Here is a 57,671-nt window from a genome sequence, read left to right as displayed (position 1 = left end):
AAGCTTAGAGTAGGATGTGAAGCGGCGTTAGGTTGTCTTCCTATCCAATCACTTCCTTTGATATAGGCTAATCTTTTGTTTGAGCTATGCTTAGTGTCTTTCTTGCAAATATCTGTGTTACAATATTATAGGCCGTTAGAAGCATAAGAAAAGGATAACATACCTTTAGAATAGGAATTAGAAAAGCAGAAATGCCTGCGAATTGCAGATTGGCTACAATGAATGTAGCAAGAAGGGTACCTATTAATGCTGTTTTGTAGCTAATTCTGTTCTGAAAAACTGTATGGCTAATAAAGTCTGCAAATGCATTCGAGAGAGCAATGGCGGTAGTCAGGCAAGCCAACGCAATGGTTGAGCATACCCAAATGCCTGCCGAAGGGCCTATTATCTTCATCGTAATGACTCCCAATAGCTGCTCGACGCTTTCTACTTTTAGTGTGGCGCTATGAAAAGAGGCAACATAACTAAAGCCTATATAAGTAATGGCTAAGAGAAAAGCACCTAGCGTACAAGATTTTAAGCCAATTTTCACTAGATTTTCTTGAGGATAAAAGGTAAGAGTGTTTTTTAAGGAATTAAAAATGATGGAAGAAAAGAACAAAGCTGCAAGCAAATCCATGGTATTATAACCTTCTTTTAGCCCTTCTAAAAACACTGTTAAAGAGTGCTGCTTTTGAGGGGATAAGGAAGACATTTCAGCAGTTAGCAAACCTTTAACAATAATATAGGCTAAAGACCCTAACAATAGAGGTGTTAAAACCCATCCTAACCATTCCATGATATATCTTTTTTGATAAGTAAAGAAAAAGATAAGCCCACAGGCAAGCGCGTTAAATGCTACAGGAGAGAAATCTCCTACAGACATTTTTATTGTAGAGGAGGCTAGAGCAATGCAACGGGGCAGTGAACCTAAGGGGCCTAGCAAGGTAATGATAAACAAAGCTATTAAAAACCCTGGAAACTTTCCTAAAACTGCAAAATAACGTTTATGATCTCCCTCGAAAAGGAGCATGGCGAATAATCCCCCAAAAGGTACAAGCACAGCCGTGATTAGTAAACCTAAAATAGCGAAAAATGTTTTGTCTTGAGCATAATGGCCGATAGCAAGCGGAAAGATCACATTGCCTGCGCCGAAAAACATGGAAAACATCGCAAGGCCTGTCGCTATAGTTTTAAGATGAAGAGATATTCTCACCGTTTTAGCTCCCTATAAAATGGTCCCTCTATGAAAAAATTAAAGGGATATGATTTTTTATTATTTTTTTCGATCGACAATAAAGATAGATAGGAAAAGTTAGATGTGCGCGCAGCGCACCACTGAGACACTCGATAAAAATAGTTCAGTAGAAACCAAACAAGATAAGATAAGATTTTTCATAAAAGCAAGGATAGTTGTTAATAAGCTATTAAGTCAAGCAATATTTATGCTCTTTCATTGTCTCTTTTTTTTCTAAAGTCCTGCTGTTTAAAGGATCGTATAAGAGGGTAATAAAATATAGGCATGATTCTCTTAAGCTTGCTGTAAGAGCAGATAGGAGTGCAAATGCTGGAAGGAAACTACTGGGAGGAAGGGCTAGCCTGAGTCCATGGATGGCGAGAAATTTAAGGAAAAATGAAATATTATCTATAACTTATTTGCTAAAAATATTAAATAAAAAAGCAAGTATAGCTTGCTCCAGGCTAAAGGCAAAGAGAGCAGTAATATAAAAAGTATTTTATTCCTATCGCAGAGAAAGGCTAGCATACGGCCTTGCCACCCATTCTCTTAAATAAGCTGGTCCAAACCCGCTATGAATAAAGAGGCGCAATGTTTTGCTAACTTTAAAGATACAAAAGAGACTCATTTAGCATACAAACGGCTTTTTTAATCTATCTATAGCTAACATAATATTATTGCGTGCTCCAAAAGCTGTAAAACGTATAAATCCTTCTCCTGAGGGGCCAAAGCCTGAGCCAGGTGTGGTAATGATATGATAGTTTTCAAGTAAAGCTTGAAAAACCTCCCAAGATTTGCGATTTTTAAACCGTACCCACAGGTAAGGGGCGTTAGTCCCGCCATACACTTCCCACCCTTGCTGCTCAAGAGCTGTTTTGATTAGTTGAGCATTTTCCAGGTAAAACTGGCAGGTTTTTTTCACTTCTTGGAGACCTCTATCTTCAAGAACGGCCATCCCACCGCGCTGAGCTATATTAGAGGCTCCATTGAAAATAGTAGTAGTCAGGCGTTGCCAATCTACATTTACTGGGGTCCCATCTTCATATTTTAAGGCTTGCGGAATGATGGTCCAGCCAAGGCGTACCCCAGTGAAGCCTGCAAGCTTAGAAAAAGAGCTTACTTCGATGGCCACTTCTTTTGCGCCTGGGATTTCAAAGATAGATTTGGGTAAAGAAGAGTCTTGTATAAAGTTGGCATAGGCAGAATCAAATAAGATAATCGTTTGATTGCTTTTTGCAAAGTCAACTAATCTGGTTAATTGATCTTTTGTAGCTACAGCTCCTGTAGGGTTATTGGGGGAACAAAAGTAAATGATGTCTGTGCGAGGCGTTCTTTCTAAGTCGGGAAAAAAATTATTCTCAGGAGTACAAGGCATGTAAACAATATTACTTACTCCTTGGATAATACTGCCATCTACATAAACAGGATAAGCTGGATCTTGAATAGCTACCGATACATGTTTTCCTAAAAGCATCTGAAGGCGGCCTATATCGCACTTGGCACCATCAGAAACAAATACCTCCGAAGAGGAAATGCGATTAAAATAAAGTTGGGAAGCAATACGCTCGCGAAGCTCATTAAGTCCTTGTTCAGGCCCATAACCACTATAACCTTGAATGGTTCCCAATTTTATAGCTTCTTGGGACATGGCATGGGCAATAGAAGAAGGAATGGGCTCTGTTGTATCACCAATTCCTAGGCTGATCACCTCTGCTTGAGGATGATCAGAAATAAATTTAAGCTTACGTTTCTGGATTTCAGGAAATAAATATCCGTTACTAAGCTTTGCTAGATTAGCGTTTCTTTTTATCATATCGTCAGCTTTTTATATAACCTTGTTGATAGATTAGCTCGGCAGTTAAGATTCCACCGCCAGCTGCTCCTCGAATCGTGTTGTGAGAAAGAGCTGTAAAACGGTAATGGAAAAGAGGGCATTCTCTTAAGCGTCCTGCTACTACAGACATTCCATTGCCTTCAAATCTATCTAAACGCGGCTGAGGCCGATCTTTCTCATCATGATAAACAAGAGGACAAAGGGGAGCAGAGGGTAGATGAAGCTCCTGAGGGGCCCCTTTAAAAGTCTGCCAAGCTTGTAAAATATCTTCTAAGGAGGGTTTAGTAGCAAATTCTACTGCAACGCATGCCATATGGCCATCTAATACTGGAACGCGATTACAGGTTACAGAGAGCGAAATACCTAAAGCATTGACAATCTTATCCTCTTGAATGTTTCCCCAGATTTTTAAAGGCTCACTTTCAGATTTTTGTTCTTCACCTTCAATATAAGGAATAATATTATCTTGAATAGCATAGGATGGGACCCCTGGATATCCAGCTCCGCTTACGGCTTGTAGGGTAGTCACCATTAGTTTTTTAACCTGAAACTTTTGATGTAAAGGTTGTAAAGGAATCATATAGCTTTGAAGAGAGCAATTCGGTTTGACAACAATGCAGCCTTGCCCCCAACCTCGATTCTTTTGCTGTTTTCTAATCATGCCTAGATGATGAGCATTGATTTCCGGGATTAGAATGGGAACATCAGGAGTGTTACGGTGATAAGAAGCATTAGACATAACCGGCAAGCCAGCCACCGCATAACTTTCTTCATATAGCTTAGCAATAGGGGAGTCCACAGCTGAAAAGACGAGGCTGCAATCTCGTTTGCATTGCTCAATATTCTCTATAGAATAGACGGGAAGCTTTCCGTGTGTTTCGCTAAGAGGCGTATTAGGAAGCCAGCGGTTCTGAACTGCTTCTGCATAGCTTTTACCAGCCGATTGCTTGGATGAAGCTAGGAAAACCACTTCGAACCAGGGGTGCTTAGACAGTAATTGTAGATATTGCTGGCCAACCATACCTGTTGCACCTAAAATGCCTACAGGAATTTTTTTCATATAAGTTTTCCTAGAGTGAATAGGAGAAATTATAAACAATAGGGCTATTTTTAGAAATATGAGAATAGGCTTTTTTGGTCACAAGACTATATTTAAATTAGATGAGTAAAGAAGTGAATTTCAATGAATTTCTCTTCTTCGTCATAAGCGATCAAAAAGGAGGGTTAATTAAGGTCTTGATGCTAAGAAAATAATGTTAATCAGAAAGTCCAATAAATAGAAAAGACAGCTATTTGCAAGCATTTTTTATTTTGCAGATGTTCTCAGAAACCCTTAAGCTGGGTCTACCTCGTGGTCGCTTACCCCTCGTCTAGGTCTAGTGTTCCTTGTAAATTAACTAAGTAACATAAGCAAACATGTTCATGTTTTAGACTTGAAAGTAAGGGTTTACTTATCTTTAGGCAATTTTGCTATTGAAAAACAAGGTTAAAAAATAAAAAAAATTTTTGAAATACCTCAGACAGATAATAGAACGGCTTTTCTAATTTACAGATTCTAACATATTTCACCCTCAAGTGCCAAAACTGATGCTTACTAATAGGATCTGTATGTGGGATATCAGCATGATTGTTGAGAAAAAGTAGTTGACAAGGACCGAAAAAAATAATTAGCCTATTTATTAAATTTTACTACAAACCTAAATTTTAAGCTATTAAGGCTGGCAATATGAGCTCTCCCATCCATCTTCAAGGCGATCCCTCTACCATTCCACCGGTAGATTTACCTCATCCTTCTTTAGTTGTGCAAAGTGTGGCTGAAGAAAGTAGCCTTACGGATTCATTAGCGAAAAAAAGTGAAGCCGACGAATTCTTAGATTCCCGATTAGTGGTAAATACGGAAGTCTTAATCGATGATGCCCCTATCCCTTTATTTGATCTGTGTATCTTTGAGCAGGCTCAGGGAGAGAAAAGAAAAGAGCTTATCAAGCAATTTGGCGATGGACTTAAAAATATAGGGTTTGTGGCATTTAAGGTGGAAGCCCTACAGCCTTTAATTGAAGCTGCCTACCTTGAGATGGAAAAATACTTTAATCAGCCTCTAGAAGATAAAATGAGAGATTGCCAGGAAGACCCTTCCATAGGCTTTTCTCCCCAAGGGCGAGAGACAGCTGCAGGAGCTTGCCATCCCGATCTTAAAGAGACCTTTTCTATCCCTCCCCATTTTAAGGAGTGGCCTGCGAATCGCTCAAAGTTTCAAGAGATAATGCCTCTTTACCATCAGCAATTTACCAAGCTGGCCACTTTGTTCATGGGATATCTAGCTGAGTATTTAAATGAACCATCAGAAAATATCCTTACGCCTGCTAGGAGTGGAAATCATTTATTGCGGTTAGTTCATTATCCTGCCCCCAAAGCTGAAGATGATCCTCAAGCAGTGTGGGCGAGTGCGCACAAAGACCTGAATGTCTTAACTTTATTTCCTTCTTCTAAAGTCCCTGGATTACAAGTCATGACCCAAGAAGGAGAATGGAAGCATGTGAATATTCCTAAAGGTTATATCCTGATCAATACGGGAGAACAGTTATACTATAAAACTGCTGGATTGATACGCGCCCCTCGTCATCAAGTTATCAATCCAGGAGGTCTATATGCGCGGCAGCAACGTTTTGTTAGTAGCTTTTTTTTCTCATGGCCTGCTAATTTTCTTTAACACCCTTTGTAGGCTGTTTAAATCAAGTGATAGCTGATATGCCTGAGGTAGAAAAAGAAGAATATATGAAAGGTTTTCCTGAGATGACTGTCCAAGAATGCTTGGAAGTACGCCTGATAGAAATGCGTATTATTCTTGAGCCTTCGGAGGAGCTAGCCAAAAATTTACGCCAAAAAGGACTATTAAAAATGCCTCCTCACGAGCTTATTGCCCTTTATCCTTCCATTTTTTCAGATGAACAAAAAGAGACTTAATCATTCAAGTTTAAAAGATAAAAAAAAGAAAAAGCTAACTTACACAAGCTTATGAGTAAAAACAGGAAAATAAGTTGTTTACTCCTCTTATTTCCTTTTGGTTTTTCTTAAAAAATTTGTTTTAATTTTTTAAAGCTGCTTTTTTAAGCCAGTGAGAAGATGAGCTAAAACAACGCTGTTTAAAAAAATCTAGCGAAATCCATTATTGTTGGGAGGAAAGGCCTTTATTCGACGATACAAAAGCCTTCTTCATAAATAGGGCCAGTTTTGCCAATTTTTAATTTATTCTGAAAAAATTCGCGATAAACTTTCAATCCTTGTTGGGCATTTTGGATGCAGTAAAAGCAATTAGTAATCCACTCAGAGCCCTTGATCGTGCCGGTGTTGTAATTTAATTGAAAGCGGCTGGTGATTTTTTGCTTCCAATAAGCGGGTTCTCCAAATAACAACACAGGATTTGAAGGAACTGAACCGACTTTTCGGCGCACTTCCTCTAAGGAATATTCAAAATCTGTGCCAATTCCACCTTCTAAAAAGATAGGAAAATCGAGATTAAATTCTGCTTGGCGCTCCACAAGTTTATCTAAGCGATAAGTCATTTTAGCGTCTATATAAGGATTTTGCCGCTGTTCATTGACCACTGTCTGAGGGCCTGCTCTAAAATCTACTATATTAGCACAAGAAAGCATCTGGTATTCTTGTGCGACACGATTTCCTACCTCCATAGCCCCAGGCCCGCCGCCCGTAATTAAAGCAAGAGGTGTATCTTTTTTTAGCAAAGGATGATTCATTTCTTGGCGCATCTCTATGACGCCTTTTAGAAGTTTTCTTAGCTCAGTTTCAAAATTTCCTTCGAGTAGGTTAGAGCCATAAATGCCGAATACTGTAGAATTTAGAAAAGCTTCGATTTTTCCCAGAGGAACGAAGAGTCCCGAGTCATAGCCAGGCTTTTGCACGAATTGTAGAACCTTATGGCTAGTTTCATCTACCCAAAACACAGGGATGGCAAACTTGTCCAGGTCATGTAAAAGAGCACGATCTTCTGCAGAGAAAAAGCCTAGATGTGATTGGGAGGCATATTGAAAATATATCCCTTTAAGGCATCTTTGCACTTGATCGCTTAATAGCATACGCTTCATGAAAGGAGAGGGAAAATAACGGGTAAGGAGGATACCTTGGCTCGTAATACTAGAATCATCGATAGCTTTTAAAAAGGGATAAGAGGGCTGCTGCTCAATGAAACGTTCGACCATGAGTGCTTTCCTAGTTCCATGGCCCCATTTGGGAAATTCTTGAAAACGTGACGTGCGCGTAATCCAGGCTTCCGGTTTTAGATTGAGAAATTGCTCTCCTTTTACCACAAACACTGCCGCACGATTTTCTATAGGCTCAGGTGCTGTTTTAAAAGCTTCAAAAAGCACGCTAGTATCTTCTAGACAAGCCTGTAATTGATCGCGATCAGAAAAATATACATGCTCACGATAAGGTTCTAAAGTATAAAATTCTAGAGGAATATCGGTAATCTCTCTTTGGCTACTGCCATACAGCTCATAGATGTCACCTGAAGCATAGGTATCAGGTTGGAGAACCGAGGCTGTCGTGTGCTGGACTTCCGTAGAAAGAAGTTCTTGGGCTACATGGCCGAAAACTGTTCTAATATGTAAGGGTAAAGTACGAACAAGTAAAAGCTCATTTTTGTTTACCTCTCGGGGCTGATCTAGCTCCCATTCTTGGTGAAGTTTTAAGATTTCCCGCATACTAAGCGAGGATGTTAATGCTTTTGCGACGGTAGGAAGGAAACCATGAATGGTCGAGGCATATCCACCTCGCCCTTTTAGTAAGGATAGGTAGGCTACCGTCCGCCCATCTACTTTATCGAGGATTAAATTATCACTTCCATGTAATCCTCCTAGCGAAAGTAGAGGCCTTCCCCATCGATCAGAGCGCCCAAACATGCGAAAGAGATAATCAGGATCACGCACGCGACGGCGCTCATCCGCAGCAAAAAGGCGACCAATTGCTGCTCCCACTTCAATGTGTTTAAGCATTTCCGCACCTACCCTTCCTAAGGCGGAAAGATGAACTTTAACTTCAGCACAGCTATTTTGCTTATCTAATTGATATTCAATGCCTATACCATTCACTCCTAATTGTGCCAGCGTGCTTTTGATATTAAAGAAAAGATGATTTAAATCTATCTCAAATCCAACAAAGAGTGAAGGTATTTGACTAATAAAAACTGTTGCTATTCTAGTGTTTTCATGGATAGGCCCTAAATGTGTAATTATGCCATCCGGAGTGACTAAATCTAAATATTTTGTTTCGAGAAATAATTGGCTATTCATACATCTCCTAGCAGAAGGCTGATCATATGAACCTGTCTAAAATTAGTCAATGTCACAGCTTCTATAAAAAATTGCGAGCAAATGCTAAAAAAATTTTAGAGCGCGAAAGATAGAGCAGAAAGGAGGCTAAAATTTTTAAGTACGTTCTTTGTACGCCAATTTACATAAATGCTTTACTTTTAGCACCATTTTTTGTGAATATTGTGTTTATAGCCTGTCAATAAAGTGAGAAGCAAAGAGAAACAAAAGTGCTAACCTTTTATCTTTAATGGCAACCTTTTCTTTCTTCTTTTGAATTAAATCTCTCATAGTTAGGCGGTTAATTTTATAAGTATAAGCAGTGCTTTTGCGTAAAGAAAGCTTTTTCAAAGTAAAAAGACAACTTTAAGAGAGAATAGTTTTGTTTATAAGTTATCTTGCCTTTTAAAATAGCGCGAAAAAAATTACGGCTAATTTATTTGAGCTAAAGTTTAAACAAGCTCTTGGATTTTGTTTTAATAAAAATTTTGCTTGTGACATAATTTTTTCCTTACACCAGATCAAGATAGCAAATTTAATTTATGAATAATCAAAAGCTTCCCAGAAGTGTAGGAACCCATAGCGGAACTTTTCATGCCGATGAGGTGACTGCTTGTGCCCTTTTACTTCTCTATAATTTAATCGACCGTGAGCAAATTATACGCACACGGGATCCTCAGCTTTTAAGTAAATGTGAATATGTATGTGATGTGGGCGGATGCTATGATCCTGAAAATAAGTTGTTTGACCATCATCAAGCAGATTATCAAGGAGCCATGAGTAGCGCAGGAATGGTTCTTCTTTATCTTAAAGACCAACATATCATTACCCCTAAAGAGTATGATTGCTTTAATGCAAATCTAATTTTGGGAGTGGATGCTCATGATAATGGTAGGGATCCTCAAATTTATGGCCTGTGTACTTATTCTAACATTATTTCTAGCTTTACCCCTATTAAGCAGGATGCCGATGATGCCACACAAGATAAAGCTTTTTTTGATGCACTAGATTTTGCTTATCAATATCTTAATCGTATACTTAATCGATTTAACTATATTCTCTCCTGCCGGGAAATTGTCTCGAGAGCCATGGAGAAGCAAGACGATTGTCTAATGTTTGAGAAGAATATTCCTTGGTTGGAATTATTTTTTGAATTAGGAGGAGCTAATCATCCTGCAAAATTTGTAATTATGCCAGCAGGACCGCATTGGAAATTGCGAGGCATTCCTCCTACCTATGAAGATAAAATGAAAGTACGCTCTCCTCTCCCTAGCGAATGGGCCGGGCTCTTAGAAGAGGAATTAAAAGAGGTGAGCGGGATAAAAGGAGCCATTTTTTGTCACAAAGGAAGGTTTATCTCTGTGTGGGAAACTTACAACGATGCTTTAAAAGCTTTAAATTATGTACTTAAAAAGTAGACAATAAAATTATGACAACCAATGTTTTTGCACAAATTATAGCAGGTAAAATTGCGGTAGACAAAGTATTTGAGAATGAACGCATCTTGGCTTTTAAAGATATTCATCCTGTCGCACCCGTGCATATTTTAATTATTCCAAAAAAGGAAATTGCTGATCTTCAATCCGTCCAAGTAGAAGATTTGCCTTTAATTAGTGAGATTGTACAAGTAGCTCAGCTGTTAGCAAAAACACACCATCTGACTGAGGGTTATCGGTTATTAACTAATAATGGGTCTTTAGCAGGACAAACGGTTTTTCACTTACATTTTCATTTGATAGGAGGACGTAAGTTAGAAACGTTAGGATAGAATTAATTCATTTATTCCATGAAAAATGTTTTAAAACGAATAAATAGATGAAGCTTTTAGCTTATACGCTTTCGAGCAGCTCTTTATGTAATCATATACTTAGTAAAAAGCTTGTTTTTACGGGTAGAATCAGCCTAGAAAAAGGCTAATTTCTTTTTTGGTTATGTAGACGCAGTTTCTTTGAAAGGTATGACTAGGCAGAGCTGCGGGCAGAATATAAATTTTATCCTCTAAGAGTTTGAATAGCCCATCGATGCTGAAGCTGTATTCTACTCCTGCAGTTTTATCCTTTGAGGGAAATTAAAATTTTATTAATAGAAAATGTAAGATTTATGTTCAAAACCCTAGTTTCTTGTTTAAAAGCTATTTTATTGAAAGGAAAAGTGGTTTTTAAATAGAGTAGTTCGTTTTATATTCATAGAAACTCCTCAGGATATTTTGCCCATCCTTAAAGGATTTCTTTGCTATTATAAAGAAATGATAGGTGGAGTGATAATTCTTAAACCTTATGCCCTTCATGCACAGCTTTTTAAGCGCTAAAGCGAAAAGTGACTGCTATAAAGCAAGCCTTGAGGCTACATAACAATTGCTTTTTAACGCTTACAGAGAATGTTCAAGGAATGTTCAACTTAATGTTTGCAAACATGATTTTCTAATTAAATTATATAATAAGTAGTTAAATTTTGTTTATGCGAGAGATAATTTTTTGGATAGGGTGTAGCCTTGCTTTCCTTTGCTCAGCAGCTGGCTATGGAAATGAAGAAACATATGTCCAAGCGGCTCATGCCCATCTACGCATTCAAGACTTTGGATCGGCTAGTCAAGAAGCTAAAGAAGGTCTTTATTTATTTCCTCACAGTAAAACATTAGGGGCAGTCTATATTAAAGCTCTTGCTAAGCAGGGCGATGAAAAAGAGATGTTGGCTACATGGAAAAATTACATAGAAATTTTCCCTGAGGAGAAAGATAATCGGGCTTTAATAGAAACTTTAGCATGGGGGGTGATCGAACATGCTACTTTTTCCTCTTTGCCTACCATTCGATTTATGGCCATCCTCTCTGCTTTTTTTTCTCAGGATGCAAAAGGTATTAAAATTTTATTAAAAGGACTAAAAGATAAAAATTCAGCTCTAAGGAGTGCTTCTGCTCAAATGAGTGCGCATTACCGTGATCAAGAGATTAAAGAGGAAATGCTTCGCTTATTCCGTGAAGAAACAGTCTGGAATGTAAGACTGCAAGTCATTCGTTCGCTCGGTTTAATGAAAGTAAAAGAAGCCAAGCAAGAATTGTTGGATCTATTACAAAAAACTACCACCACGGCGGAAGAAACCAGAGTGGTTATTGAATCTCTAGTCAATTTATGGGGCGTGGCTACCCGAGAAGATGTTTCGCGTTTAGCAAAAGATAAACGTGCGGCTCTGCGCTTGCTAGCCTGCGAGGTGATCGCCCATGGCGATATGAAAGATGCTATCGATTTAATTATACCTTTAATCCATGATTCTCATGCCGAAGTGCGCCAGGCGGGCTTGTGGGTGATAGGTTATCTACGCATTCAAGAAGTTAAAGGAGAATCATTATGGCTTTTAGTGGAAAAGAAATTGGAAGATATTGACCCCCTAGTTAGCATAAAAGCCGCTTGGCTATTGACGTTAAATGGTTCTCTAAAAGGCCCTGAAGCTTTTATTAAATGGTTAGAAAGCCCTAAGAGAGATGTGCGTATTATAGCAGCGGCAAACCTTGCAGCGTGTGGAAAATATGCCTTCCCTTTGATTGAAGAGCAATTTAATAAATCTGCCGATCCTTATGTAAGCATAAACTTAGCTTTGGGTTTAATTAGCCAGCGTGTAGAAATTCGAAAAGCATGCCAGGCTTTATGCCAGGGGCTTACTCATCTTAAAGAAAAATGGTCATGGGATGAAAAAAATCATGTGCGTGCTCTTGTGCCTAATCGGCTAAGGCATTTCGATGACCCTGATGTTTCTCCTGCTATTATAGATCAAATGACACGCCTTGAAATTCTAAATGTTTTGGCTATCATGAGAGATTCGCAAGCTCAGCAAGCTATTAAATCTTTTTTGAAAGAAAAAACATGGGGGATTACTGCTCTGGCTTCAGTAACCTTGCTCTCAGAAGGCGATCAAACGGCCATAGATCTAGTGCAAGAGCTTTTGAATGATGAGGAAGTACAAGTGCGGGTGCAAGCTGCTTTAATAATGGCAAGATGGGGGAGAAGCGAGAAAGCTTTAGAAACTTTATTACAAGCTTTTCCTGAAGCTGATAGAGAAATGAAAGAGCGTATTTTAGAGGGCATGATGCATATATCTTCGTCACAATCAATACCCTTCCTTCTCCATTGCTTACAAGATTCTTATCCCTCGCTAAGGGTAATTGCGGCCGCAGGACTTATTATGTGTTTATATCATTAAAAATTCTAAACTATGATATGCAGTTGAAGGTAGCAATAAGTTTCCATAAAAAAGCTAAGCATGCTTATAGGGCAATAAAAAGGACTTTTGCCCTTTTATTAGCAAAATTTATGAAAAAGAATTTTCTTGTGGCAGGACTGTCGCTAATCATCCTCTGTTGTTTGTGGGAGTTAACAAGCCACTATTTTATTCAGTATCAATTCGTTCTACCTCCCTTTTCTTCGATTGTAGTGCAGATGTGGCAAAGTTCAGATCTTCTGGTGAGGAATAGTAAGGTCACCTTGCGAGAAATGGCGGGTGGCTTTTTATTGGCTTCAGTCATTGCTTTTCCTTTAGCCTGGATCATGTATCTTTATAAATCTGCTAGGACAGTCCTGCAGCCCTTCTTTGTCGTGCTTCAATCAATTCCTATGTTTACTTTGGCCCCTATCATGATCGTATGGTTTGGGTGGTCAGATATGGCTATTATTTTACCTACGGCGCTCATGATTTTTTTTCCTCTTACCCTCAATATCTATCAGGGTTTAATGAGCACCCCTCAGGATTTACTTGATTACTTTTACATCAATCAGGCTACAAGATGGCAAACGTTTACCAAATTACAGCTACCTTATTCCTTGCCCCATATTTTTGCAGGATTTCGGATTGCAGCTGCAGGCGCGGGAATTGGCGCTATAGCAGGAGAATGGGCTGGTGCACAATCTGGCTTAGGAGTATTAATGCTAAAAAGCCGAAGAGCTACAGAGCTTGAAATCACTTTCGGAGCTCTTCTTTGCCTGATTATGGTTAGCCTCTGGTTTTATAGTATCATTGCCTACACAGAATATCGCTATAAAAGACATCAAACGATGAAAGGATGGGTAATAGGCTTATTTTTAGCTCTCGTATGGATGGTAGGAGTTTTTCCTTCTCCTATGCAAACTGTATTGCCTGGAAAGCAGGTCCTACGTTTATTATTGGACTGGTTTCCCAATAGCAATCATGTGCCTATTTATGCAGGCATACAAAGAAAAATTTTTGCTAAATATGGCATTCAATTGCAGATAATAGAACTTAATGATCCTGCGGATAGCGTACCTTATGTGATAGCAGGAAAAGCAGATTTAGCCCTCTACTATCTACCTGATCTTATTCAGGCCCAGCAAAAAGGTGCTGGTTTGAAATTAGCAGGCGTTTTAGTGGGCCAACCATTGAATAGCTTTATTTTCCGCCAAGGAGAGGGAATAAGCTCGCCTAAGGATTTGTCCGGCAAAATCATAGGTTATAGCTTAGGGGGTAACAATCTAAAAGTATTACAGCGCTTATTGCATGCTAATGATCTACTTCCCAAGAAAATTATCAATGTAAATTTCGATCTTGTCACACTCTTAGCCAATCGGCAAGTCGATGTCATTTATGGAGCTTTTTGGAATATTGAAGGTGAACATTTAGAGGCATTAAATATAAAAAACTCTTGTTTTAAAGTAACGCAATTAGGTCACCCTGTTTACAGCGAATTGATCTTTATCAGTCGACATGATTTTAATAGGTTAGACGCTTTTAAGCTAGCTATGCAAGAAAGCATTGATTACTGTAAAGCCTATCCTGAAGAAGCTTTTGAACTTTATGCTCATTGTCACTCTGAAAAGAGCGCTGCGACCATTAGGTGGGAAAAACAGGCTTGGTTAAAGACAGTTCCGCTCTTGGCAGAATCCCAGCAGATTTCAAGGCAAGAGTGGGTTTATCTAAAAAGATGGATGGAAGAATTGTAAAATGAATTTTTAGTAGGGAGCCTTCAGTTGAGCTTTTCTTTTTGATACTTCTCCAGCTCATTTATCTAAAAGCGAAGTTTTGTTTATTTAAAAGCTTTTTTTTTAAGTTCTCCGACCTTCCTAATAAAAGGAATCACCGGAGAACCTATGAGCTATTTTAATGACCAAAATAGCTTTTGATCATTGAAGCTAGTTGGCTTTTATTCACAAATCCAGAAGATCGACCGAGCTCTTTGCCGTCCCTGATAAAAATAAGGGTAGGAAGAGCTTGAATATTGAAATGATCGGATAAATTTTTTTGCTGATCAGCATTGAGCTTAACAAATAGATAACGGTTACCTAATTCCTTGTTTAATTCCTCAAAAATAGGAGCTAGTTGCTTACAAGGACCGCACCAATCGGTGTAAACATCTAGAATGATAGGTAAAGGATTACTAAGAATTTGCTGAAAATTATCGGCGTTTAAGTAGACGATCGATGAAGCAGGCCTGTTGTACCTGGTCTGAGAGGAGTGGAAATTTTCATGCCTAGTAGGACTAGGAGCCGCAGCTAGCAGTGAGCAATTTAAAAATATAGATAGAGACGCTAATATTTTTTTCATGTTTTACCTCCTTGTTTTATTTATTACTTTAGCAAACTTTCATCATTACAAGCTATTTTAAATTCCATCTTATCTTTAGTGCCCAACCGATTATCAGCTAATACCTACTTAAGCTTCACTTGATGGGTAGCTACTTGTTAAATAAGTGTCCTAGTCCGTTGATTTTTAGGGAGCAAAGGCTACCTTTTCTTCTTCTTTGATTTTCAGATCTTAAGAATGCATGCCTCTTTCGACTCCTTCCCATCCTATCGGAAAAGGATGGTCCTCATAGCCAATAGGGCTTGAAGATGAACTAATACCTGCCATTTGCTTTTCGATAATAAGGCTTTCATTTATATAGAGCTTTACTTCTGTACTTATTAACGATAATCAATGTTCCCTCTTTGGCTTGTTTTAGATAGCGCACTTGCTTTATAACAACTTGCTATAGGTCTTTTGATTTTCAGAAGGTCGTTATTAAGAAAGCGGGTAGCCGAACCATCTAAAAGATTGGATCGTGACGTAGCTGTCGCTTATGCGTTTCAGTTGATTAAAATAATCGTTATAAATGCCCTAGATGATTTGGTCCCATTTCTTTATTCTATTTTCAAAAATAGTAGGTCTACCGAATAATTTTCCAACACCTCTGCACGTAAGTTGAGTGATTCGGTGGCTAATCCTATGATTATTGAGCTAACAAAGAATGTAAAGGCTGCTTATGGAGATGGTGTTTATGATAAATAAGCTTTCTGCTGCTCAATTTATAGTCGAGGTATAAGCCTTTTATAATTTCTCTCGTGAAGAGGAAGGCTAAGCTACGAGATGGGCAAGAGCGAGAAAAAAAGGAGTGCTTTGAAAGCCATTCCACGCTTTGGCAAGAGGATCATGCCAGGCAGCTTGGGAAGAAGCTTTAGGAGTATATAGAAGATGCTTACCGAAACGGTAATGTCTCGTTTTAAGAAAGACTTTGGTAGAGGTTGGCGTTCTATGAAGCTAGCTTTTCAGCGAGCGGGGCTCTAGGTTAAGACTTTTAGCTATGAAAAGGATAGAGAAGCTTAAAATCCTTAAAAGACATTAGGCATTAACTTAAAGGGGGTAAAGCTTGATATAACACCTATAATTTAACCAAACAAAATAATAGATCATTTACACAACAAGGTTGGATTCTCTACTAGGTAAGGAATTAGAAAAATGAAGTTTTATAGGAAAATCAAACTAAAAAACATATTTTCTTATTTTAATTAATAAATATAGGGCTTATAGTTAGCCGCGGATAATTTTTTGAATTAAAGCTTGGAAAGCAAGGATAGCCTATAAACGCTTGGCTATAGCTACTTGCTAGCAATAAATCATTAATATTTCTTAGGATTGATTAAATTGTTAAATAATGCAAGCTTTGCTATTAGCCTTATAAAACATTAAAGAAAGGGCTTAACCTCATGCAAGTTCCAAATCTCTCTCCCCATCCTCTATCAAAGATTTCACCTGAAATTCCCCTATCTGAGATTTCCCCCGAGATCCACAAGATGTTACAAAATCCTGAACTTTACGACATGGTCCAGGGTACTCTATGTGGCCGGCTGATTAAATTGCTTCTAGCACGCAGTAATACCACTTTAGAAAAGCATTTATATGCATACAAAGCTAAAGGAATTGTACTCTCAAAAAGGCTAGAAACCGTATGGGGAATAGCCCAAGCCACAGATAATCAAGAAGCCCTTGATATACTTTATAAGTATAATCCTAACTTAGCTTCCATCTGCCATATTAAGCTTATGGCTCATCGATTTGGTATTGTCGGTAAAAGCCAAATAAATGGGCAGTCTTTTGAGTTAGAAGGTTCTGATCATCGCATTACCTTTCAAGCTCTTTATACTTCGCTTAAACAGCATCTCGACCTTCCTGAGCAAGAGATGATTCTTCCTATTATTGAAATGACCTTAAAAGTTGAAAAAGATCCTCATACAAAGGATCAAATCCTTTTAGATGCCTATCACCAAGGCAAAACAATTTTTTTGCCTTTGCTATTTAGTTTATCTAGAGCCTGTCACATTTATGGTTTTCTCATTAAAGGCAACCGGCTAATCAAGCTTAATAAAGGACTTCACGCAGACCTACCAACAGGCTTACATGTTTATATAATAGGCGATCCTTCTAAGATTAATATTGAATACATTCATAGATTATTGAACACGAATGTATTAAGGACATATTTTGAAAAAGGTGTGGATAAAGAACTTGGCCTTATTCACGACCATTATATCCCTACTACCCTTCAAAGAGGAGGATTTTGTTCTTGGTCTTTAGCCAAAATGGCTTTACGCGGAGGATTTATTTTGGAGGGGATTGAAAATGAAAAAATAAAATATAAAAAATGGAGTCACGCCGATCGTTTTGCCACAGTCATTGATTATCTAAAGCAAGAAAATATAGATCCCCACTTAATCGCTTCGATGTGGTGTAGAACTAAAGACCAAAAAATTAAAGAAGCTTTGGAAGATAGATTAACAACTACGCATATAGCTAATGAAAAATCCACCTCTCTTCATTTAGCAGCAGAAAGCAATAACTTTTCGGTGGTAGAAAAGCTATTGATGGATGGAGAAAATATCCATAGCGAAGATGATGAAGGCTGGACACCCTTAATTGCCGCGGCTTGCCAGGGTCATGTGGAAATGGTGGAATATCTGCTGGAGAAAGGAGCTCATGTTAATAAAACGGGCAAAATAGGCCTTAGTGCCTATTGCCACCTATTGTTTCAGATAGGTGAATGCTCTAAAAATCCTAAAATGGAAAGCCGTATCAATAAGGTTGAAAAGGTTTTAATAGAGAAAGGAATTGACACCGACCTTTCCAATGGTTTTAGATGGATGGCACGGCGCCATGCAGAAAGGTTTTAAAAATTTTGCTTTTATATGCTCTGCAGTTTTTCTACCACTTCATTAATCGTTGGCCTTGTTCTTGGGGCAGGAGTTGCACATTTCTATGATGAGCCTTTCTAAATCTACCTCCGCTTTTTGTTTCAGCTCCTTATGAAAGTAGATTACTGTATTTCCAGGTCTTTTTTTACCATTATATGATTAAGTAAATATGAACTCTAGAAATTGTTTTACTTATTAAAAAATAATTGATAATCCCCGTGACCGCTTACAATTAAAGCTTGGAAAGCAAGGATAGCCTATAAACGCTTGGCTATAGCTACTTGCTAATAATAAAACATCAATATTTCCTAGGATTGATTAGATTGTTAAATAATGAAAGTTTTGCTATTAGCTTTATAAAACATTAAAGAAAGGTTTAACCTTATGCAAGTTCAAAATCTCTCCCCCGCTCCTCTATCAAAGATTTCACCTGAAATTCCTGTGTCTGAGATTTCCCCCGAGGTCCACAAGATGTTACAAAATCCTGAACTTTACGACATGGTCCAGGGTACTCTATGTGGCCGGCTGATTAAATTGCTTCTAGCACGCAGTAATACCATTTTAGAAAAGCATTTATATGCATACAAAGCTAAAGGAATTGTACTCTCAAAAAGGCTAGAAACCGTATGGGGAATAGCCCAAGCCACAGATAATCAAGAAGCCCTTGATATACTTTATAAGTATAATCCTAACTTAGCTTCCATCTGCCATATTAAACTTATGGCTCATCGATTTGGTATTGTCGGTAAAAGCCAAATAAATGGGCAGTCTTTTGACTTAGAAGGTTCTGATCACCGCATTACTTTTCACGCTCTTTATACTTCCCTTAAACAGCATCTAGATGTTACTGAGCAGGAGGTAATCCTTCCTATTATTGAAATGATCCTAAAAGTTGAAAAAAATCCTTATACAAAGGATCAAATTCTTTTAGACGCCTATCATCAAGGTAAAACAATTTTTTTACCTTTGCTATTTAGTTTATCTAGAGCCGGCCACATTTATGGTTTTCTCATTAAAGGCAACCGTCTAGCCAAGCTTAATAAAGGACTTCATGAAGACCTACCCACTGGCCTACATGTTTATAAAATACCTGATCCTTCTAAGATTAATATTGAATACATTCATAGGTTACTGAACACGAATGTATTAATAACTTATTTTGAAAAAGGTGTGGATAAAGAGCTTGGCCTTATTCACGACCGCTATATTCCTACTACCCTTCAAAAAGGAGGGTTCTGTTCTTGGTCTGTAGCCAAACTAGCTTTACGCGGAGGATTTATTTTAGAAGGGATAGAAAATGAAAAAATAAAATATAAAAAATGGAGTCAAGCCGATCGTTTTGCCACACTCATCGATTATCTAAAGCAAGAAAATGTAGATTCCCACTTAATTGCTTCTCTATGGTGCAGAACTAAAGACCAGAAAATTAAAGAAGTTTTGGAAGATAGATTAACAACCACGCATATAGCCAATGAAAAATCCACATCTCTTCATTTAGCAGCAGAAAGCAATAACTTTTCAGTGGTAGAAAAGCTATTGATGAATGGAGAAAATATCAATAGCGAAGACGCTGAAGGCTGGACACCCTTAATTGCCGCAGCATGCCAAGGTCATGCTGAAATGGTGGAATACCTGTTGGAAAGAGGAGCCTACGTTAATAAAACGGGTAAAACAGGCCTTAACGCTTATTGTCATCTATTATCTCGACAAGGTAAATGCTCTAAAAATCCTAACATGGAAAAACGTATTAAAAAAGTTAAGCAATTATTAATAGAGAAAGGAATTGACACCGACCTTTCCAATGGTTTTAGATGGATGGCCCAACGCCATGCGAAAGGATTTTAAAAATTTTGCTTTTACATGCTCTGCAGCTTTTCTACCACTTTATCAATCGTTAATAATAATAGTAATAATAATAATAATAATAATGGGCCAACGTCGCCCATTCTATAAAGAGCCTTTTTAAATCTACCTCCGCTTTTTGTTTTAGCTCCTTACGAAAGTAGATTGCTGTATTTCTAGGTCTCTTTTTACCATTTTAAAACCTAGTCCCATTTTAGCTAAATCTTTATGCCAATTATGCACTTCTTGCTTGCTCACTTCTTCGCAAGTAAAGCCTTTTTTGATCATATAGCAACCATTTAGCTTAGCATATTCAGCTAGCATTTTTGGATCATTGGTTATTTCAAATTCTTTCTGAAATTCTGTTTAAGTTGTCCTTTTAGGCTAATAATTCGCTTTTTCCAGAAGTCTAATTGTCAGTTGATGCGTGTAAATAAGAATTATTTAATTTAAATGTTTATTATTTTTAAATCATTTTTTTTTATAAAAATATATGTTTAAAAAAAAGTTGTAATTATTAATAACTTAAATGGTTGTTGTTTAATTTTTCATAAATACTATTAATGTTTCTTCTTTTAAATTATTTATTTTTTATTTTAATTAAAACAGTTTTTGTTGTTTTTATTTAATAACTTACATTTATTTGTTTTTAATTTTAATAAACAAATGTTTTAATAATTAAATTTATAATTTATAATTAAATTGTTGGTGAATTTGTTTTTTAATAACAATTAGTAAAGGATAGTTATGAATAATGACTATGGTAAGGCTTTAAATTTTTGGAAAGAAAAAGAGGCTCTATCTGCCACTCCTAGAGAGCAAGCATCCGGCGAGAGAAAGATGTCGGGGCAAGTAAAGGTAAGCGAAAAAGCTAGAGAAATCATAGCGAAGACCGATTATCTCTTAAACAGGCCCTCCGAAAGAGGTCTCCTTAAAAGGACAAAGCCAGAACAGAAATCAAATAAGCCTCAACAGCTCGAAGAAAAGCCTCCGTCGAAAGAAATTACTTCAGCAAACGAGGAGGCCAAAGGGCGTGCAAAGCCCGTAAATGTTGAAAAATTGAGAAGAGTTTTTGAAAAAAACCATAAAGAGCAACCATCCCAAGCCAGTAAAGCTGCCCCAGGAAAGATAGCCATTCCTCTAGCCTTTATGACACCTGAAGAAAAAGAAATAAGAAGAAAGATGAAAGGTAAAGAGAAAGAAACAGAAGCTGTAGCTGAAAAATCTATAGTAAATGTAGACCTTACCAAGGAAGCAGCCGCTCTTAGTGAGATTGAGGAGGAGTTGTATCGTTTAAATCAAAAGCTAGATGAAAAGCCAAGCTTAGAAGATTTAAATGCAATTAGAGAGGAACTTAGCGATCTTGAAAAGATACTAAGCGAAGGAAATTTCAAATTATCGCCAGAGCAAGATGATCTCTATTTACAGATTAATAACCTTGAGGAAAAGATTAATAGGCACCAAGAGATTGCTTCAAAAGCAGGAGAATCTCAAATAGACCTGTTTTTATTAGAAACAAACTTATCCCAAAGTGATTCAGAGCAGCTTAGTGAGGAATTAGATAAAATATTAGAAAACCTAGCGTTAGATGCAGATGTAGAATCTAATCACCCTACAGAGCTTGCTACAGTAGAAGGGCAAATTAGCCAGCCATTAAAAATGATGGGCGAGGAATCAAAGCGATTTGACTTTAAGACTATTGAACAAGATATTGCTAGATTGAAGGAAATTCTAAAGAAAAGCCCCAGGGATTTAATTACGAAAATTAGTGCTAAAGGAGCAGGATTGACGCACTCATATACTGTTTACCCTGACGGGAAGATTGCAGTTCACCTGAAAAAAGAAGAATGGATGCGCATTGGAAATGAATTAAAAGCAGGTTTGCTGGGTAAAGGGGGATATAAAAGAGCTAAGTTAATGCAAAATATAGATACTAAAGAAATCAAAGTCAGAGGGGTCTTATTCGAGCCTCTTGATGAGGTAGAGAGAGTAAATATAATCCAATTTATAGAGGATGTAAAAGGCCAACCGCACATTTGTCAAATGGAACATGTGGCATGGAAATCAATGCCTAAAAAACCTGTTTCTATCTGGAGTGCCCAAAAAGCAGGGGGACGCAAGGAGGCTTTTATATCTAAGTATTACCCCTTTTCTGGTGAAAAGGTGTTCTCTTTTATTAAAAGCAATCAGCTTCACAAGCAACTGCATGCCAAAATAGCCCTTCAACTTGCACAAGGAATTCAAATAATGCATGAGAAAGGATGGGTTCATCGGGATCTTAAGCCTGAAAACATCTTCTTGCAATGGGATCCCTCCAATCCCAAAGCAGTAGAGGCTGCTGTAGGGGATTTTGATACTGTCCATAAGAATAGCGACGCCAGCAAGAGAGAAGTTTCCTTAGGCACGCCAGGTTATATCCCACCAGAATATTCAGAGGAAGAGCATGTTAAGGATGCTAGACCTGCAGATGTCTATGCGCTAGGGGTCAGTTTGCTAGAAATGTTCATCAGCCATGGATCTGCTCCCTGGAAGGTGGGTAGGGACCCTATTCCACTTACCTTCTACTTAACGGAGGCAGGTTATAAAGAAGACTTAGAAAAACTAAAACAAAAAGCGAAGAGTGATTTGGAAAGACTTATCATAGAAATGTGTGACCCCGCCCCATCAGCAAGGCCAAAGATTGAGGTGGTGGTAGAAAGGCTGCAGAGAATGCAAAAGTAAAAGTTTTAAAACCTTTCTGCATGGCGTCGGAACATCCATTTAAAACCATTGGAAAGATCTGTATCAATTCCTTTCTCTATTAAAACCTTTTCAACCTTATTGATACGGCTTTCCATTTTGGGATTTTTAGAGCATTCACCTATCTGAGACAATAGGTGGCAATAGGCACTAAGGCCTGTTTTACCCGTTTTATTAACGTGGGCACCTCTTTCCAATAGGTATTCCACCATTTCAACATGACCCTGGCAAGCCGCGGCAATTAAGGGTGTCCAGCCTTCAGAGTCTTCTTCATTGATATTCACTCCCTCCATCAATAACTTTTCTACCACTGGAAAGTTATTGCTTTCTGCTGCTAAATGAAGAGATGTGGATTTTTCATTAGCTATATGCGTAGTTGTTAATCTATCTTCCAAAGCTTCTTTAATTTTTTGGTCTTTAGTTCTACACCACATCGAAGCGATTAAGTGGGGATCTATATTTTCTTGCTTTAGATAATCGATGACTGTGGCAAAACGATCGGCTTGACTCCATTTTTTATATTTTATTTCTTCATTCTCTATCCCTTCTAAAATAAAGCTTCCGCGTAAAGCCATTTTGGCTAAAGACCAAGAACAAAATCCTCCTCTTTGAAGGGTAGTAGGAATATAGCGGTCGTGAATAAGACCCAGTTCTTTATCCACACCTTTTTCAAAATAAGTTATTAATGCATTCGTGTTCAATAGTTTATGAATGTATTCAATAGTGATCTTAGAAAGATCGCCAATTTTATAGACATGTAGACCAGTAGGTAGGTCTTCATGGAATCCTTTGTTAAGCTTGATTAGCTGGTTGCCTTTAAGGAGAAAACCATAAATGTGACAGGCTCTAGATAAACTAAATAGCAAAGGCAAAAAAATTGTTTTGCCTTGATGATAGGCTTCTAAAAGAATTTCGGGCATTATAGTGGGATCTTTTTCAACTTTTAAGGTCATTTCAATAATAGGAAGAATGATTTCTTGCTCAGGAAGATCTAAATGAAGTTTAAGCGAAGTATAAAGAGCTTGAAAGGTAATGCGATGATCAGAACCTTCTAAGTCAAAAGGCTGCCCATTTATTTGGCTTTTACCAACAATACCAAATCGATGAGCCATAAGCTTAATATGGCAGATGGAAGCTAAGTTAGGATTATACTTATAAAGTATATCAAGGGCTTCTTGATTATCTGTGGCTTGGGCTATTCCCAATATAATCTGTAAACTTTCGGAGAGCACAACTCCTTTAGCTTTGTATACATATAAATGCTTTTCTAAAGTGGTATTACAGCGTGCTAGAAGCAATTTAACCAGCCGGCCACATAGAGTACCCTCTACCATAGCGTAAAGTGCGGGATTTTGTAACTTCTTGTGGAGCTCGGGGGAAAGCGCGGACAGGGGAATTTCAGGTGAAATCTTTGATAGAGGAGCGGGGGAGAGATTTTGAACTTGCATGAGGTTAAACCTTTCTTTAATGTTTTATAAGGCTAATAGCAAAGCTTTCATTTAAAACTTTACTTTTCTGATTCCTTATCTAGTAGAAAGTCTAAATGCTTTTGATGTTTAATAAAGTTAGCGGAGGCATATTCTATGTGGGTCAATACTCAAGATTGCTTACTATTCGTCTATCCTAGTTAGGATATGCATCTGTAGATGCACTAAAGAGCTTGGGCAAGAACGTAAAGAAGTTAAGCTATACCCTTCCCTAACCGATATAGCGTTTGATTTTTGTGGGATGAAGTTTTATGAGGAAGGAGATTGCAAAATCTGTTAGCTTTGGAAAGACAAGCGGAGAATTTGAAGGAAGATCTACTTAAGCATGTGTCCAAATCCATAGAAGATTATTTTGAGGGAGGTGACAAAGAGCAATAAAGCGGATGATTTAATAACAAACTAGATAATCTTTTAAGTTGCCAAAGGGGCTAAAAGTTTCTTATAGACAGAAAGCTTATGATAGATAAGCTTGCTACCCATCCTCTATTCAAAGCATAAATCCCTTAGTACCTCCACAAGGAGAAGGAACCTGAAGCCTAAAAACTGACAAGACCTGGCTGGAGAAAAAGAAATAGTGCGTGGAAAGTTATGTAGAGCTTGGGAGGGAATTTTTTCTTTAGGAAAGGGCTTATCAGTAAGTAGAACTATAGCGTAAGTTTTAGTTTAGGAATAAGATAAAAAAATTGGAATACCTAAAGGGCTAGGGGTGCTAACTTAGTAGCATAAGGCTGGGCCTTAAACAAACGAGCTACTAGATTATTTATCTAACAAGGCCCTTTAGAGGAGGAAAATTAAAAGGTCATACTTATCAGCTTAATTTATCAAATTGAAGAGGGCCTGCCGGATTTCCTCTGAAAGGGTTGCATAGTGGAGTGGATCATGCCGCACGTTATTTTCTATTTTCCATATCTTATAAATAATTCCATCATGCAGCAATAAAATACGGTCTGCCAGATAAATAGCATCACGAAAGTCATGGGTATTCATTAAAATGGTACAATTCAATTTCTCTTTAAGTTTACGTAATAGTTCATAGATCTGCTCACGAAGTACTACATCTAGCTTGTTAAAAGGCTCGTCCAGCAGCAGGAGAGGGCGTTGTTGCAAAAGAGCACGGGCGAGAGAAACCCGTTGGCGCATTCCTCCAGAAAGTTGCTCAGGATATAGATTAGCACTTTCTTGGAGGCCCATTTCTGAGAGCAAGCTTACTGCTTTTTGCTGGAGGGATAAGCTAGAAGAAGGCTTTTTCCCTAATTCTGTAGGCAGGAGTAAGTTTTCTAGAATTGTTCTCCAAGGAAGCAAAAGATCTTCTTGCGCCATAAAAGCAATGGATTCTGCAGGGTAACCTGTGGCCATGCTAATCACCCCTTTTTCAGTCGGTAATAGGCCTGCAAGGAGTTTAAAGAGAGTCGTTTTCCCTGATCCTGACCATCCTACTAAAGAGATGACTTCGTTAGGTGATATATCTAACGAAAGATTTTTTAATATCTTTTTTTCCCCGAAAGAAAAAGAGAGGTTTTGAATTTTTAATAAGAAGGTTGGCATATTTACTCTTTAAGTCTTTTTTATCTTAATAAAAGAGGGGATTGAATGAAACAAAAGCTTAAAGATGGATAGACTGCCTTTCAAGGACCTTGAACAAATAGATGAGTTGCTGGATGGATGTCGCTATTATAACAAGCTTTATTGAAAAGTTTAGAAAATTTTTTACTTCAATCTTCTTTGATGTCTTGAAAGTATCTTCCTGGAAAGGAAAAAAGTAGAGAGTTTGGCTAGCTTTTAAGAGGGCAAAAGATAAACTGCATTGCATGACACTCTACTATTAGTTCTGTAGTTGTTTCCTCTTGATGACTATCACTAAATTATCTATGATCATCTCACTAATTTTAAAATTTATTAAGGAGAGTTGTGGAAAAAAGTCTCGTTCCTTCTAAAGGAACCGTTTTGTCAGCTATGTTTCTTGTAGCGGGTTGTTGTATTGGTGGAGGAATGCTTGCTTTACCTGTTGCCACAGGTGTGAATGGCTTTATACCTTCTTTGGTGGTCATGGTTATCTGTTGGATAATGATGACAATTACAGGTCTACTTTTATTGGAAGTTAGCCTGTGGATGGAAGAAGGTGTCCATGTTGATACCATGACACACCGTCTTTTAGGAAATATGGGACGTGGGATTAGCTGGATTCTTTATCTCTTTATTTGTTATGCCTCGCTTGTTGCCTATACAGCAGCGGGAGGCCATCAGCTAGCTCTAGCTTTCGACAGCGTTTTCAATCTTCCCTTGACTAAAGAGCTAGGGTGTACGATTTATATCTTAACTTTTGGGCTCGTTCTCTATTTAGGGAGTGCTATTGTAGGCCGAGTCAATGCAATTTTATTTATGGCAATGCTTGCTTCCTATGTAGCCTTAATTAGCATAGGGATGCCCGAAGTACAAGTTACTTATTTGAAATATAGTCATTGGACAGGTTTTCTATTAGCTATTCCTTTAATGTTGGCCTCTTTTAGCTATCAAACAATGGTGCCAAGTTTGACTCCTTATTTAAAAAAGAACTTAAAGAGCTTACGTTTAGCAATTATTGGAGGGACTTCTATTACCTTTATAGTATATGCTTTATGGCAATGTATGATGCTGGGGATTGTTCCCGTAGAAGGGACCCATGGCTTGGCTCAAGCCTTGATTGATGGTAAGCCTGCCACTCTTTTTTTAAATGAACATGTGCACGGAAAGTATGTAGCAAGTATTGCTCATTTTTTTGCTTTTTTTGCCGTTGTCACTTCTTTTTTAGGGATTGCTTTAGGGCTATTTGATTTCCTTTCCGATGGATTAAAAATTAAAAAGATAGGAATAGGGAATGTAATATTAGGCATCTTAATCATCGTGCCTACACTTGTTTTTGCTACTCAATTTGAAAGAGTGTTTGTAGTCGCTCTAGATTCTTCGGGCGGTTATGGAGATACAATCTTAAATGGTTTTATTCCTGTTTTAATGGTTTGGATAGGCCGATATTCTAAAGGATATCCCGCTTATTTTCGTGTGCCGGGAGGAAAATTACTGCTAAGTCTAGTATTTGTATTTTTTCTTCTATGTTTATTGCTTGAGATTTTTGTACATACCGGCTATTTATCCTCCGTGTATGAAGCCTATGAACTTATCGAAAAAAGAATCGACATTTAGGAGAAACTACCATGAATTTTTTATTAGCTATAAAAGCATTTATTAAAGCTTGGAAGGAGCCCACTAAGGCTTTGGCTTTTCTAGATGATTCGGTGAAAAATTTAGAAAGCCCCAAGCAAGACTATTCACATTTGCGCTTGCTCGCTTTATTGCAGCAGTCAGGGCGGCTTATTGATTTCTTAAAAGAGGATATTCATGCTTTTACTGATGCTCAAGTAGGCGCGGCTGTACGCCAAATTCATCAAGAATGTAGTAAGAACTTGGAAGAACTGGTAACCATACGTCCTATCATGCTAGAAAAAGAGGGAGCAATGATTACAGTACCCAAAGGATATGATACTGCAGCTATAAAAGTATCAGGCCAAGTTAGGGGAGAGCCTCCCTATATAGGAACTATTGTTCACCAAGGCTGGAAAGCTCATAAACGATCTTTGCCGATGAAAATGGCAGAACAAGCCTCCGAAATTATTTGTCCTGCAGAAATTGAAGTTAAAGGATAATTAAAAAAATATTTTTCTCTCTATATTGTATATAAGGTATTTTAATCATGGTCTCTTCTAGCCATTATATTATCGGTATTGATCTTGGAACGACTAATTGCACTTTAGCTTATACGCAAGTTGATGATAATAACCCCGTTATTCATCAATTTTCTATTCCCCAGGTCATGGAGGCTACAACCTTAGGTGAGAGCAAGGCTCTTCCCTCTTTTTTATACTTTCCCTTATCAGAGGAGCTTTCTGCAATTCCTCTAGAGTTAGCAGATTTTTTTAGCTCTAACAAATGTGTAGGATCGTATGCTCGTCATAGAGGAGCTGAGCTGCCTACTCGGCTCATCTCGTCAGCAAAATCCTGGCTTTGTCATCCTAGCATTAATCCCCATGACCCCCTTCTTCCTCCAGATTTTGATGAAGAGAGCTTGAAAATAAGTCCCTTGCAGGCTTGTTCGGAATTATTGCGGCACATGCGCTTAGCATGGGAAAAAAATATGCCGCAAGTTCCATTTAAAGAGCAGCAGGTCTTAATTACGGTTCCTGCCTCTTTTGACCCGCGAGCCCGCCAACTTGTCGAAGAAGCTGCAGCTTTAGCGGAATATCCCGCTATTATTCTTCTAGAAGAACCTCAGGCAGCCTTCTATGCATGGCTACATAGACATGCCCAAGATTGGCGTAAAATCCTTAAAGTGGGAGATCATATTTTAGTAGTAGATATTGGGGGAGGAACTACCGATTTTAGTGTCATCTCCGTAATTGATCAAGAGGGAGAGGTAGGGTTAAAACGCATTGCCGTAGGATCCCATTTATTACTGGGTGGAGACAATATAGATCTAGCGTTAGCTTACCTTGCAAAATCTAAATTAGAAGAGCAAGGCCATTCTATTGATGAATGGCAACTTAAAGCTTTAACACATGCTTGCCGACAAGCAAAGGAACAGCTGTTTGCATTAGCACCCTCTCAGCAAGTGGACATCACTATTATGGGAAGAGGACGTAAATTAATAGCCAATTCTTTAAAAACATCTATAACCTTGCCTGAAGCCCAAGAATTAATTCTGCAAGGCTTTATGCCTATAGTAAATCCCGAAGAACGTGCTCATCATGAAAAGCGTTTAGGCTTGCAGCAGATTGGCTTGCCTTATGCGCAAGATGCGCGTATAACCTGCCAATTAGCTAAATTTTTGTCTATGACCGGTGAAAGTGAAAGCCCAAGCATGGATAATTTTCTAATGCCTACCGCTGTCCTCTTTAACGGGGGAACCATGAAAGCAGAAGCGTTTTGCCAAAGAGTAGTAGAGCAACTTAATTATTGGGCTACAAAAATGCATAGAGAAACGGTAAAGGTATTGGCAGACGGCGATCTGGATTACGCTGTGAGCTATGGAGCTGTTAGCTATGGACTTGCTTGTCGAGGGCACGCCATAAGGATTAAAAGCGGTACAAGTCGCAGCTTTTATGTGGGCGTAGAAGAGGCTACCTTAGCAGTGCCCGGTCTTACGCCGTCTCTTAAAGCTGTGTGTGTAGTACCTTTTGGCATGGAGGAAGGCTCAGAACAAGATTTACCGGGGCAAGAATTTGCCCTCGTAGTAGGACAGCCAGCTACCTTTCGCTTTTTTAGCCATGCGACTAAAACATTGTCGAATGGTATAGAACCTGCAGTAGGAACCCTAGTTAAAAATTGGAAACAGGAGCTGACCGAGTTACCTAGCATAGAAGCATGCCTAGATCGTATGGAAGGAGATGGAAAAGTGATCAATGTTAAGTTAAAGTCTCGGATGACAGAATTGGGTGTACTGGAGCTATGGTGTGTATCAGCAGATGGGCGTCAATGGAAGCTAGAATTTGAAACGCGTAAGGAAATAAATCCGTCTTAATGAAGGAGTTAGCTGCTAGCCAATAAAAAATGGTGGAAACTTTTCTTTAAGTGGCCTAAAGTTTGGTTTTTTTTATCCTGTCTTATAAAAGCGCCTGGTATTTTATTTTTTACGCTTTTCTTCTTATAGATAACTTAAAACTGGCCCCATCCGTAAAATTGCAAAAGCCATGTACGAAGCGGGCAGAGGATTAAGTTTAAGAAAATTTAATATTTAGATCGGCGGGCAATAAGCTATTTACTTAGCTGTTAATAATCTGAGGGCGTCTTGCTTCATGCGTAGATGTACACTATAGAGGCCGTTGGCACGGCTAGGTGTTAAGCTAGCGCGAATACCCAACTCTTCTAAGAATGTCGGTGCACAGGTTAAAATAGATTCTGGTGTTTCTCCATTATAGACATAAATAAGAAGAGCTGCTAGCCCGGCAGAAATTAAAGCTTCAGACTCCACTTTAAAATAGACATTTCCCTCTTTTAAAAAAGAGTGTAAATACATGACACTTTGGCAGCCTTTAACGATATTCTCAGGGGTCTTAAGATGCATTTCCAGCTTTGTTAATGTTCGCCCCATTTCCATGATCTTTTTGTATTTAGACTCTTCATTAGGGCAAGCTGCAAAAAGAGCTTTTAATTCATTTTGTTTTCTTTCAAAGGTGGGTGACATAAGGAAATCTATCAAATTCAGTATACAGCTCTAATATCTACTTTATCTTAAAGCTAAAAATATTTAGGGAATAGCAAACTTAACCACGCTTAAATAAACTGCAACTAGTAAGTGTTTGCAAAAAATGAAATTTTTAATTTACAGCTCTTTATCTTTTTAATAAAGAGCCTGCGTTAAGTGGTTGATTATCCCGAGGAAATAATAGCTCTCCTATCGTTTATTTGCCATATTAAATTTTTCTTTGGCTTGTATGTTTCTTAGGGGTAAGCAAAGAGAAGTACAATCAAAAATTCTTAAAAAAAATGCAGACGCTGCGCCTTTTTAAGATAAATATAAAAATCATCCTTGCAAGGGTGGTGTAATATAGCAGAAAAAGTAGTAGGAGGTTAGCTAAGCGATATTCCCCCAAAGTAAAATAATTTTCATGGATTTAACATTTATGCTTGACATTTAACAGATTTGTGTTAATTTATTCTACACTAAATAAATCGTTTCTATTTCTTCAAAGACATAAACCCCAATATAGCATGGCAAAAGAAGATACTATTAAATTGGACGGCACTGTAGAAGAGCTGCTTCCAAATATGACCTTTAGAGTGTCCTTACAAAATGGCTTAAAGGTTATAGCCCATCTATGTGGAAAAATGCGAATGAAAAATATTCGTGTTTTGGTAGGAGATGTGGTGACTGTAGAGATGTCTCCTTATGATTTAACGAAAGCTCGGATAATTTTCCGCCAACGTTAAGAATATGGAAGATCCTAATAATTGTTGATCTTTTATATAAAAAAAGCTAAACTTTTATGCTTTTGAGTTTGCAGACAAAAATTGCTTGCCCAGATAGCTCAGTGGTAGAGCACTTGCATGGTAAGCAAGCGGTCGAAGGTTCAATTCCTTTTCTGGGCAAAAAAGAAAAAATAAATATATTAACGTCCTTACTGGAGTTTAACGGAGGATATAATGGCAAAACAATCATTTCAACGTAATAAGCCTCACGTAAACGTGGGCACTATTGGCCACGTCGACCATGGCAAAACAACTTTAACAGCCGCTATAACAAAAGTATTGGCTGAAGCAGGCGGAGCAACTTTTAGAGACTATGCTTCGATCGATAATACACCTGAAGAAAAAGCACGTGGTATCACTATCAACTCCACTCACGTGGAATATGAAACTGATGCTCGCCACTATGCACACGTTGACTGCCCCGGTCACGCTGATTATGTAAAAAACATGATTACAGGTGCGGCACAAATGGATGGTGCTATACTTGTGGTAGCTGCCACGGATGGTGCTATGCCTCAAACTCGCGAGCACATCCTATTAGCTCGTCAGATGCAAGTTCCTGCGATCGTAGTGTTCCTTAACAAAGTAGATATGCTAGGTGAAAGCGATCAAGAGTTGCTTGACTTGGTGGAATTAGAATTGCATGAGTTACTCGAATCCAAAGGCTATAAAGATGTACCTATTGTTAGAGGATCTGCTTTAAAAGCTCTCGAGGGAGATGAAAAATATGTGGAAGCAGTTAAGCTTTTAATGCGCACTGTTGATCAGCAAATTCCTACACCCACACGAGAAATCGATAAGCCTTTCTTAATGCCTGTTGAAGATGTATTCTCAATTTCTGGACGTGGTACAGTAGCTACTGGCCGTGTGGAGCGAGGAATAGTCAAATTAAACGATAAGTTGCAGTTAGTCGGGTTAGGTGAAACACGTGACACTGTAGCGACAGGGGTAGAGATGTTCAACAAGTCGATGGATGAAGCACGTGCCGGTGAAAACGTCGGTCTTCTTCTTCGTGGTCTTGAAAAGACTGATATCGAGCGCGGAATGGTGTTGGCAGCTCCCGGTACTTGCACTCCTCATACTGAATTCAAAGCGCCTGTATATGTCTTGACTAAAGAAGAAGGTGGTCGTAAGAAGCCTTTCTTTACAGGTTATCGTCCTCAATTTTACTTCCGTACGACAGACGTAACCGGTACTATTGAATTGCCAGCAGGCGTAGAAATGGTTATGCCTGGTGATAACGTGGAGATTATTGTTAAATTAATTGCTCCAGTAGCCATGGAAAAAGGTATGCGTTTTGCTATTCGTGAAGGCGGACATACTATCGGTGCTGGTACAGTATCAGAGATTATCAAGTAAGTGTTAATGTAAGTGTGTAGAGAAATAGGTGGGTAGCCTACAATTTTCTACACACTTAACTTAATGATGAGGGTGTGTAGCTCAGCTGGTAGAGCAGCGGTCTCCAAAGCCGCCGGTCGGGGGTTCGAATCCCTCCGCACTCGTAATGAAGTAATCACAATGAGAGTAGGTTGGAGGTAAAATATGGTAGTCGAAGCAAAATTAATGGAAGCGAAGAAAAAACAACAGCCTACCCTTAATGCCTCTAAAAATAAAGAAACTGTGGCGGCTAATAAAAAAATACAAGTAGCTGACTTTGTTAGCGAAATTAAAGCTGAGCTTAAACGTATTAACTGGACGAATCCTGAAGAATTAAAAACTTATACTCTTATTGTGGTCGGTGCCACATTTTTTTGTGGAATGGGTATATATTTTATGGATTTACTCATTCAAGCGTGCCTTTGGTTTTTAGAGTCGGCTTTGCGTTTAGTAGTTTAAGATTAATAACGGCGGTGGTTAATGCACAAATGGTATGTCGTACAGGTTTTCTCTACACATGAAAAAAAAGTCAAGAAAGCATTAGAGGAGCACCGAGACCTCAAAGGCATGAGCGAGCTTATCGAAAAAATTTTGCTGCCCATTGAAAATGTTTCTGAGGTCAAAAAAGGACAACAGAAAATTATAGAAAGACGTTTATGGCCGGGCTATCTCCTTGTAAAAATGACTCTAACAGATGAGTCTTGGCATTATGTTAAGCAGACTGCCGGAGTCATTGAGTTTTTAGGTGGAGATAAGCCTACAGCTTTATCTGATGCTGAGGTTGAAGAAATTCTTAGAGATCTAGAAGATAAAAAACAAAAAGTTACTCAACGCCACAAGTTTGAAATAGGCGACAAAGTTAAAATTATAGATGGTGTATTCGTTAACTTTATTGGAACGGTTTCTGAGGTCTTCCATGATAAAGGCCGTTTGAGCGTATTGGTTTCTATTTTTGGGCGTGATACACGGGTGGATGATCTAGAATTTGTACAAGTGGAAGAAATTAACGAAGAAGCAGAATCAAGCTAGAGATCATGAGGAGACGGCGCTTTAAATAGCACTACCTTGAAGATTTCAATTAAGATAATATATAATGAGTGTGACAAAAAACTCAGCTTTGATGCTTTAGCTGCTTCAGACCCCTGCCTCGGGGTGTCACATGTTAAGATGAATGGTGGATAGAAGGAAATTATGGCAAAAAAAGTTGTTAAAATTATTAAGTTGCAAATTCCAGCAGGGAAAGCTAATCCAGCTCCACCTATTGGTCCAGCACTCGGTTCTGCCGGTGTAAATATTATGGCATTTTGCAAGGAATATAATGCTAAAACTCAGGCGATGGCAGGAGATATTTTGCCCGTCGTCATCACTGTGTATGCTGATAAAAGCTTCACATTTATTACAAAAAAGCCCCCTGTAGCAGAACTATTGAAAAAAGCAACAGGTGTAGCAAAAGGGTCGGCCGTACCTAATCGAGACAAAGTGGGCAAAATTACTAAGGCGCAAGCGTTAAAAGTGGCTGAAGAAAAAATTCAAGACATGAATGCGCGCGATTTAGAAGCTGCTACACATATCGTTCTAGGGACAGCACGTTCCATGGGCTTAGAGTTAGTCGCTGAATAAACTTATAAACAAAAAGAGAATATGGGTCGCCAAAGCAAAAGAATTCGGGAGGCAGCAAAACTAGTGGATGTTACTAAAACATACACAGTTAAAGAAGCTGTCGAAATTTTAAAGAAATGTCCGCCTGTTAAATTTGATCAGACGCTTGACGTGGCTTTAAAAATGGGCGTGGACCCTCGTAGAACGGATCAACATGTCCGCGGAACTGTATCACTACCGAATGGTACAGGAAAAACGATTTCAATACTCGTTTTTGCCAGAGGTGAAAAGGTTAAAGAAGCCTTAGCAGCTGGAGCCGACTACGCAGGTGACGACGAACTTTTAGAAAAAGTTAGCGGGGGATGGAGCGGCTTTGATGCCGTTATTGCCACCCCAGATATGATGCGCGAAGTAGGTAAGTTAGGTAAAGTTCTTGGCCCTCGAGGACTCATGCCAACACCCAAAGCTGGAACCGTAACCACTGATATCGTTAAAGCTATTCATGAGCTCAAAGCCGGTAAAATTGAGTTCAAAGTGGATCGCCATGGAATGATTAACAATGGATTGGGTAAGCTATCTTTTGCGCATGATAAACTTGAAGAAAACATAATGGCATTTTTGCATGCTGTGCAGAAGTCCAAACCAGCTGCAGCGAAGGGACAATTTATGAAGTCTGCGTACCTTTCCTCTACGATGGGGCCCGGCTTAAAAATCGACCTGCGTGCAATTGAGCAAGCTTAAAGGAGTTATTTTATGAGAGAAGAAAAGCAGCTCCTTTTAGATGAAGTACAAGATCATATTCAGAAAAATGATTCTTTTTTGATCATGCGCTACAGAGGCTTTACAGCTAATAAAGCTAACGAATTTCGTGGCGACCTAGCTAAGCAGGGTGGCTTCATTGAAGTTGTGCGTAAGCGTATTTTAGTGAAAGCAGCTAAAGCAGCAGGGCTTGATATAGATATAGACTCACTAGAAGGGCATATAGGAATTGTTTTGGCAGGGCATGAGCCGCTTGATACAGCAAAGTATGTATACAAGTTTAGCCAGGACAATGGCAAAGTTGTTGAAGTGATTGGTGGCCGTTTTGAAGGCCAACTGTACAATGCAGCTGAAATGGAGGCCTTAGCTAAGCTGCCCAATAAAGATGAAATGCGTGCGCAGCTACTTGGCGTTCTTCAAGCACCGATGTCTGAGACATTGGCAGTCATGGATGCAGTGTTGTCAAGCGTGGTTTACTGTTTGGACAATAAATGTAAGCAAGCCGGCGAAGATAATAATTAACCCATTAACATAAAGTTTTTAGAAATTAAAGAGGTAGTACTGTGAGTAAAAAAACAGAAGATTTAGTCAATACACTCAGCGAATTGAGCGTATTAGAGATGTCTGAGTTGAAAACTATGCTTGAAGATAAGTGGGGCGTTAAGGCCGCTGCTGCTGCTGTGGCAGTTGCTGCACCTGCAGCTGCTGCGCCTGCTGCTCCAGAAGCAACTGATTTTCAAGTGACTTTGGTTGAATCCCCAGCTGATAAAAAAATCGGTGTCATTAAGGTTGTACGCGAGATTACAGGTCTTGGCTTAAAAGAAGCTAAAGAGCTCGTAGACGGTGCTCCAAAAGTGGTCAAAGAAACAGCCCCCAAGGCAGAAGCTGAAGATATTAAGAAGAAGCTAGAAACTGCAGGTGCTAAGGTTACACTCAAAGGACTCTAAGAAAGTTTTTTTGAGTTTTATCACCCAGGTAGTGAAATTAATATTTCCCTACCTGGGCTCATCTATTTTTAAGTTTGGCTTTTTGGTATAGAATTAAAAATGTAAATTAGGAATTGATATTTTGGTTCTTGAAAAATATAGTCGATATATCTGTCCTTTAGGGTTAGTGGTAGATACTATTAGTAAATATCAGTCTATCTTTAATTCTACACCTATCATCCAAACAATTAAGTTAAGTTACACAGGGAGACCTTCAGAATGTTGAAAAGGCCGCCGCAACGCATGAGTTTTATCAATAAAAAAGAAATTATTGATCTTCCGAACCTTATTGAAATCCAAATAAAATCTTACAATCAGTTTCTTCAAGCTAATAAGTTCGCCGATGAGCGCGAAAATATCGGTTTGCAGGAGGTGTTTAGCGAGCTGTTTCCTATTAAGTCTTATGACGAAAAGACTATCTTAGAATACATCTCTTATAGCCTTGGTGTGCCTAAGTATACTCCCGAGGAGTGTATTCGCCGAGGAATTTCTTATAACGTCACGTTAAAGGTTAAGTTTCGGTTAACAGACGAGACGGGCATCAAGGAAGAAGAAGTGTACATGGGCACTATCCCTGTCATGACTGATAAAGGTACCTTTATTATTAATGGTGCTGAGCGCGTGGTCGTTTCTCAGTTGCATCGCTCTCCTGGGATTAGCTTTGAGCAGGAGCGGCATACAAGAGGAAATGTTATCTATTCCTTCCGCATTATTCCTTATAGGGGAAGCTGGCTAGAAGGCGCATTTGATAGCAATGATCTTATCCATATTTACATCGATCGTAAGAAAAGACGTCGTAAAATTTTGGCAACAACTTTTATCCGTGCTCTGGGATACTCGACTAATGCCGATATTATTGAAGAGTTTTTTAGTACCCGCAAAGTTAAGATTAAAAACGAAAAAGAATTCGTGAAATATGTAGGTAAAATCCTTGCCCAAGACGTTATCGATGAAGATAGTGGCTTAATATTTGGTAAAGCAGCAGAAAAATTAACGACAGCCATGTTAAAACGCATGATAGACGCAGGTATTGAAGTCATTCGTATTGCTGAAGACGCCGATGAAACAAGCCCTATCATTAAAATGCTAGCAAAGGATCCTACTGATTCCTATGAATCCGCTCTAAAAGATTTTTATCGCAAAATTCGTCCTGGTGAACCTGCTACTTTATCGAACGCCCGTTCTGCTATTATGCGTTTATTCTTTGATCCCAAGCGCTATAATTTAGGTCGTGTAGGTCGTTATAAGCTTAATTCAAAATTGGGCCTGGAACTTACCGACGAGCAACTTCAAACCGTCACTTTGACGAAAGAAGATGTCATTGGTGCTTTAAAATATTTAATTCGTCTTAAGCAAGGTCGCGATGATGTTAATATTGATGATATTGACCATTTAGGTAATCGTCGCGTGCGTTCTGTAGGTGAGTTAATTCAAAATCAATGCCGTATTGGCTTGGCTCGCATGGAGAAAATTATTCGAGAAAGAATGAATCTTTTTGATTTGTCTTCGGATACCTTGACTCCCGGTAAAATTGTTTCCGCTAAAGGTCTTTCGGGTGTGCTTAAAGACTTCTTTGGTCGCTCTCAATTGTCTCAGTTTATGGATCAAACTAACCCCATTGCTGAGCTTACCCATAAACGTCGTCTTTCTTCGCTTGGACCTGGCGGCCTGAATCGAGATCGCGCTGGCTTTGAAGTGCGTGACGTTCATACAAGCCACTATGGAAGAATTTGCCCAATTGAAACTCCTGAAGGCCCAAATATTGGTCTGATTACCTCTTTATCTTCTTTTGCTAAGATCAATGAGTTTGGTTTTATTGAAACACCTTATCTAATTGTGCGCAATGGCATAGTCACCGAAGAGATCGAGTACATGACTGCAGATCAAGAAGAGCGCTGTGTAATTGCCCAGGCTTCTGCTACCCTGGATGAACACAATATGTTTGCTGATTCAATCGTATGGGCACGTTATCGCAGTGAACCGTTAGAAATTGAATCATCCAAAGTTACGCATATGGATGTTTCGCCCAAACAATTAGTCTCTATTGTGACAGGATTAATTCCTTTTCTTGAACATGACGATGCTAACCGAGCTTTGATGGGCTCTAACATGCAACGTCAAGGTGTACCTTTGTTAAAACCTGAAGCGCCTTTAGTAGGAACAGGATTAGAAGCAAGAGCTGCAAGGGATTCTGGCGCCGTAGTAGTAGCGCAAGAAGAAGGGGTTGTGGAATATGTAGATGGTACAAAAATTGTTATTTCTCCTTTAGATAATCGTATGGAGAAAAAAGTTTATCTGTTGAAGAAATTTTTACGTTCGAACTCCGGTACCTGTATTAATCAGCAACCGCTTGTAGAAGTAGGAGATAAAATAAAAGCCGGCGATGTAATTGCCGACGGACCTGCCACAGATAAAGGTGAAGCTGCGCTTGGGCGTAACGTACTGGTAGCCTTTATGCCTTGGTTTGGCTATAACTTTGAAGATGCCATTATCATTTCCGAAAAATTATTACGCGAGGATGCTTTCACTTCAATTTATATTGAAGAGTTTGAATTAACAGCTCGCGATACGAAATTGGGTAAGGAAGAGATTACACGCGACATTCCTAATGTATCAGAAGAGGCTTTACTTAATTTAGGGGATGATGGTATTATACGCATAGGTGCTGAAGTAAAGCCAGGCGATATTCTCGTTGGTAAAATTACACCTAAATCTGAAACTGAACTTGCTCCCGAAGAAAGATTACTACGCGCAATTTTTGGCGAGAAAGCGGCTGATGTAAAAGACGCTTCATTAACAGTGCCTCCTGGCACTGAAGGCGTAGTCATGGATGTGAAGGTCTTCAGTAGACGAGACCGTTTATCTAAAACCGATGATGAGTTGGTGGAAGAAGCTTCTCGCTTGAAAGATATTCAAAAAGAATACAAAGCTAAGCTTCATGAAATTCGTATAGAAAGGCGCGAACGTCTAGGTGCCTTGCTGTTAAATGAAATGTCTCCAGGTACTATTGTTCATCGCAAGACTGCGGAAGTTATTCTTGAAGAAGGTGCTTTAATCAATCAAGAGATGATTGAAGCAATTGAAAAAGAAAACATTGAAGATCTTCTCACGCCTGATAATGAGCTTTTCCAAACGCTTAAGCAAATTCTGCATGATTACACCATTGCTATGCAAACTCTGGACACTCAGTATAAAACTGAGGTGGAGCACATGAGGAAGGGTGATACTGATTTAGACCCCGGTATTATACGCCAAGTGAAAGTTTACGTAGCTTCTAAGCGTAAATTACAAGTGGGAGATAAAATGGCAGGCCGCCACGGTAACAAAGGGGTGGTCTCAAGAATCGTGCGGGAAGCTGATATGCCTTATATGGAAGATGGCCGGCCTATTGAAGTCATCCTCAATCCTCTTGGGGTGCCTTCTCGTATGAACATGGGCCAGCTTTTCGAAACTCACTTAGGTTTTGCGGCTCGTGCTGCAGGAATCTGGGTGCAAAGTCCTGTTTTCGAAGGTTTTCCAGAAGAAAAAATCTGGGAGATGATGAAAGCCCAAGGAATGCCAGGAGATGGGAAATTTTATCTCTACGACGGATGTACAGGCGAACGTTTTGATAACTCCGTAGTCGTAGGTTACATTTATATCTTAAAGCTATCTCACTTGGTGGCTGATAAAATTCACGCACGCGCCGTAGGACCTTATTCATTGGTTACTCAACAGCCGTTGGGTGGTAAGGCGCAAATGGGAGGACAGCGCTTTGGTGAGATGGAAGTTTGGGCGGCTGAAGCTTATGGTGCAGCACATGTGTTACAAGAGTTACTTACGGTTAAATCGGATGACGTGTCGGGACGTACAAGTATATACGAATCGATTGTTAAAGGTGATAATTTGCTCAAAGCAGGAACACCCGAATCCTTTAACGTTTTGATAAAAGAGATGCAAGGCTTAGGCCTTGATGTTCGCACAGAATCCGTGGTAACTGAATAGATTTATTAAGAGGATACAAGCATGACAGACAATCAAAGAGATGAGCAGCAATTTGATAAGCTCACGATCAAAATTGCATCTGATGATATCATCAGAAATCAATGGTCGCGTGGAGAAATTAAAAAGCCTGAGACGATCAATTATCGAACTTTTAAGCCAGAAAAAGGCGGCTTGTTTTGTGAAAAGATTTTCGGCCCTACACGCGATTGGGAATGCGCTTGCGGAAAATATAAAAAAATCAAGCATAAAGGGATTGTTTGCGATCGCTGTGGTGTCGAAGTCACTCTCTCCAAAGTACGCCGTGAAAGAATGGCCCATATCGAATTAGCTGTGCCCGTTGTGCATATTTGGTTTTTTAAAACTATGCCTTCGCGTATTGGAAATGTTTTGGGTATGTCTTCGACCGATCTAGAGAGGGTCATTTATTATGAAGAGTATGTAGTTACAGATCCAGGTAACACAGACCTTGAGAAAAAACAATTGCTTAACGATGTCGAATACCGAGAAGCGCAAGAAAAATATGGCCGAGATTCTTTTAAAGCTAAAATGGGTGCTGAAGCTGTCACCGATTTGCTGGCTACAGAGGATTTACAGTCTGTTTTAGTTGAGCTGAAAGAAAAGTTGCGTAAAACTAAATCCATGCAAGCGCGCATGAAGCTAGCTAAGCGTCTTAAAATTGTAGAAAGCTTTGTTTCCTCTACTAATAAGCCGGAGTGGATGGTCATGGCATGTGTACCTGTCATTCCACCTGATTTAAGACCCCTCGTTCCTTTAGATGGTGGTAGATTTGCTACCTCTGATCTTAACGATCTTTACCGCCGCGTAATCAATCGCAATAATCGTCTTAAAGCTATTCTTAAGCTCAAAACCCCTGAAGTGATTATCCGCAACGAAAAACGTATGTTGCAAGAAGCTGTAGATGCTTTATTTGATAATGGCCGCCATGGACATCCAGTTATGGGAGCTGGTAACCGCCCTCTTAAGTCTTTATCAGAAATGCTTAAAGGTAAACAAGGGCGTTTCCGCCAAAACCTTTTGGGTAAAAGGGTTGACTACTCAGGACGCTCAGTAATTATTGTCGGTCCAGAGCTAAAATTTAACCAATGCGGTCTACCGAAGCTAATGGCTCTTGAGCTATTCGAGCCCTTTATTGTAAAACGCTTGAAAGATTTGGGCTATGTTTATACCATACGCTCAGCTAAAAAAATGATCCAACGTCATGCTCCTGAGGTGTGGGACGTCCTGGAAGATATCATTAAAGGGCATCCTGTTCTACTCAACCGGGCACCTACTTTGCACCGCCTAGGTATTCAAGCTTTCGAGCCTGTACTCATTGAAGGGAAAGCTATCCGCATTCATCCTCTAGTGTGCGCTGCCTTTAACGCTGACTTTGACGGAGACCAGATGGCAGTTTATGTGCCTTTATCTATCGAAGCACAATTGGAAGCTAAGCTTTTGATGATGGCTCCTGATAACATTTTCTTGCCCTCCTCAGGTAAGCCTGTAGCTGTTCCTTCGCAAGATATGACCCTTGGCCTTTATTATCTGATGCATGATCCTCTTTATTTCCCTGAAGAGCATGGACAGAAAATACGTGTTTTCCGCGATGCCCAGGAAGTGCTGATGGCTTTACATGCTGGTGGAAGTTATAACTGGTATGAATATGAAAAGGGTGGCAAGCGTATAGATGATGAAGCCACAAATAAAGTGCATTACAGCCGTGGCGTACGTATTCATGAGTTAATCAAAGTTAGAACAGAAGCAGGTATTATTGAAACTACACCTGGACGGGTGCTTTTCAATATGATTGTACCTAAAGAAATGGGTTTTCAAAATTACAGCTTGCCTAAGAAAAAGATGTCAGAGCTAGTCATGGATTGTTATAAAAAAGCTGGGTTGGAAGCCACAGTACGTTTTCTTGACAATCTAAAATCTTTAGGTTTTTCTGAAGCTACCAAAGCAGCTTTATCGATGGGAGTATGTGATGTACGCATTCCTGAGATTAAAGGCAAAATTTTGCAAGAAGCGCATGAGCGTGTAGCCCAAGTTAAAAAGCAATATGAAGAAGGGATTATTACCGATGGGGAGCGACACTCTAAAACTATCAGTATTTGGACAGAAGTCTCTGAACAGGTTTCTGAAGAGCTATTTAAACTTGTAGGAGAAGTCAAAGAATCCAAACGTAATCCTTTATATATGATGTTAGATTCCGGCGCACGTGGTAACAAGTCACAGATTAGGCAGTTAGGTGCATTGCGGGGCTTGATGGCAAAGCCGTCAGGCGCAATTATCGAATCGCCTATTACCTCTAACTTCCGCGAAGGATTAACGGTTCTTGAATATTCGATCTCTTCTCACGGTGCCCGTAAAGGTCTGGCAGATACAGCTTTAAAAACTGCTGACTCCGGCTATCTTACGCGTCGTTTAGTTGATGTGGCCCAAGATGTGATCATTACCGAAGAAGATTGCGGAACTTTAAATGGTATTGAAGTATCAGCGATTAAGCAAGGGCAAGAGGAATTATTGCCTTTAAAAGATCGTATTTTTGGCCGTACTGTCTCTGATGAAATTTATCTGCCCGGCGATAGTACAAAATTACTGGCTAAAGCAGGCGATGTCTTGACTATCCAACAAGCCGAGGCTATTGATGACTCAGGTATTGAACATATTAGGATTCGTTCGGTGTTAACCTGCGAAACGCGCCGAGGAGTATGCTCAAAGTGCTATGGTCTTAACTTGGCAAATGGGCGGACTGTTGGCCAAGGTGAAGCGGTAGGTATTATTGCTGCCCAGTCTATTGGTGAACCTGGTACACAGCTGACAATGCGTACTTTCCACTTAGGTGGTATTGCCTCAGCAAGCGTAAGCCCTGAGATTATTACCGAACAAGAAGGAATAGTGATCTACACAGATCTTCGTGTCGTACAAAATGATGAAGGATTGTGGATTGCATTGAACAAAAATGGGTCCTTAAACATTGTACGAGATGAAGGACGCACGATTGAAGAGTATAAAAAATTACTTAGCACAAAATCGATCGAAGCTCTTCAAACTTTCACGGTAGAATTGGGTACGAAAATTTTAGTGCCCGATGGATCAAAAGTGAAATTAGGTAAGAAAATTGCTGAATGGGAGCAACACAATATTCCCATTATTTGCGATCGTCCGGGCTACGTTAAATACGAAGATCTTGTGGAGGGTATCTCGACAGAACGAGATGTTAATAAGCAAACGGGCCAGACAGAATTGGTTGTCAAGCAGCACCGTGGTGAACTTCATCCTCAAATTGTAATCTATGCTGATAAGGAATGTACAGAACTTGTAGGCACTTATCCTATTCCTTCGGGAGCCATTATTTCAGTAGCTGAAGGGCAATATTCTAGTGGTGGTAAGCTTCTTGCTAGATTGCCTCGTGGAGCCTTGAAAACAAAAGATATTACAGGAGGTCTTCCTCGTGTGGCTGAGCTCTTTGAGGCTCGTAAGCCGAAAGACTCGGCGGAAATAGCTAAAATTGACGGGGTGGTAGATTTTCGTGGTGTACAAAAGAACAAGCGAATAGTCGTAGTACGTGATGAAGTATCAGGAATGGAGGAAGAACATCTCATTTCTCATACTAAGCACTTAATCGTTCAGCGTGGCGACCATGTTATTAAAGGTCAACAGCTGACTGATGGCATCGTCATCCCTCATGAGATCCTGGAAGTGTGTGGGGTACGGGAACTACAGAAATATCTTGTGAATCAAGTACAAGAGGTTTATCGCCTCCAGGGTGTGGATATCAATGATAAACACATTGAGATTATCGTACGTCAGATGCTCAAAAAAGTGCGTGTGCTGGATCCAGGCGATACCAGTATGTTGTTCGGTGAAGAGATAGACAAACGAGAATTTGAGCAAGAAAATAATAAGGTGATTAAAGAAGGCGGTAAAGCGGGACAAGGAGTTCCTGTCCTGTTGGGTATCACGAAAGCTTCATTGAGCACCGAATCCTTTATTTCAGCTGCTTCTTTCCAAGATACTACCCGTGTATTGACAGAAGCTGCTTGTGCAGGTAAGACTGACTATTTGATGGGCTTTAAAGAAAACGTCATCATGGGACATATCATCCCCGGCGGGACAGGCTTTGCCTATCATAAGCGAGTTAAAAAGTTTGTCGACAAAGAGCACGAGGAAGAGCTGTTGTTTGACTTTGAAGATGAACCTATAGAAGTTTCTGTGTAAAATAATAGAGCTTCTACTTCTACTGCTCTTAAAAAAGGGAGCAATTCGCTACCCTTTGCCAAGCGTATTAACTATCCATCAAAGATAAACTCTTGATGGATAGTTTTTTTATTTAGCAAGAAGCTAAAAAGCTTATCTTTCTTTCTAGCTGGCCTTAATACTACGAAAGTCTAGATAGCTCCATTTTTTAAAGTCATAGTTACTAGGTCTAATTTAAAAAGGGTGGCCCGAAGAGTATGGGCTTTTCCCCAATCCCTTAAAGTTTATCCTAAGCTATTTTAATCATACGCTTTTAAATAGCTTTATACGCTGCTAGAGAGTTTGGAAAGTTGGCGTTAATAGCAATGAGAGATTAAAAAGCTGATTTTTTAATAAAGAGCTTAAGTCTTTTTAAGCACAATTTTATACCTTTTAAAGAAGCTACCGTCTGCATCACCAAAAAAGAAATCAACCTTTTTCCAGGCTGACTCTACCCGTAAAAACAAGCTTTTTACTAAGTATATGATTACATAAAGAACTGCTCGAAGGCATATTATTTTCAATTTTGTAGACGCTAGCAAAACTTTTTAAAGTTTTTTAAGCAAAATTTTTTTGCTGTTCCTTTGCCTTGTTGCTCTTAACCAGGCTTATCGTTTTGCAACTACTCTTTTAATCCAGGAAAGTTGTGGGGAAAGATAGACAAGAAAAGATAGAAAACAGAGAGAAAAATAAGCTTTACCAATCTATGGAAAGCTTATAGGTAGAAAGCTTATAAATTTTTTAGATAGACTTTGAAAAGACTTTAAGCTTCCTACCTCGATTGGCTAGTATGAGTAGCTACCTTAGAAAGATAAGCTGTAGCTATCAGCCATATATTGTTCGAGTTTAACCGAATCTTCAGCAAATTTGCGTATACCTTCAGCTAATTTTTCTGTAGCCATCGCATTGTCATTTAACATTAAACGGAAGCTTTTCTCATCTAGATTAATTTTCTCTAAGTTCAAATGACGAGCTTGATCAGCATTAAGCTTACGAGGAACAGGGCCTTGAGTATTTTTAAGCTTTTCTAAAAGGGAAGGGGCTATTGTTAGCAGATCACAGCCGGCAAGTTCAAGAATTTCATCGACATTGCGGAAGCTTGCACCCATCACTTGCGTTTTGTATCCAAATTTCTTCAAGTAGTTGTAAATTTGGGTAACGGATTGCACACCTGGATCTTCTGAAGGGGCATAACCACTTGCATTTTCATTCTTTTTATACCAGTCCAAAATGCGCCCTACAAAGGGAGAAATAAGAGTAGCCTTAACGTCCGCACAAGCTATGGCTTGTGGTAAGCTGAATAATAGAGTCATATTACAATGAATGCCTTCATTTTCAAGTTCTTGTGCTGCTCGTGTGCTTTCCCATGTAGAAGCTAATTTGATAAGCACGCGTTCCTTGTTGATTCCTGCCTCTTCATATAATTTTATAAGAGTATGCGCTTTACGAATGCTCTCATCCCTATCAAATGAAAGACGCGCATCCACTTCCGTTGAAACTCGTCCGGGAACAAGTCGTAAGATTTCTATTCCAAAGTTAACGAATAACTTGTCCATCATTAAAGTACGCATTTCTTTAGAATTGGCAGCTTTCTTTTTAGCGTATTGGACAGCATCATCAAGCAAATGTTTATATTGCGATTGTTGGGTAGCAGCCAAAATTAAGGAGGGATTAGTGGTAGCATCTGTAGGGGTGAACTTTTTTATAGTATCAATGTCGCCCGTATCTACCACGATAGTAGTTATTTGTTTAAGCTGTTCAAGTTGACTAGACATGATAAGTTTCCTTTTCTAAGGGAGTATCTTTAAGAGGTTCTATACGAAATCGGATGCTAACAGGTTGATCACCTATTAGCAAGTCTAAACTAGAAGTAAAACGCGTAAGTAGCAATTTATAAGGAATTTTGACATGTTTATCTAGAAGATCAATCCCTACTACCGTATTGCCTAAAATCTCTTCCGAATCGATAATTTGACGGCACAGTAAAGCGAATTTTTTAAGTTGCCTAATCAGTGTTTCATCATGGAAAACATATTTTTTATAGCAGCTGGAGCATTGGATGCAATGGCTAAGCTGATCGAGTTCAAAGATCGAAAATGAGACTTGTTGCTTACATTGTTGGCAATCAAACTGAAGAATATGTCCTTTTTGCATAGTTGTTCCTTTTTTTTCACGATTTTACAGCTTACCTAGGAATAGAGCAAACTTTTTTAGTCATTTTGCGGGGTTAAACTAGAAATACTTGCTAAGATTATTTAAATTAGCTAGGTAGAGTTTGAAAGTGAGCAAACTTACAGAAATTGTGAAACTTTTGCTATAATAATTTAGGGAAAGAAGGATTATCAAAATGCTATTTGTGCTTTCGATAAAATTAGGCGTCTCGCGAGCAAAGGCATACTTTATAAAGCCTTTGTAGCTCCCTTTGAAACCATAGATTTTTAATGATCTGTATGGTTAAAAAATATAAAAGGTGTCCTCAGTTTATGAACGAGTATATCCATTCTTAAGTTATCCTCAGTTGTTCGAAAGAGTTAGGTAAAAAACCTCTACCGAAGAGCTGATAATCGATACAAGCAAGCAAATTTTAAAAAAGTTTCCTGAGTGAGGTATAAGCTAATCGAGGTAATCATTGTGTTTAAAGAAACTGCGTTTGTACGATCCTACAGGGATGAGCTCTTTGTGAAAGCTGGCTTTTTCATGATAAACAGGCTTATATTAAGACGATGATTACATGCCGAGCTATTTTTAAAAGTCTCTCATTTGGGGGATAAGCTTAGCGATTGTAAGCTATCTCCTCTGCTCCTCTTAAAATTTTTTAAGAGGGAATAAGATCCTAAAAGAAGAAGTGGGGTAAAAGGCGGATGATTGGTGGTCAATAAGTTAGCTTGCTGTAATGGGCTGTAAAATGCTCGTGGGTAAGTAGGGTCGATCGATTAGATACCACTATTGTTACTTTTTTATGGTCAAGAAGCGAGGAGATGATTAATGAACAGGCATTTTCAGGTAACAAAATACGCTGGTTACCTTGGAGAAGAAAGGCCGAATAGTAGTGTTCTTGCTCATCCACATGAATAGCGACGGGAAGAGTAGCGTGTCCAGCGAGGTCTTTTCTTTCAGTTTGAAACTCTAAGCCTTTAGCATTAAGGTAGATTAACTGTTCTCGAGAGGTTTTAATGATCTCCACTTCTACTTCAGAAAGTGCATTCTCAGCAGGAAGGTATAAACGCGAGCCTGTGAATTTGCGGTAGGATGCTTTATTGCATTTAAGCTTCCACTGTCTCATAGATGTTGAACAGGAGGAGAGTATAACAAGCAAGAAAAGGGCTAGATGAGCCCCTTTCTTTGTAATCTTTTTGCATGGTTGCAGCATCTCATGCATTACTATTGTGAATTAATGAGCGTGGCCGTGTCCATGTCCGTGGCTTCTATTCTGTACCGCTACAGCAATAATAGCAACAGCTGCAATGGTTCCAAGTGCAATCGCTGGTGCTAAGCTATGGGCTTGGCGAGATTCTTCATAGCAAATTCCACCTACATTGCTAACATATTCTTGAGCACTAATATCTACAGTGGAACCGCATATCGCTAACAGAGTTGTCAAAGCAATCATCTTTTTGAATTTTTTCATGTTTACGTACTCCTTTGGTACCTTGTGTTGGTGTTAAAAATTATAAATATATGCATCAATGCTGTTATGGCATATAAAATCATTTTCTGCAATTTTTTTTCTTTTCTTTTATATTAGCTATTGAGAAAAAAATTTTTTTCTCCTTGTGTATTAAAGAGATATAAGATGAAAAATCTTCTTTCCTTTTGTTGTGTTCCTTCTAATTCAGTAACTTAGTGTAGTAGTTTGCAATTAAAGCGTTTTGTTCTTCAGGGCTTAGCTCATTATAATTACGTTTTAGCATGGCTTTAAATGGGCTCCAATGATGATTCTGAAAATCAGGATGGTAAAAGATCTGTTCTTTCCAGTTAGCTTGAGAGAGAGAAGAGGGGGTAGCCTGCGCCTTAGCTAAAGCTGCATCGAAAGTCTGTTGAATTTTTGCAAAAGCATTTTCAAGATGAGTTTTTTTCACAGGATCTTTTACTACATCTAAAATGTTATCATAGATCTGTAAGGAGCGTAATGCTTGGTAAAACTCCTGATAAAACCTGGCGAATTCCTGTTTAGCTGCAGTCGCAGTCAGCACATAAGCATACTTGTTTCTGACAATAATAGCATGCATAAGTTTTTCTCCGCCCCATTTCGAGCGCATGTCGACTTGCGATAAACTAGCCTCGCCTGCTTTTGTTTTTAATATTCCTAGATCTTTCCAACTATCTCCATGGGCCTCATTAATTTTCTTTATGCTTTTCAAGTAATCCTTAAGTGTGCCATCATAAGGCTCAATCAATAGATTCATAGTGGGAGGCATTTCATTTTGTACTTTAGGCCCAACTACCATATATTTGATATGCGCAGATAAAGCCTCTTGGTCCGCTGTCAGCCATCCCTTAGGCGGAATGAAAATAGCTACACTAGGAGAGTTAGAACTGTGGTCTATTCTTGGAGAGGCCAATTCTTCAACGGCCTCTAATCGGCTAAGTAAAATTAGACTCAATCCTATTAAAGAAATAGAGCGTAAAAATTTATATAATTTTTTCATAGGTCCTTAAGTAGGAAAAACTAGATAATTTATTACCATGGGAGATATATTTTTAGCGAGCAAAATGTCTTGAAAAAATCTAAGCAAGCTAAATAACATTCTGAATAACAATGGCTCTTTTCCCCTTTGGCACCTTTATTTTTTAAAGCTGTCAGATTTTTATAATGAGAGATAACACCGCTAGAGGATGAGTACAATGAAGACATTAGAGAAAGGTCAAGATAAAATAAAAAAAATTTCCGAGCAATTGAGAAGCGAGATTTTAGAACCTGCAAAAGAAGAAGCTAAAAAAATCATCCAAGAGGCTGAGCAAAAAGCTGATCGTATCATTGAAGAAGCCGAAAAGCATGTGGAAACTTTAATTCAGGCGGGACGTAAAACTCTTGAACAAGAACGCCATGTATTCCATTCATCTCTACAACAAGCCTCTAAGCAATCTGTAGAAGCTCTAAAGCAAACAATTGAGCATAATCTTTTTAATGATCAACTCAATACGCTACTTAATCAGTCAACGATTAACCCTAAAGTGATCGCTGATCTAATTGCCACCTTGATAAAAGCCATCGAGAAGGAAGGCCTGGCCGGAGATTTGTCGGCCGTTGTACCGCATACTGTCTCTACTAAAGAAGTCAATGATTTGCTAGCTGATGGCATCCTTAAGCGCTTGAAAGATCAAAGCGTGGTGGTAGGAGATTTTAAAGGCGGAGTAAAGATAAAATTTATTGACAAATGCTTAACGATCGATATGAGTGATGAAACTTTAAAAGATTTAATTTCACGTTATGTACGTAAAGACTTTCGCAAATTCTTTTTTGGTAGTTAAGCACTATGAACCGTCAATATTATTTTGTGGGAACTTCATTACCTCCTCTCCATTTAGGTGAAAAGCCTGAGATTAGTTGGAGAGATTTGCAAAGATTGCTAGCGGACAATCTTGCAGAAGCTGACTATGTCCAAACCCAAGTTTTAAGGCGTTACTATGATCTCCTTAATATTCGTTCTTATCTAAAAAAAGAACCTATCGATAAATATGGTAACCTAGACTTGAACGAGCTAGAAGAAACCATTGTAGATGAGGCGGCTTTGCTGCCTTCTTATATGATGGAATATTTAGAGCGCTATGAAAGTAAAGAAGCTCGTATTGATCATTTTCCGCAGCTTATGACAGCTTTTTTTAGAGAAGAGGTGGTAAGCACCCAAGGTTTCTTAAAAAGTTACCTTAGTTTTGAGAAAAACTTACGACTCATCCTAACCGCCTATAGAGCAAAAAAATTAGAGCGCGATATGGCTAAAGAGCTTCAATTTGAAAATTTTGATGAAGATATAGTGGTGCAATTAATTTCTCAAAAAGATTCCAAAACATTTGAGCCCCCAGCAGGTTTTGAAGAATTAAAAACCATTCTAGATGAGAAACATACTACTCCTTTAGCTTTACAAAAAGCATTAAATGAATATCGTTTAAAAACCCTTGAAAAGGTAAGAGGTTTAAATGTCTTTTCCTTTGATAGCATATTAGCTTATCTAGCTAGCTTTATTCTCGTGGAGAAGTGGAGCGCTTTAGACAAAGAACAGGGATTACAAATTGTAGATACTATCATTAAAGGAAAACTATGAGCGCTGATACAACAGTAGAACAAGAAAAAATAAGCTTGAGTAAAGGAAAAGTTGTGAAAGCTTTTGGCAACTTGCTGCAGGTGGAATTTGAAGGTCATATTCGTCAGGGCGAAATAGCTATGGTTGATGTGCAAGGCGTTGATCTTAAGGCAGAGGTAATTGAAATTATAGGGAACGAAGCTAAAGTTCAAGTGTATGAAGATACGACGGGGATTGAATATGGCACCTCGGTCAGATTCATGGGAGATCTTCTGGAAGCTGAATTGGGCCCTGGCCTGTTAACCTCTATTTTAGATGGTCTTCAAAATCCTTTGGAAAATGTGGCAGATGTAGCAGGCTTCTTTTTATCCAGAGGCGTCTATATTCCTGCCTTGGATAGGCAACGCCATTGGGAATACCTACCTGTAGCTAAGATAGGCGATGTTCTAACAAGAGGGGATACTTTAGGCACAACTATTGAAGAGCGTTTCAAGCATCATATCATGTTACCTTTTTCCCATTTTGGAAAATATAAAATCACTTGGGTTATTAAGCCAGGGACTTACAGTATTGATACCGTAGTAGCTAAAGCAATGGATGAAAATGGCTATGAGCATCAGTTTACGATGGTGCAAAAATGGCCTATTAAAACCTCACTGTTTGAAGGTGAGAAGATTAAGCCCTCTAAAATGATGGACACAGGCTTAAGGATTATTGATACGCAATTTCCTTTAATGAAAGGCGGCACTTTTTGCAGCCCAGGGCCTTTTGGAGCAGGTAAGACAGTCCTTCAACATCACCTTTCAAAATTTTCCTCCGTAGACATCGTTGTTCTCGTAGCTTGCGGGGAACGTGCAGGCGAAGTTGTAGAAATTCTGCGAGAGTTTCCTCATTTAATTGATCCCCATACTGATCAGACTTTAATGACTCGTACAGTAATTATATGTAATACTTCTTCCATGCCGGTAGCGGCACGCGAATCATCGATCTATATGGGTATTACCATTGCTGAATATTATCGCCAAATGGGCTTAGATATTCTTCTGTTAGCTGATTCTACTTCTCGCTGGGCGCAAGCTCTAAGAGAGATGTCTGGACGTCTTGAAGAGATTCCTGGCGAAGAGGCCTTCCCTGCCTATCTAGCCTCTCGTATTGCTGATTTTTATGAGCGCTCAGGAGCGATTTCTTTAAAAAATGGAAAGCAAGGTTCGGTCACTATTGGAGGCGCTGTATCACCGGCAGGAGGTAACTTTGAAGAACCTGTAACTCAAGCAACTTTAGCGGTTGTAGGAGCGTTTCTAGGTCTGTCGAGGGAACGTTCTGATTCTCGCAGATATCCAGCGATTGATCCTTTGATCTCTTGGTCTAAATATATCGATCAAGTAAGCCAGGAACTTGACGAGGAGTGTGAAGGGTGGGGAGAGATGGTTCAGACAGCGGAAACAATCTTACGCAAAGGTTATGAAATTGGTAAGCGTATGGAAGTAGTCGGCGAGGAGGGCACCGCGATTGAAGACATGGTAATCTTTCTTAAAGCTGAGCTTTACGATTTTGCCTATTTACAACAAAATGCTTTTGATAAAGAAGATGCATATTCTCCTCTCAAAAGGCAGATCATTACTTTTAAGTTAATCAATAAAGTTTTTGGCAAGCCCTTTAGATTTACGACTCATTATGAGGCACGTCAATATTTTAACAGCCTTCAAAACCAGATAAAAAATATGAACTTTATGTCGACAACTTCAAGCCACTATCGTGAAACATTTGCTCGTATTGAGCAGCTTATTGAAAAAGCAAACTAAAAGGTCAGCTGAGATGAAAAAAGTCTATGAAAGAATTAATGACATGCGGGGAAATCTGATTACTCTTATGGCGACGGACGTTAGCCTAGGAGAGTTAGCCCGAATTGACTTGCAAGATGGCCGTAGCGTCTATGCTTCCGTTTTACGAATTGAAGGAGAACGGGTAACCTTACAAGTCTTTCAAAATACACGCGGTATTTCTACTCAGGATAAAGTGATTTTTTTAAAACGCCAAATGCAAGCAGCTTTTGGTGATGCCCTTTTGGGACGCCGATTAAGTGGATCTGGCCTTCCCATTGATGGAGGTCCTGAAATTTTTGGCGAAAGTATCAACATTGGTACTCCTTCATTTAATCCTGTCAAGAGAATCGTTCCTCGTCAAATGGTACGTACTAATATCCCCATGATCGATGTCTTTAACTGCTTAGTTAAATCTCAAAAAATACCCATTTTTTCAGTGGCAGGCGAACCTTACAATCCTCTTTTAATGCGGATTGCTAATCAAACCGATGCAGACGTAGTGATTTTAGGGGGTATGGGGCTTACCTTTAAAGATTATCAAGCTTTTATTGATAATGCTGAGGCTTCAGGTTCTTTAAATAAAACGGTTATGTTTATCCATCGTGCTACAGATCCGGCTGTAGAGTGTTTGCTGGTGCCCGATATGGCGCTAGCTTGCGCTGAAAGATTTGCTATTGAGGGCAAACATGTCCTAGTTTTGCTAACAGATATGACTGCTTTTGCAGATTCGATTAAAGAAATAGCCATCACTATGGACCAAGTTCCTTCAAATAGAGGCTACCCAGGCTCCTTGTATTCTGATTTAGCTTCTCGATATGAGAAAGCTGTCTTAATTGAAGGGAGTGGGTCCATCACTATTGTAGGGGTTACTACGATGCCTGGAGATGATGTGACTCATCCAGTACCTGACAATACGGGTTATATTACTGAAGGCCAGTTTTATCTTCATAACCGTCAAATTGATCCTTTTGGCTCACTCTCTCGCTTAAAACAGCTAGTGATTGGCCATGTGACTCGCGAAGATCATGGGGATCTAGCCAACGGCATGATTCGGCTCTATGCAGAATCTAAGAAAGCTAAAGAGCGCCAAGGCATGGGTTTTAAGCTCTCTCACTGGGATGAGCAGCTGATTCATTACGCGCAGCTATTTGAAGAGCGTATGATGAAATTAGAGGTAAATCTTACTATCGAAGAAGCTTTAGACCTAGGATGGCGTATTTTAGCTGAATGTTTTAAATCCGATGAAATCGGCATTAAGCAAGCTTTAGTGGCCAAATATTGGCCTTCTAGTGTAGCGACAGAGGCAAGATAAGGGCAGAGAAGAAGAAAGCAAAATTAAGCTGGTAAAATTACTTATAACGATACACCTTAAATGTTTAAAATGTTGTTGCCTCCTTCTTTTTTGCTTGTTTATTTTTTAATGTGTTTAGATTGTGGGCTATTGAATCAGCTGGAATAGATGCTTAAATAATGTAGGAGTGAAAGTTGGCCGAATTTAAGTTAACGAAAAACGAACTTAGAATGCAGCAAAATAAGCTAGCGCAGTTACAAAAATACTTGCCTACGCTCCAACTTAAGAAAGCCATGCTACAAGTTGAAGTCAATGAAGCGCGTTCTGAAATTTTGAAATTAGAACATCACTATCATGCATTGCGCGGTGAGGTTAAAAGCTATGCAGAGCTCTTGTCTGATAAGTCAGAGATTGACCCCATGGGTGCTGCAAATATACTGGCCGTCCATAAACATTATGAAAATATCGCTGGCGTGGAAGTTCCTTACTTTGAGGGGGTCGATTTTGCAGATTTCCATTACTCCTTATTTGACACTCCACCTTGGTTGGATGGAGTCGTGCTCGGTGTGCGCGGCTTAGCAGAGGCTCAGGTGAAAATTGATATTGCTCAGGAGAAGAGAGCAGCTTTAGAAAATGAATTACGTGAAGTCGCTATTCGCGTAAACCTTTTTGAAAAAATCCTTATTCCACGCGCTCTTGGTAATATCAAAAAAATCAAAGTATTTTTAGGGGATCAACAGCTTGCAGCTGTATCGCGTGCTAAAGTAGCTAAATCTAAAATTGAGGGCCGTAAAAAGCATTTATTAGAACAAAGAGCTCTTCAAGCAGGAGAACAGCTATGAGAGTTGACCTAGAAAAATTTCTTATCGTCGGCTCAGAAGAGCAGCGGGCTTATTTCTTTGAGGAAGCTCAAAAAGCTGGGCTTATTCATTTTATTAATCCTCATCCTTCAGGCACCCAGGAGCTGCCCTCTTCTATTCAAGATACTCTAGCTGCTATAAAGATCTTACGTAGCTTACCTTTAATGGAGCAAGAGGATGTAGAAGAATATGAGCTTGCTGATCATTTGGCTAATGAGATTCTTCAGCTAAATCAGGAATTAATTAAGCTTACTGAAGATGAAAGGTTGACCCATCTTGAAATTATACGTGTTGAAGCATTTGGGGATTTTTCTCATGAGGATATAGCTTTTATTGAAAAAGAAGGAAAACAAACTATACAATTTTTCGCTGCTAAAACTGGAAGCGCAGAGCGCGAGGATCTCCCCACAGAGCTGATTGTTGTGAATAGCAATCATCACGGCCTAGATTACTTTATCTCTATCAGCAAAGAACCGATTCAGTATGATGGTTTGAGTGAGATGCAGGTTCCTCGCACGGCGAGTCAATTAAAAAAGCATTTAGCTTCCCTTAAAAAAGAGATCCGCACCGTTGAACATCGCCTCAAGGATTATGCTAAATATAACAGTTTTTTACATCGCGCCCTACTATTTAAATTTAATAGCTATCATCTTCAGGCGGCGTCAAGCTATTCCTCGGAGCCTTTAGAAGGCTTTTTATTTGCCGTTACAGGATGGATCCCTGTGGATAAAAAAGCTGATTTAAGGCTATTGGCCGAAAAGACAGATGTGCATATCGAGCAAGTCGCTATAGAGCCAGGCGAAATTGTTCCTACCTGCCTTGAGAATACAGGTTATGAAAAGATTGGAGAAGATCTAGTTGATATTTATGACACACCTTCCTCGACTGATAAAGATCCCTCCTGGTGGGTTTTAACATCATTTACCGCCTTTTTTGCTATGATTGTGGGCGATGCTGGATATGGCTTGATCTTTTTACTGATGGCCCTATTCATCCGTTATAAATATGCCAATTTGAAAGGCTTAGGGCATCGCGTATGGAAGCTTGCTCTTATCCTGAGTATAGCATGTATGGTTTGGGGTGCCTTGACGGCTTCATATTTTGGCATTCATTTGGATATTCATAGTCCTATTAGAAAGATATCTTTAATCCATCGGATGGTAGAGAAAAAAGGGGAGTATCATTTTTATCATAAAGATGATGTGTATGAAGAATTTGTCCAAGAGATTCCTCAATTAAAAGAATCTAAAACACCGACAGAATTTTTTGATAATGCCACAGTAATCAAGAAAGGAAAAGTTGAGCACCCGATGTATTTTAGATTCTACGATAACATCCTTTTCGAGATAGCATTAATGGTTGGAGTTGTCCATATCATTCTTTCCCTCCTTAGATATCTAGATCGTAATTGGAGTGCTATAGGATGGGTAATATTTATGCTTGGAGCTTATCTGTATATTCCTTATTACCTGAATGCTACCTCAATTATTCACTTTGCATTTGGTGTGCCCAAATCAATGGGAGAAGGAGGAGTCTATCTTGTCGGCGGAGGAATATTGATAGCCTTTATTTTAGGCCTATGCCAACATCGTTGGAAAGGTTTTCTGGAGCCTATGACCATTATCCAAATTTTTGCCGATGCGATGTCTTATTTACGTATTTACGCTCTTGGCTTAGCAGGAGCAATGGTTAGCTCTACCATCAATGAATTTGCCAGTGCCACTTTCTTTGCTATAGGTGCAGTCCTCTTTATACTCGGACATGCGACTAATATTGTTTTAAGCATTATGGGAGGTGTCATTCATGGCTTACGCCTTAATTTTCTTGAGTGGTATCACTATTCATTCGAGGGTGGCGGTAAAAAATTCAATCCTTTACGCCTTTTAAGCAAAGATAAAGATTAACATTTTCAATCATCAATTAGGAGAATTATCATGGATTTTAGCATGGCAGGACCTGCAATAGCTCTCGGGCTTAGTTTGATTGGCAGTTGTATTGGCTGTTATATTGCAGGCGCTGCTTCTCATGCGGCGATGAGCCGAACAGAAGAAGGACACGGCAAGTTTATTGGTATGTCTGCTGCTCCTTCCTCTCAATGTATCTACGGTTTTTTGGAGATGCTGCTAATGAGCAGAGCTATTCAAGAAGGGACACTTTCTCCCTTATCAGCGGTATTTATTGGACTAAGTGCTGGCGGTGCCATCATGCTTTCCTCTATTTATCAAGGTAAAGTTTGCGCGACAGGCATTCAAGCTACTTTAAAAGAGCCTTCCTTATTTGGTAAATGCTTTGCTGCTATCGGTATTATCGAATCGGTTTCTCTTTTCGCTTTTGTCTTTTCCTTATTAATCATGTAAAATTCAAATTCAGACCGTGAACAAACTAGGCGCCGGAACTTTTTAAGCACCGTGCGCCTCTTTTTCAAAGGTTCTGCTTATTTAAAAAGCCTTTTATACTAAGAGAGTGATCACAATGACAATTATCCTTAGCTTTGAAGGGAACAGTTTATTAGGTTGCACTTGGAAATTATTTTTAATAGAAAACGTTGTCTTCCTTGTAGGAAAGATTTAAAATTATATTAAGAGTTTAAACCGCTTAAGTCTCCTATTGTTAACTTCTCTTGTTAAGCGTTCGTTTAGATTCATCTACTTAAAAATCAGTAAAGACCTTCTTGTTCTTAGCTCGGCCTTGGTGCGTAAGGGGTCTAATAGCTCGTCCCTTTAAGACGCAGCCTTGTATTAACGCGAGTTATCGGGTAAGAAAACACTCTAAGATACCTTCAAACCATATCCTAAGCTGTAAGTCAACTCATTAACTTTTGTTTTTCCATGCAAGTCAATTGAATGCAGAGCTTACAGAGGCCGTAAGCCTAAGCTACTATTCCGCCGATTAGATTGATAAAAAAATTCCAAGGGCTACGCTGGCAATGATGTTCGATAAACCCTAAAGTTAGGCTTCCTCTTTGCACTAAAGCTTCGTTGTAATCAAACCCCTTAGAGGTAGGACGTATAGAGTAAGTGAACTTCTTTTCCATAGCTTGCCTATATTTTTGCTTTTGCAAGCTAAATTTTATAGCTCTTTAAGCGTTAATGAGCAATTTTATTGCACCCACTTCTTATCATTTACGCAACATCGCTAGAATGAAGTTGATTTTTTTGTTAGAAAAACTTAGGGTTAAATTAAGCAAAAAGTTTAAACACTTAGGCTCTTTAATTCCTTAAGCTAAAAAGATAGATCTTTCTTCTGGATAAAAGACAGCCAAATATGGGATTAACAATTTATATTAAACACATGTTTTCTAAGGAGAAAATGTATGACTAGCTTAACAGCGCCTGTATGTCGTAGTACTGCTATAGCATCTCGAGGGGCTGCCTCTCATGTTGTAGGGCAGTATGCATCTTTAGCTGTTACTAATCGTAAAGTTAACTTGCAAGCATTAAAGCTTGCCCTTCAAGAAAGTGCTTCTCAGACTACTCGTAAGCTTACGCAAAATTATAGCAAATACGTGGCTGATGTAAATTATGATGAATTTCCCACGGATGTAGATTAGACCTCTTTCGAAACTGGAATTAAATGTAAATTTTAGTAAAATGGTGACTCAACATTTAAAGGAGGCACCATGAA

The 57,671-nt window shown here is 39.0% G+C and carries 45 protein-coding genes and 2 tRNA genes; 32 read left to right on the top strand and 15 right to left on the bottom strand.

Features of this window, described 5'->3' with window-relative positions; translation table 11 throughout:
- Positions 1–67: 67 nt before the first annotated feature.
- The 3 genes from NEOC95_RS08265 to asd form a co-directional block, all read right to left on the bottom strand.
- On the bottom strand, positions 68–1,195 hold the full coding sequence (locus tag NEOC95_RS08265; RefSeq protein ID WP_213152472.1) for a branched-chain amino acid transport system II carrier protein: 1,128 nt from the start codon (positions 1,193–1,195) through the stop codon (positions 68–70).
- Positions 1,196–1,844: 649 nt separating this feature from the next.
- On the bottom strand, positions 1,845–3,029 hold the full coding sequence (locus NEOC95_RS08260) for an LL-diaminopimelate aminotransferase (RefSeq protein ID WP_213152471.1): 1,185 nt from the start codon (positions 3,027–3,029) through the stop codon (positions 1,845–1,847).
- Between the two features lie 4 nt (positions 3,030–3,033).
- Entirely contained in the window at positions 3,034–4,110 is a 1,077-nt protein-coding gene (gene asd / locus NEOC95_RS08255) for an aspartate-semialdehyde dehydrogenase (RefSeq protein ID WP_213152470.1), read from the bottom strand.
- Positions 4,111–4,776: 666 nt separating this feature from the next.
- Between asd and NEOC95_RS08250 the strand changes: the two genes are divergently transcribed.
- Both NEOC95_RS08250 and NEOC95_RS08245 read left to right on the top strand, forming a co-directional pair.
- A complete protein-coding gene (locus tag NEOC95_RS08250; protein ID WP_213152469.1) occupies positions 4,777–5,760 on the top strand; it encodes a 2-oxoglutarate and iron-dependent oxygenase domain-containing protein in 984 nt (327 codons plus the stop codon).
- A 38-nt stretch (positions 5,761–5,798) separates the two neighbouring features.
- Positions 5,799–6,014 (top strand): hypothetical protein, encoded by a 216-nt coding sequence (locus tag NEOC95_RS08245; protein ID WP_213152468.1) that lies wholly within the window; start codon positions 5,799–5,801, stop codon positions 6,012–6,014.
- A 224-nt stretch (positions 6,015–6,238) separates the two neighbouring features.
- On the opposite strand, the gene NEOC95_RS08240 is transcribed toward NEOC95_RS08245, so the two are convergent.
- Entirely contained in the window at positions 6,239–8,359 is a 2,121-nt protein-coding gene (locus NEOC95_RS08240) for an LOG family protein (RefSeq protein WP_213152467.1), read from the bottom strand.
- Positions 8,360–8,919: 560 nt separating this feature from the next.
- Here NEOC95_RS08240 and NEOC95_RS08235 point away from each other — a divergent pair.
- From NEOC95_RS08235 to NEOC95_RS08220, 4 genes are all read left to right on the top strand, one after another.
- Positions 8,920–9,795 carry an MYG1 family protein gene (locus NEOC95_RS08235; RefSeq protein ID WP_166155189.1) on the top strand — a complete coding sequence of 292 codons (876 nt, stop codon included), beginning with the start codon at positions 8,920–8,922 and terminating at the stop codon, positions 9,793–9,795.
- Positions 9,796–9,806: 11 nt separating this feature from the next.
- Positions 9,807–10,145 (top strand): HIT domain-containing protein, encoded by a 339-nt coding sequence (locus tag NEOC95_RS08230; RefSeq protein ID WP_213152466.1) that lies wholly within the window; start codon positions 9,807–9,809, stop codon positions 10,143–10,145.
- Positions 10,146–10,834: 689 nt separating this feature from the next.
- Positions 10,835–12,571: a HEAT repeat domain-containing protein gene (locus tag NEOC95_RS08225; RefSeq protein WP_213152465.1), complete on the top strand. Its 1,737-nt coding sequence runs from the start codon at positions 10,835–10,837 to the stop codon at positions 12,569–12,571.
- Between the two features lie 110 nt (positions 12,572–12,681).
- The gene (locus tag NEOC95_RS08220; RefSeq protein ID WP_213152464.1) at positions 12,682–14,322 is read left to right on the top strand and encodes an ABC transporter substrate-binding protein; all 1,641 of its coding nucleotides are present in this window, start codon (positions 12,682–12,684) and stop codon (positions 14,320–14,322) included.
- Between the two features lie 157 nt (positions 14,323–14,479).
- Here NEOC95_RS08220 and trxA read toward each other — a convergent pair whose 3' ends face one another.
- Positions 14,480–14,923 carry a thioredoxin gene (trxA, locus tag NEOC95_RS08215; RefSeq protein WP_213152463.1) on the bottom strand — a complete coding sequence of 148 codons (444 nt, stop codon included), beginning with the start codon at positions 14,921–14,923 and terminating at the stop codon, positions 14,480–14,482.
- 1,418 nt (positions 14,924–16,341) lie between these two features.
- Here trxA and NEOC95_RS08210 point away from each other — a divergent pair.
- Positions 16,342–17,802, top strand: a complete 1,461-nt coding sequence (locus NEOC95_RS08210; RefSeq protein ID WP_213152462.1) for an ankyrin repeat domain-containing protein — start codon at positions 16,342–16,344, stop codon at positions 17,800–17,802.
- Between the two features lie 405 nt (positions 17,803–18,207).
- Entirely contained in the window at positions 18,208–19,668 is a 1,461-nt protein-coding gene (locus NEOC95_RS08205) for an ankyrin repeat domain-containing protein (RefSeq protein ID WP_213152461.1), read from the top strand.
- Positions 19,669–19,809: 141 nt separating this feature from the next.
- On the opposite strand, the gene NEOC95_RS08200 is transcribed toward NEOC95_RS08205, so the two are convergent.
- On the bottom strand, positions 19,810–19,989 hold the full coding sequence (locus NEOC95_RS08200; RefSeq protein ID WP_213152460.1) for a hypothetical protein: 180 nt from the start codon (positions 19,987–19,989) through the stop codon (positions 19,810–19,812).
- A 423-nt stretch (positions 19,990–20,412) separates the two neighbouring features.
- Between NEOC95_RS08200 and NEOC95_RS08195 the strand changes: the two genes are divergently transcribed.
- Complete coding sequence (locus tag NEOC95_RS08195) at positions 20,413–22,386, top strand: protein kinase domain-containing protein (protein WP_213152459.1); 1,974 nt, start codon at positions 20,413–20,415, stop codon at positions 22,384–22,386.
- Between the two features lie 5 nt (positions 22,387–22,391).
- Here the strand turns inward: NEOC95_RS08195 and NEOC95_RS08190 are convergent, their stop codons facing one another.
- Positions 22,392–23,852: an ankyrin repeat domain-containing protein gene (locus NEOC95_RS08190; protein ID WP_213152458.1), complete on the bottom strand. Its 1,461-nt coding sequence runs from the start codon at positions 23,850–23,852 to the stop codon at positions 22,392–22,394.
- Between the two features lie 852 nt (positions 23,853–24,704).
- On the bottom strand, positions 24,705–25,436 hold the full coding sequence (locus NEOC95_RS08185; protein WP_213152457.1) for an ABC transporter ATP-binding protein: 732 nt from the start codon (positions 25,434–25,436) through the stop codon (positions 24,705–24,707).
- 363 nt (positions 25,437–25,799) lie between these two features.
- On the opposite strand from NEOC95_RS08185, the gene NEOC95_RS08180 reads away from it, so the two are divergent.
- Genes NEOC95_RS08180 through NEOC95_RS08170 form a run of 3 tightly spaced genes read left to right on the top strand, consistent with a single transcriptional unit; the run spans position 25,800 to position 29,439 of the window.
- Entirely contained in the window at positions 25,800–27,068 is a 1,269-nt protein-coding gene (locus tag NEOC95_RS08180) for an amino acid permease (RefSeq protein WP_349305271.1), read from the top strand.
- Between the two features lie 11 nt (positions 27,069–27,079).
- Complete coding sequence (locus NEOC95_RS08175; RefSeq protein ID WP_166155209.1) at positions 27,080–27,568, top strand: DUF2760 domain-containing protein; 489 nt, start codon at positions 27,080–27,082, stop codon at positions 27,566–27,568.
- Between the two features lie 47 nt (positions 27,569–27,615).
- Positions 27,616–29,439, top strand: coding sequence for an Hsp70 family protein (locus tag NEOC95_RS08170; protein ID WP_166155211.1), 1,824 nt, complete (start codon positions 27,616–27,618; stop codon positions 29,437–29,439).
- Positions 29,440–29,676: 237 nt separating this feature from the next.
- Here NEOC95_RS08170 and NEOC95_RS08165 read toward each other — a convergent pair whose 3' ends face one another.
- On the bottom strand, positions 29,677–30,102 hold the full coding sequence (locus NEOC95_RS08165; protein ID WP_166155213.1) for a SufE family protein: 426 nt from the start codon (positions 30,100–30,102) through the stop codon (positions 29,677–29,679).
- A gap of 527 nt (positions 30,103–30,629) precedes the next feature.
- Here NEOC95_RS08165 and infA point away from each other — a divergent pair.
- The 12 genes from infA to rpoC all read left to right on the top strand — a co-directional run bounded on the left by infA (position 30,630) and on the right by rpoC (position 43,813).
- Positions 30,630–30,848, top strand: coding sequence for a translation initiation factor IF-1 (infA, locus tag NEOC95_RS08160; RefSeq protein WP_039385545.1), 219 nt, complete (start codon positions 30,630–30,632; stop codon positions 30,846–30,848).
- Between the two features lie 87 nt (positions 30,849–30,935).
- Positions 30,936–31,007 (top strand) — tRNA-Thr (locus NEOC95_RS08155).
- Between the two features lie 54 nt (positions 31,008–31,061).
- Positions 31,062–32,246: an elongation factor Tu gene (gene tuf / locus NEOC95_RS08150; RefSeq protein ID WP_166155215.1), complete on the top strand. Its 1,185-nt coding sequence runs from the start codon at positions 31,062–31,064 to the stop codon at positions 32,244–32,246.
- Positions 32,247–32,316: 70 nt separating this feature from the next.
- A tRNA-Trp gene (locus NEOC95_RS08145) sits at positions 32,317–32,389 on the top strand.
- A 40-nt stretch (positions 32,390–32,429) separates the two neighbouring features.
- Positions 32,430–32,723: a preprotein translocase subunit SecE gene (secE, locus tag NEOC95_RS08140; protein ID WP_166155217.1), complete on the top strand. Its 294-nt coding sequence runs from the start codon at positions 32,430–32,432 to the stop codon at positions 32,721–32,723.
- A 21-nt stretch (positions 32,724–32,744) separates the two neighbouring features.
- Positions 32,745–33,293 carry a transcription termination/antitermination protein NusG gene (gene nusG, locus NEOC95_RS08135; RefSeq protein ID WP_039385542.1) on the top strand — a complete coding sequence of 183 codons (549 nt, stop codon included), beginning with the start codon at positions 32,745–32,747 and terminating at the stop codon, positions 33,291–33,293.
- 162 nt (positions 33,294–33,455) lie between these two features.
- Positions 33,456–33,884: a 50S ribosomal protein L11 gene (gene rplK, locus NEOC95_RS08130; RefSeq protein ID WP_039385540.1), complete on the top strand. Its 429-nt coding sequence runs from the start codon at positions 33,456–33,458 to the stop codon at positions 33,882–33,884.
- Between the two features lie 21 nt (positions 33,885–33,905).
- Positions 33,906–34,604 carry a 50S ribosomal protein L1 gene (gene rplA / locus NEOC95_RS08125; RefSeq protein ID WP_166155219.1) on the top strand — a complete coding sequence of 233 codons (699 nt, stop codon included), beginning with the start codon at positions 33,906–33,908 and terminating at the stop codon, positions 34,602–34,604.
- A 12-nt stretch (positions 34,605–34,616) separates the two neighbouring features.
- Positions 34,617–35,144 (top strand): 50S ribosomal protein L10, encoded by a 528-nt coding sequence (gene rplJ, locus NEOC95_RS08120; RefSeq protein WP_042244067.1) that lies wholly within the window; start codon positions 34,617–34,619, stop codon positions 35,142–35,144.
- A gap of 41 nt (positions 35,145–35,185) precedes the next feature.
- Complete coding sequence (rplL, locus tag NEOC95_RS08115; protein WP_039385535.1) at positions 35,186–35,569, top strand: 50S ribosomal protein L7/L12; 384 nt, start codon at positions 35,186–35,188, stop codon at positions 35,567–35,569.
- 282 nt (positions 35,570–35,851) lie between these two features.
- The gene (gene rpoB / locus NEOC95_RS08110; protein WP_502710282.1) at positions 35,852–39,592 is read left to right on the top strand and encodes a DNA-directed RNA polymerase subunit beta; all 3,741 of its coding nucleotides are present in this window, start codon (positions 35,852–35,854) and stop codon (positions 39,590–39,592) included.
- Between the two features lie 21 nt (positions 39,593–39,613).
- Positions 39,614–43,813: a DNA-directed RNA polymerase subunit beta' gene (rpoC, locus tag NEOC95_RS08105; RefSeq protein ID WP_213152456.1), complete on the top strand. Its 4,200-nt coding sequence runs from the start codon at positions 39,614–39,616 to the stop codon at positions 43,811–43,813.
- A gap of 821 nt (positions 43,814–44,634) precedes the next feature.
- Here rpoC and tal read toward each other — a convergent pair.
- From tal to NEOC95_RS08080, 5 genes are all read right to left on the bottom strand, one after another.
- The gene (tal, locus tag NEOC95_RS08100) at positions 44,635–45,606 is read right to left on the bottom strand and encodes a transaldolase (RefSeq protein WP_213152455.1); all 972 of its coding nucleotides are present in this window, start codon (positions 45,604–45,606) and stop codon (positions 44,635–44,637) included.
- Positions 45,599–45,985, bottom strand: coding sequence for a hypothetical protein (locus NEOC95_RS08095; RefSeq protein ID WP_166155225.1), 387 nt, complete (start codon positions 45,983–45,985; stop codon positions 45,599–45,601). Before NEOC95_RS08095 ends, tal begins: the two co-directional genes overlap by 8 nt.
- Positions 45,986–46,703: 718 nt before the next feature.
- Positions 46,704–47,114 (bottom strand): hypothetical protein, encoded by a 411-nt coding sequence (locus NEOC95_RS08090; RefSeq protein ID WP_166155227.1) that lies wholly within the window; start codon positions 47,112–47,114, stop codon positions 46,704–46,706.
- A 108-nt stretch (positions 47,115–47,222) separates the two neighbouring features.
- The gene (locus NEOC95_RS08085) at positions 47,223–47,459 is read right to left on the bottom strand and encodes a hypothetical protein (RefSeq protein WP_166155229.1); all 237 of its coding nucleotides are present in this window, start codon (positions 47,457–47,459) and stop codon (positions 47,223–47,225) included.
- Positions 47,460–47,658: 199 nt separating this feature from the next.
- Positions 47,659–48,480 (bottom strand): hypothetical protein, encoded by an 822-nt coding sequence (locus tag NEOC95_RS08080; protein WP_213152454.1) that lies wholly within the window; start codon positions 48,478–48,480, stop codon positions 47,659–47,661.
- Positions 48,481–48,676: 196 nt separating this feature from the next.
- Here NEOC95_RS08080 and NEOC95_RS08075 point away from each other — a divergent pair, with 196 nt between their 5' ends.
- The 7 genes from NEOC95_RS08075 (at position 48,677) to NEOC95_RS08045 (ending at position 56,404) form a co-directional block, all read left to right on the top strand.
- Positions 48,677–49,303 carry a V-type ATP synthase subunit E gene (locus NEOC95_RS08075; RefSeq protein ID WP_213152453.1) on the top strand — a complete coding sequence of 209 codons (627 nt, stop codon included), beginning with the start codon at positions 48,677–48,679 and terminating at the stop codon, positions 49,301–49,303.
- 5 nt (positions 49,304–49,308) lie between these two features.
- Positions 49,309–50,094 (top strand): DUF2764 family protein, encoded by a 786-nt coding sequence (locus NEOC95_RS08070; protein WP_213152452.1) that lies wholly within the window; start codon positions 49,309–49,311, stop codon positions 50,092–50,094.
- On the top strand, positions 50,091–51,875 hold the full coding sequence (locus tag NEOC95_RS08065) for a V-type ATP synthase subunit A (protein ID WP_166155237.1): 1,785 nt from the start codon (positions 50,091–50,093) through the stop codon (positions 51,873–51,875). The genes NEOC95_RS08070 and NEOC95_RS08065 overlap by 4 nt, the downstream gene beginning before the upstream one ends.
- 13 nt (positions 51,876–51,888) lie before the next feature.
- Positions 51,889–53,208: a V-type ATP synthase subunit B gene (locus NEOC95_RS08060; protein ID WP_166155239.1), complete on the top strand. Its 1,320-nt coding sequence runs from the start codon at positions 51,889–51,891 to the stop codon at positions 53,206–53,208.
- Between the two features lie 173 nt (positions 53,209–53,381).
- Positions 53,382–54,029: a V-type ATP synthase subunit D gene (locus tag NEOC95_RS08055; protein WP_213152451.1), complete on the top strand. Its 648-nt coding sequence runs from the start codon at positions 53,382–53,384 to the stop codon at positions 54,027–54,029.
- Positions 54,026–55,951 carry a V-type ATP synthase subunit I domain-containing protein gene (locus NEOC95_RS08050; RefSeq protein WP_213152450.1) on the top strand — a complete coding sequence of 642 codons (1,926 nt, stop codon included), beginning with the start codon at positions 54,026–54,028 and terminating at the stop codon, positions 55,949–55,951. Before NEOC95_RS08055 ends, NEOC95_RS08050 begins: the two co-directional genes overlap by 4 nt.
- Positions 55,952–55,978: 27 nt before the next feature.
- A complete protein-coding gene (locus NEOC95_RS08045; RefSeq protein ID WP_347566633.1) occupies positions 55,979–56,404 on the top strand; it encodes an ATP synthase subunit C in 426 nt (141 codons plus the stop codon).
- Positions 56,405–56,916: 512 nt separating this feature from the next.
- Here the strand turns inward: NEOC95_RS08045 and NEOC95_RS08040 are convergent.
- Entirely contained in the window at positions 56,917–57,081 is a 165-nt protein-coding gene (locus NEOC95_RS08040; protein WP_166155247.1) for a hypothetical protein, read from the bottom strand.
- A 279-nt stretch (positions 57,082–57,360) separates the two neighbouring features.
- Here NEOC95_RS08040 and NEOC95_RS08035 point away from each other — a divergent pair, with 279 nt between their 5' ends.
- A complete protein-coding gene (locus tag NEOC95_RS08035; RefSeq protein ID WP_213152449.1) occupies positions 57,361–57,597 on the top strand; it encodes a hypothetical protein in 237 nt (78 codons plus the stop codon).
- Positions 57,598–57,671: the final 74 nt, after the last annotated feature.

Origin of the sequence: Neochlamydia sp. AcF95 (assembly GCF_018342455.1) — a bacterium.
In the GTDB taxonomy this organism is placed as follows: Bacteria; Chlamydiota; Chlamydiia; order Chlamydiales; family Parachlamydiaceae; genus Neochlamydia.
The sequence above is the reverse complement of the archived record's forward strand: the minus strand, read 5'-3'. Positions and strand labels throughout refer to the sequence as shown.

Coding starts and splice junctions, on each gene's coding strand:
- NEOC95_RS08170 (WP_166155211.1), top strand. CDS start 27,616: ATGGTCTCTTCTAGCCATTATATTATCGGTATTGATCTTGGAACGACT.
- NEOC95_RS08165 (WP_166155213.1), bottom strand. CDS start 30,102: ATGTCACCCACCTTTGAAAGAAAACAAAATGAATTAAAAGCTCTTTTT.
- NEOC95_RS08200 (WP_213152460.1), bottom strand. CDS start 19,989: ATGCTAGCTGAATATGCTAAGCTAAATGGTTGCTATATGATCAAAAAA.
- infA (WP_039385545.1), top strand. CDS start 30,630: ATGGCAAAAGAAGATACTATTAAATTGGACGGCACTGTAGAAGAGCTG.
- NEOC95_RS08230 (WP_213152466.1), top strand. CDS start 9,807: ATGACAACCAATGTTTTTGCACAAATTATAGCAGGTAAAATTGCGGTA.
- trxA (WP_213152463.1), bottom strand. CDS start 14,923: ATGAAAAAAATATTAGCGTCTCTATCTATATTTTTAAATTGCTCACTG.
- rplA (WP_166155219.1), top strand. CDS start 33,906: ATGGGTCGCCAAAGCAAAAGAATTCGGGAGGCAGCAAAACTAGTGGAT.
- rpoC (WP_213152456.1), top strand. CDS start 39,614: ATGACAGACAATCAAAGAGATGAGCAGCAATTTGATAAGCTCACGATC.
- NEOC95_RS08195 (WP_213152459.1), top strand. CDS start 20,413: ATGAATAATGACTATGGTAAGGCTTTAAATTTTTGGAAAGAAAAAGAG.
- rplK (WP_039385540.1), top strand. CDS start 33,456: ATGGCAAAAAAAGTTGTTAAAATTATTAAGTTGCAAATTCCAGCAGGG.
- NEOC95_RS08205 (WP_213152461.1), top strand. CDS start 18,208: ATGCAAGTTCAAAATCTCTCCCCCGCTCCTCTATCAAAGATTTCACCT.
- NEOC95_RS08035 (WP_213152449.1), top strand. CDS start 57,361: ATGACTAGCTTAACAGCGCCTGTATGTCGTAGTACTGCTATAGCATCT.
- NEOC95_RS08225 (WP_213152465.1), top strand. CDS start 10,835: ATGCGAGAGATAATTTTTTGGATAGGGTGTAGCCTTGCTTTCCTTTGC.
- tal (WP_213152455.1), bottom strand. CDS start 45,606: ATGTCTAGTCAACTTGAACAGCTTAAACAAATAACTACTATCGTGGTA.
- NEOC95_RS08245 (WP_213152468.1), top strand. CDS start 5,799: ATGCCTGAGGTAGAAAAAGAAGAATATATGAAAGGTTTTCCTGAGATG.
- NEOC95_RS08065 (WP_166155237.1), top strand. CDS start 50,091: ATGAGCGCTGATACAACAGTAGAACAAGAAAAAATAAGCTTGAGTAAA.
- NEOC95_RS08060 (WP_166155239.1), top strand. CDS start 51,889: ATGAAAAAAGTCTATGAAAGAATTAATGACATGCGGGGAAATCTGATT.
- NEOC95_RS08085 (WP_166155229.1), bottom strand. CDS start 47,459: ATGAAAAAATTCAAAAAGATGATTGCTTTGACAACTCTGTTAGCGATA.
- NEOC95_RS08235 (WP_166155189.1), top strand. CDS start 8,920: ATGAATAATCAAAAGCTTCCCAGAAGTGTAGGAACCCATAGCGGAACT.
- NEOC95_RS08250 (WP_213152469.1), top strand. CDS start 4,777: ATGAGCTCTCCCATCCATCTTCAAGGCGATCCCTCTACCATTCCACCG.
- NEOC95_RS08210 (WP_213152462.1), top strand. CDS start 16,342: ATGCAAGTTCCAAATCTCTCTCCCCATCCTCTATCAAAGATTTCACCT.
- asd (WP_213152470.1), bottom strand. CDS start 4,110: ATGAAAAAAATTCCTGTAGGCATTTTAGGTGCAACAGGTATGGTTGGC.
- nusG (WP_039385542.1), top strand. CDS start 32,745: ATGCACAAATGGTATGTCGTACAGGTTTTCTCTACACATGAAAAAAAA.
- NEOC95_RS08070 (WP_213152452.1), top strand. CDS start 49,309: ATGAACCGTCAATATTATTTTGTGGGAACTTCATTACCTCCTCTCCAT.
- NEOC95_RS08185 (WP_213152457.1), bottom strand. CDS start 25,436: ATGCCAACCTTCTTATTAAAAATTCAAAACCTCTCTTTTTCTTTCGGG.
- NEOC95_RS08240 (WP_213152467.1), bottom strand. CDS start 8,359: ATGAATAGCCAATTATTTCTCGAAACAAAATATTTAGATTTAGTCACT.
- rpoB (WP_502710282.1), top strand. CDS start 35,852: ATGAGTTTTATCAATAAAAAAGAAATTATTGATCTTCCGAACCTTATT.
- NEOC95_RS08220 (WP_213152464.1), top strand. CDS start 12,682: ATGAAAAAGAATTTTCTTGTGGCAGGACTGTCGCTAATCATCCTCTGT.
- tuf (WP_166155215.1), top strand. CDS start 31,062: ATGGCAAAACAATCATTTCAACGTAATAAGCCTCACGTAAACGTGGGC.
- secE (WP_166155217.1), top strand. CDS start 32,430: ATGGTAGTCGAAGCAAAATTAATGGAAGCGAAGAAAAAACAACAGCCT.
- NEOC95_RS08080 (WP_213152454.1), bottom strand. CDS start 48,480: ATGAAAAAATTATATAAATTTTTACGCTCTATTTCTTTAATAGGATTG.
- NEOC95_RS08075 (WP_213152453.1), top strand. CDS start 48,677: ATGAAGACATTAGAGAAAGGTCAAGATAAAATAAAAAAAATTTCCGAG.
- NEOC95_RS08040 (WP_166155247.1), bottom strand. CDS start 57,081: ATGGAAAAGAAGTTCACTTACTCTATACGTCCTACCTCTAAGGGGTTT.
- NEOC95_RS08050 (WP_213152450.1), top strand. CDS start 54,026: ATGAGAGTTGACCTAGAAAAATTTCTTATCGTCGGCTCAGAAGAGCAG.
- rplJ (WP_042244067.1), top strand. CDS start 34,617: ATGAGAGAAGAAAAGCAGCTCCTTTTAGATGAAGTACAAGATCATATT.
- NEOC95_RS08090 (WP_166155227.1), bottom strand. CDS start 47,114: ATGAGACAGTGGAAGCTTAAATGCAATAAAGCATCCTACCGCAAATTC.
- NEOC95_RS08260 (WP_213152471.1), bottom strand. CDS start 3,029: ATGATAAAAAGAAACGCTAATCTAGCAAAGCTTAGTAACGGATATTTA.
- NEOC95_RS08095 (WP_166155225.1), bottom strand. CDS start 45,985: ATGCAAAAAGGACATATTCTTCAGTTTGATTGCCAACAATGTAAGCAA.
- NEOC95_RS08190 (WP_213152458.1), bottom strand. CDS start 23,852: ATGCAAGTTCAAAATCTCTCCCCCGCTCCTCTATCAAAGATTTCACCT.
- NEOC95_RS08175 (WP_166155209.1), top strand. CDS start 27,080: ATGAATTTTTTATTAGCTATAAAAGCATTTATTAAAGCTTGGAAGGAG.